Below are 57,671 nucleotides of genomic sequence, written 5' to 3'. Positions count from 1 at the left end.
GCGAGGGGGAGGAGGTCACCGTGCAGGCCCGCGTCCTGGACGCCAGGAGGCGGACCGTCCCCGCCCGCCAGGGGCGCCGGCGCATGGACATGATGGAGGCCACCGTCACCGACGGCACCGGCCGCCTGCACCTGACCTTCTTCAACCGGGGGTCGTACCACCAGAACGCGCTCGTCCCCGGGCGGCTGGCCATGTTCTCCGGGCGGGTGTCCACCTTCAAGGGCCGCCGCCAGCTCGACCACCCCCAGTACGAACTCCTCGACGAGGCGGGCGACACGGAGGAGCGGGCCCAGGCCTACGCCGACGAGCTCATCCCCGTGTACCCGGCGGTCAAGGGCCTGGACTCCACGACGATCGCGCGCACGGTCGCCACCGTCCTCGCCGACGTCGACAGCCTCCCCGACCCGCTCCCCCCGGGTCTGCGCGGGAGCCGCGGGCTGCTCGGCGTCGCCGACGCGCTGCGCCGCATCCACCGGCCCGCGGAGTGGGCCGACGTCGGCGCGGCCCGGCGCCGCCTCAAGTGGGACGAGGCGTTCGTGCTCCAGCTCGCGCTCGCCCGCCGCCGCAGGCAGGCCGAGGAGCTGCCGGCCAAACCCCGGCCCGGAGCGGACGGGGGGATCCTCGACGCCTTCGACGCGCAGCTCCCGTTCACGCTCACCGACGGCCAGAGGGAGGTCGGCGAACGCCTCGCCCGGCGGCTCGACGCCTCCCACCCCATGCACTGCCTGCTCCAGGGCGACGTGGGCGCGGGCAAGACCCTGGTGGCGCTGCGCGCGATGCTCCGCGTGGTCGACTCCGGCGGCCAGGCGGTCATGCTCGCCCCCACCGAGGTCCTCGCCCAGCAGCACCACCGCTCCATCAACGCCATGCTGGGCGCCCTCGGACGGGCCGGGCAGATCGACGGGGCCGACACCGCGACCAGGGTGGCCCTGCTCACCGGTTCCATGAACACCGCCGCCCGCAGGGAGGCCCTGCTGGACGCCGCCTCCGGCGCCGCGGGGATCGTCGTCGGCACCCACGCCCTCCTCCAGGAGCACGTGTCCTTCGCGGACCTGGGGCTCGTGGTGGTGGACGAGCAGCACCGGTTCGGTGTGGAGCAGCGCGACGCCCTGCGCGAGAAGGCCGTGGGCGGCCGTCCGCACGTGCTCGTGATGACCGCCACGCCGATCCCGCGCACCGTCGCGATGACCGTCTACGGGGACCTCGACGTGGTCGCCCTCACCCAGCTGCCCTCCGGGCGGGCCCCCGTCTCCACGCACGTGGTGCCCGCCGCGGAGAAGCCGCACTTCCTGGCCCGCGGCTGGGAGCGCATCAGGGAGGAGGCGGCCGCGGGCCACCAGGCCTTCGTGGTCTGTCCGAGGATCGGCGACGACGACACGGGGGAGGCGGGCGAGGAGGTCGGCGCCGCCCCGGAGGAGGAGGCCCCCGGCGGGCGCCCCCCGCTCGCCGTGCTGGAGGTGGCGGCCCGGCTCGCGGAGGGCCCGCTCTCCGGTCTGCGCGTGGAGAGCCTGCACGGCCGGATGGCCCCGGACGACAAGGACGCCGTCATGCGCCGCTTCTCCGCGGGGGAGACCGACGCGGTCGTCTCCACCACCGTCATCGAGGTCGGCGTGGACGTGCCCAACGCCACTGTGATGGTCATCATGGACGCGGACCGGTTCGGGGTCTCGCAGCTCCACCAGCTGAGGGGCCGGGTCGGGCGGGGCGGGCTGCCCGGGCTGTGCCTGCTGGTCACCGACGCGGAGGAGGGCTCGCCGGCCCGGGAGCGGCTGGCGGCCGTGGCGGCGACCACCGACGGGTTCGAGCTGTCCCGCGTGGACCTGGAGATGAGGCGCGAGGGCGACGTCCTGGGCGACTCCCAGTCGGGGGCCCGCTCCAGCCTGCGGATGCTCACCCTGGTCAAGGACGAGGAGTTGATCGGCGAGGCCAGGGAGGAGGCCACCGCGTACGTGGCCGAGGACCCCGGGCTGGAGGCCCACCCCCCGCTGGCCGAGGCACTGGAGGCGCTCCTCCCGGAGGAGCGGGCCGAGTACCTCGACAAGACCTGACGGGAGGGGCGAGGGGGCCGGGGCCGTCCGAGACCCCGGCCCCTGGCGGGACACTCCGCCACGTCCCGGGCGCGACCTGCCGTGCGACCGGGCGCGGTCCCGTCCGGCATGGAACCCCGGACGGGGCCCGCCCCCCGGGGTCCGGTCCCCGCTTCGCCCGGGCCCCGCCCGCCGACGAGCCCGTCCACAGGCGGGCGACGGGTCTGGTGGCGCCCCGTCGACCGGCCTACCGTGGTATCAGGGGGCCGCAGGCTCCGCCCGCACCGTGCTGCCCCCGGACGGCGCCGCGGTCCGCCGCTCCCGGCCGCTACCGTGGGGGCATGACCCGCATCATCGCCGGGACGGCCCGCGGACGGCGCATCTCCGCGCCCGACGGCCGCAACACCCGCCCCACCAGCGACCGCGCCCGCGAGGCGCTGTTCTCCTCGGCCCGGTCCGACCTCGGCCCCCTCGACGGCCTCCGGGTCCTGGACCTGTACGCGGGTTCCGGGGCGATCGGCCTGGAGGCCCTGTCCCGCGGCGCCGCCCACGCGCTGCTGGTGGAGGCCGACCGCAAGGCCGCCCAGGTGATCCGGGACAACATCGCGGTGCTCGGGTTCTCCGGAGCGCGCCTGGCGTCCGACCGGGTGGAACGGGTCGTCGGCCAGGACAACCCCGGCGCGCCCTACGACCTCGTGGTGGCCGACCCGCCCTACGCCGTCACCGACGACGAGGTGGCCGGGGTCCTCGGAGACCTCGCCGGACGTGGCTGGCTCGCCCCGGACGCCCTCGTCGTCGTCGAGCGCTCCAAGCGCGGCGCCGAACCCGCGTGGCCCCCGGGGCTCGAACTCGACCGCAGCCGCGGGTACGGGGAGGCGGTCCTCTGGTACGCCCGCCCGTCACCCACCACCACCCTCAACTGACGCCTGCGGCGCGGTTCCTCCCGGGCCCGTCACCCACCACCACCCTCAGCTGACGCCTGCGGCGCGGTTCCTCCCGGGCCCGTCACCCACCACCACCCTCAGCTGACGCCTGCGGCGCGGTTCCTCCCGGGCCCGTCTCCCTCCACCGCCCTCAGCTGACGCCTGCGGCGCCCCGCCCCCGCGGCCCCGCCCCGCCCTCGGCCCGTTTCCGCACGCCCCCGCCCCCCGTCCGAGCGCCTCCGGCCACGGAGAGAACAGGGTGAAAATCGGGCAGAGTGTCTGTTTTTGCACATGCGGGGTAGGGGTCCCCGGGTGCGGGGGTGAACGCGGGGCGGTCGTCGTGCGACAAGCGCACAAGAGTCCGGACCGTGCGTGAATGCGGACACTAAGTGGGTGTTGCCCGGATTGGCGCGGGAGTGAGCCCCTACCATCGCGTTACCCGAAGGTAGTTCTTGAGAGGGGCGATCCACCGTGCGCCGTGTCGTCTGTCCGGGTTCCTTCGACCCGGTGACCTACGGTCATATCGACATCATCGGCAGGGCGGCGAAGCAGTACGACGAGGTCGTCGCCGCCGTGCTCAACAACGTCAACAAGCGCGGGCTGTTCAGCGTCCCGGAGAAGCTGGACATGCTGGAGGAGGGCACCGCGGAGTTCGACAACGTCCGGATCAGCGAGTTCGACGGCCTCCTCGTCGACTTCTGCCGGGAGAACGGCATCGAGACCATCGTGCGCAGCCTGCGCTCGGTCAGCGATTTCGACTACGAGCTCCAGATCGCCCAGATGAACTACCGCCTCTCGGGCGTGGAGACGGTGTTCATGACGGCGAACCCCCAGTACTCGTTCCTGTCCTCCAGCCTGGTGCGCGAGATCGCCCAGCACAGGGGCGACGTCTCCAGCCTGGTCACCCCCTACGTCCAGGGCCGACTGCGGGAGAAGTACGCGAAGCGGGACTCCGAGGGCGCCCAGGGCTGAGGGGCCCCGGCCCGCGGATCCGCCGCACGCGCGGGTCCCGGACCCCGGTCCCGCCCCCGGCGGCGCGGACGGCGCCCGCACCGGTTCCGGAAGGCCCTGGCACAGCGCTGATCGGGGCCTGATTTGGGTGGTCGGGGACATGATAGGTAGGATCAGGGTTTGACCATGGGCGTCGCCGGTTCTCGGTGTGCGCTCGCGCTGGTCGCGGCCGTCGTCACGACGCCTTCCGCGCGCCCGGCGATCCGTCTTCTCGTGAAAGCGCGATTACCCTGTCTCGTCTAGATCCTCGCGACCCGTTCGTGGTCGACACCCGTCAGCTGGGTCGCCAGCCGGGGTCGATGCGGACCGTCAACCGCATCGTGACCGTCCCCGAGGCGTTCGCGACGGCGATGGCAGCCGTGCCCGAGGGCAGCGAGGTCGAGCTGGACCTGCGGCTGGAGGCGGTGATGGAGGGCGTCCTCGTCACCGGTACCGTGCGCGGCCAGCTCACCGCGGAGTGCTCGCGCTGCCTCGACCCCCTGTCCGACGACATGGAGGCGGGCTTCCAGGAGATGTACCGCTACCCCGGCGGCGAGGACGACAAGGTCTCCGGGGCGGACGAGGACGCGGCCGACGAGGATGAGGACTACTATCTAGAGGGCGATCTGCTCGACCTCGAACCGGTGGTCCGAGACGCCGTCGTGCTGGCGCTCCCACTCTCACCGCTGTGCGGACCGGACTGCCCCGGCCTGTGCTCCGAGTGCGGGGCCAAACTCGCCGAGGTCGGCCCCGACCACGGCCACGGTGACAACGTCGACCCCCGTTGGGAGGCGCTCCGCGGTCTCGCGGACGACCCCGGCGAACGATGAGCTCGTGAACCGATCGCGGACGGCGCCTGCCGGCGCCGACGACGACCGGAGCACACCCTCCCCGCCACAGCGCGCGGGGTGACCAGATAAGCGACCTCCCGCGACCGCGCGGGGGTGACCCAGGAGGATTGAAGTGGCCGTCCCGAAGCGGAAGATGTCGCGGAGCAACACCCGGACCCGCCGTTCCCAGTGGAAGGCTTCGCGCCCGGTGCTGGTCAACTGCCCGCGCTGCCGTGACCCGAAGCAGCCCCACATCGCGTGCCCGACGTGCGGCACCTACAACAACCGCCAGGTCATCAACCCGGCCTAGGCGCGGATGACAGGCTTCGGGTCCCGGTACCCGATTCCCGACTCATCTCGGGGCGGACCCTCCACGGGTCCGCCCCGTCGTGCTTGCCGGGGCCGGGGGGCCACCGGCGTAGACCGGGCGGGCGCTCGCGAGACAGCGCGGCGCCGGGGTTTGTAGAGTGATCCCAGAGACAGCGGGCACGAAACGACAAGCAACACGAACACCGAGCACCACACCAGAGACCCGGGCCCCGGGTTCCCGAGTTCGTGGTGGTTGCCGGGGGAGCGGACGCTCCCGCGACGGTCACCTCGTTTTCGAGCACCCCTGACGGGCCGCGGGGTCCACACCCGACTCCAACCGTCCGCGCGCCGTTCCACGACGCGTACGAACAGGGAAGTGAACGAGTGGCTAGCCAACTCTCCGTCTCCGAGGCCCGGGCTTTCCATCGGGCCATCGGGGTCGAGGTCGACTCGAAGATCCTGCTCCGGGCCCTGACCCACCGCTCCTACGCCTACGAGAAGGGCGGGCTGCCGACCAACGAGCGGCTGGAGTTCCTGGGCGACTCCGTGCTCGGCCTGGTGGTGACCGACACCCTCTTCCGCAAGCACCCCGACCTGCCCGAGGGGCAGCTCGCCAAGCTGCGGGCCGCCGTCGTCAACATGCGCGCGCTCGCCGACGTGGCCCGCGGCCTGGGCATCGGCGCCTACATCCGCCTCGGCCGGGGCGAGGAGGGCACCGGGGGCCGGGACAAGTCCTCGATCCTCGCCGACACCCTCGAAGCCATCATCGGCGCCGTCTACCTCGACAGGGGCCTGGACGTGGCGTCGGAGTTCGTGCACAGGCTCTTCGACCCGCTCATCGCCACCGCGTCCGGGCTGGGGGCGGGTCTGGACTGGAAGACCTCCCTCCAGGAGCTCACCGCGGCCGAGATGCTCGGCGTCCCCGAGTACCACGTGGACGAGAGCGGCCCCGACCACCAGAAGACCTTCCGGGCCACGGTCCGCGTCGCGGGGGAGAGCTACGGCCTGGGCGAGGGCCGCAGCAAGAAGGAGGCCGAGCAGCAGGCCGCCGAGTCCGCGTGGAAGGCCATCAAGGCCAGGTCCGAGGCACGGGCCGCCGAGACCGCCGGGGGCGCCCCCTCCGGCGAGGACCGGGGCTGAGGCGGCCATGCCCGAACTGCCCGAGGTCGAGGTCGTCCGCCGCGGACTGGCCGAACACGCGGTCGGCCGTTCCATCGGCGCCGTCGAGGTCCTGCACCCCAGGTCGGTACGGCGCCACGAGCCCGGCGCCGCCGATTTCGCCGCCCGTCTGGAGGGCCGTGTCCCCACGTCGGCACGCCGGCGCGGGAAGTACCTGTGGCTCGTCCTGGACAGCGGCGAGATGCTCCTCACCCACCTGGGGATGAGCGGGCAGATGCTGGTCCAGCCCGAGGGCAAGCCCGACGAGCGTCACCTGCGGGTGCGCCTGCCCCTCTCGGACGGCACCGAACTGCGCTTCGTGGACCAGCGGACCTTCGGCCACGTGATGGTGGACGTGCCCGGCGAGCGCGTCGACGTGCCGTCGTCCGTGGACCACATCGCCCTGGACCCGCTGGACCCCGGGTTCGTCCCGGAGGCGTTCGTGCGGGCTCTGCGCGCGAGGGACACCGAGGTCAAGCGGGCGCTGCTGGACCAGTCGCTCATCAGCGGCGTCGGCAACATCTACGCGGACGAGGCGCTGTGGCGGGCCGGCCTGCACTGGGCGCACTCGACGCGGGCCCTGTCCGTCGTCCGGGCGACGGAGCTGCTGGGACACGCGCGCGACGTGATGACCGAGGCGCTGGAGGTGGGAGGGACCACCTTCGACGGCCTGTACGTCAACGTCAACGGGGAGAGCGGCTACTTCTCACGCGGGCTCAACGCCTACGGGCGCAGGGACCAGCCGTGCGGCCGCTGCGGCGCGGCCATCGTGCGCGAGGCCTTCATGAACCGCTCCTCGTTCAGCTGTCCGCGCTGCCAGAGGCGGCCGCGGCCGCGTTCCTGAGGGGGCGCGGGACGGGGCCCGGGCCCGGCGGGCGACCCGGTGGAATCCGGGGGCACTCTTGCCGGGCTCCTGACGGAGCCCTGGACGTCCCGGTGCCGGACTTTGGGCGTGTCGGTGAGAGAACTCTGTCTGTCGGGTAAGGAAGCAGGTCGGAACGTGGGGAACGCGAGCGAGTCCGTGCGGATGACCGCCTGGGTGCGGGGACACGTCCAGGGAGTGGGTTTTCGCTGGTGGGCGCGGGCTCGTGCACTCGAACTGGGGCTGACCGGGGCCGCCACGAACCTCGAGGACGGCCGGGTCGAGGTGGTCGCCGAGGGCCCGCGGGAGGCCTGTGAACGCCTCCTTGGCCATCTTCGGGGCGGCGGTACACCCGGTCGTGTGGACTCCGTGGTCGAACGTTGGGCTCCGGCTGGGGGCAGGTTCACCGGTTTCGTCGAGCGGTGAGTATGCTGGAGGCGTAACGCGATTCGAGCACACCGCGGAACCGCGGCGGCCCAGGGGGCTCGTGGCAAGGGTTCCGGGGGTGTGTGGGGCGATCATCGTGCGGGTCCTGCGGGCCCGCACACGCCGGCGGAGCCGGGGGTCGTCACGTTTGAATCGTGCGCCACCACGTGCCCAGATCGTCTCTCGCTGGGTTGTGGTCGTTACGTACTGTCGTAATCCAATCTTGACCGGCGGCGCGCAGAGTGAGACTCTGGAAGGCACATCGCGCAACCTTCCACCCGCGTAGAAGACAACTCCAGTTGAGAATCCCGCGGGACATCGCATGCGCAGAATCCACCGGTCACTCAGTGTGGAGGACCTACATCATGGCGAAGGCTCTGTTTGGCCACGTCGGCGGCTCCGACCCTCGGATGGTCTCGGAGATGCGGCGGCTGCAGAAGCGGGTACGTGACCTCGAGGACGAGATCAGCCGTCTTCAGGCACAGAACGACCAGCTCAACATGGCCGTCACCGATGTCGCCGCCAGCGCGACCGACCGCGAGCCCGCGCTCGCCTGATCCGCGCCGCCGACGTACCGGCCGACAGGCCGACCATTTCCGGGGTGTTCCGTTCACCGGCGGGGGCGCCGAACGCGTCATTCAGGCGTCCCTGAGGAACCCGTCGGCCACCACGGTCCGACGAGACCCCGCGCGCCGCAGATTTTCCTTTCCCTTGCGGCTTCCTTTACCGTTGTACCCGGCGGACCCTGTCACAACCCTCCGTGTCCGCCGGACATCCCCCCTCCTCCGGCTCCGGCCCCGACCCAGGTCAGTGGCCGATTCCGTCGGAGGACGCAGGCCGGAACCACCCCCCGCGGTCACCGCTTCGTGGCACCCTTGGATGGTCGTGCCGTGAATGGCAGGTGAGCGCCGTGGGAGGTGTGGGTGTATCTGAAGAATCTGACGCTGCGCGGCTTCAAGTCGTTCGCGTCGGCCACCACCCTGCGTTTCGAGCCCGGGATCACCTGTGTGGTCGGTCCCAACGGCTCGGGCAAGTCCAACGTCGTCGACGCGCTCTCCTGGGTGATGGGTGAGCAGGGGGCCAAGTCCCTGCGCGGCGGCAAGATGGAGGACGTGATCTTCGCGGGCACCTCCACCCGCCAGGCGCTGGGCCGTGCCGAGGTCAGCCTCACCATCGACAACGCCGACGGCGCCCTGCCCATCGACTACACCGAGGTCACCATCAAGCGGACCATGTTCCGCAACGGCGGCTCGGAGTACGCCATCAACGGCGACACCTGCCGCCTCCTCGACATCCAGGATCTGCTCAGCGACTCCGGCATCGGCCGCGAGATGCACGTCATCGTGGGCCAGGGGCAGCTGGACACCGTCCTGCACGCCGGCCCCGAGGAGCGCCGCGCCCTCATCGAGGAGGCCGCCGGCATCCTCAAGCACCGCAAGCGCAAAGAGAAGGCGATCCGCAAGCTCAACGCGATGCAGGGCAACCTCGACCGCGTCAACGACCTCACCGCCGAGCTGCGCCGCCAGCTCAAGCCGCTGGGCCGCCAGGCCGAGCTGGCCCGCAGGGCCGCCGTCATCCAGGCCGACCTGCGCGACGCGCGCCTGCGCCTGCTCGCCGACGACATCGTCACCCTCACCGAGCAGCTCGCCAAGGAGGAGGCCGACGAGAAGGAGGTCCTCACCCGGCGCCGGGCGGCGGAGACCGCCCTCGCCCGGACACAGGAGCGCGAGACCGAGCTGGAGGCCCAGGCCGCCGCGGCCGCGCCCGCCCTCGCCCGGGCCTCCGAGACCTACCACGCGCTCTCCCGCCTCACCGAGCGGCTGGACGCCGTGCGCGGCCTCGCCGACGAGCGCCACCGCAACCTGGCCGACGTCGCGGACGAGCCCGTCCACCGTCGCGACCCCGAGGAACTGGAGATGGAGGCCGAGGAGGCCGCCGCCCAGGAGGAGGAGCTGCTCACCCGGCTGGAGGAGGCCCGCGAGGCCCTGGAGGTCACCGTCACCGAGCGGTCCGCCGCCGAGGACGCGCTGCACCGCGAGGAGAAGCGGCTGGAGGCCGCCGCCCGCGCCGCCTCCGAGCGCCGCGAGGGCCTCGTCCGCCTGTCCGCCCGCGTGGAGGGCCTGCGCGGGCGGCTGTCCTCCGACGAGGACGAGACCGCGAGGCTGGAGGAGTCCGCCCGGCAGGCCGCGGAGCGCGCCCGGCAGGCGCAGGCGGAGTACGAGACGGCCGCCGAGGAGTCCGCCGGGCTGGACGAGGGCGACGCCGAACTCGACTCCGAGCAGGAACTGGCGGCCCGTCAGCTCTCCGCCGCCGACACCGATCTCAACCGGCTCCGCGACGCCGAGCGCACCGCCGAGGGCGAGCGTTCCGCCCTTTTCGCCCGCAAGGAGGCCCTGGAGCTGGGCCTGGCGCACAAGGACGGCGCGGGCCCCCTCCTCGACTCCGGCCTGCCCGGCATGCTGGGCGGATTCGCCGCCCTCGTCCAGATCGATCCCGGACACGAGACCGCGGTCGCGGCGGCCTTCGGCGCGGCCGCGGGAGCCGTCGCGGTGGAGTCCCCCGACACGGCCGTCGCCGCCCTCGAACTCCTCCGCGACCGTGAGGCGGGCCGCGCGGGCGTCGTCGTCGCCGACGCCGTGCCCTCCGTACCCCGCGAGTCCTGGCCCGCCCTCCCCGACGGCGTCCGGTACGCCGTCGACGCCGTCGTGGTCCCGGACCACCTCCGCGGAGCCGTCACCGCGCTGCTCGACCGGACCGCCCTGGCCGACGGCGTCCACGCGGCCCGCGCGCTCGTCGCCGCCCTGCCCGGGGTCCGGGCCGTCACCCCCGAGGGCGACCTGTTCACCGCGGCACTGGTGCAGGGCGGCTCCGCCGGGACGCCCAGCCTCCTGGAGGTCCAGGCAGCGGTGGACGAGGCGGGGGAGAGGCTGGAGGCGGCCACGGAGAGCGCCAAGCGGATCGCCGCCGAACTCGAGGCCAAGAAGCGCGAACGGGCCGACCTGGCCGCCCGGGCCGACGAGCTCACGGCCCGCCGCCGCCAGAGCGACCGCAAGCGCAACGAGTCCGCGCAGAGGCTCGGCAAGCTCGGCGGCCAGGCGCGTTCGGCCGAGGCGGAGTCCGAGCGCTACGCGGCCGCCGCGGCCACGTCCTCCGCCGCCAGGGACGAGAACGCCGAGAAGCTGGCGCGGCTGGAGGAGGAGCTGGCCGAGGCCGAGGAGGTGGCCGCCTCCATCGAGGAGGACGCCCCCGACGCGGAGACCCGCGACGAGCTGGCCGTCCGGGCCTCGCGGGCCCGGGCCACCGAGATGGAGCGCCGCCTGGCAGTGCGCACCGCCGAGGAGCGGGCCCGGTCGATCGCCGGGCGGGCCGAGCAGCTGCGCGCCCAGGCCTTCGAGGAGCGGCGCGCCGTGGAGCGCGCCGCCGAGCGCCGCCGGGTCCGCGCCGCGCAGGCCACCGTCGCCGGGGCGGTGGCCGAGAGCGCACGGCTGGCCCTGGAGCGGATCGCCGTGTCCCTGGCCGCCGCCGAGAACGAGCGGGCCGTCGCCGAGGCCGGGAGGGAGGCGCGCGACGGCGAGCTGAGGACCGTGCGCGCCCGGGTCCGCGAGCTGTCCGTCGACCTGGAGAAGCTGACCAGCTCGGCGCACAGCGGCGAGGTGGCCCGCGCCGAACGGCGCCTGCGCCTGGAGCAGCTGGAGACCAGGGCGATGGAGGAGATGGGCGTCGACGTGCCCACGCTCGTCGCCGAGTACGGTCCGCGCGTGCCCGTGCCGCCGACCGCCGACGCGGGCGAGGAGGCCGTGCCGCTGCCGTACGTGCGCGAGGTGCAGGCCAAGCGGGCCAAGGCCGCCGAGCGCCAGCTCAACCAGCTGGGCAAGATCAACCCGCTGGCCCTGGAGGAGTTCGCCGCCCTGGAGGAGCGGCACGCGTTCCTCAACGCGCAGCTGGAGGACCTCAAGAAGACCCGGCGCGACCTGATGGACATCGTCCAGGAGGTGGACGCCCGCGTGCAGGAGGTGTTCGCGTCCGCCTACCTGGACGTGGAGCGCGAGTTCGCGGCGATCTTCGGCCGCCTGTTCCCGGGGGGCGAGGGGCGCCTGCTCCTCACCTCGCCCGAGGACATGCTGACCACCGGCATCGAGGTCGAGGCCCGGCCGCCCGGCAAGAAGGTCAAGCGGCTGTCCCTGCTGTCCGGCGGGGAGCGGTCCCTGACCGCGGTGGCGTTCCTCGCGGCGATCTTCAAGGCACGTCCGTCGCCGTTCTACGTGATGGACGAGGTCGAGGCGGCCCTGGACGACACCAACCTCCAGCGGCTGCTGGTGATCTTCGAGGAGCTGCGCGCCTCGTCGCAGCTGATCGTCATCACCCACCAGAAGCGCACCATGGAGGCGGCCGACGCGCTGTACGGGGTCACGATGCAGGGCGACGGCATCTCGCAGGTCATCAGCCAGAAGCTCGTGCGCCCGGCCTGAGGCCGGTTCGGGCCGCGCACCCGTTCCCGCGGCGTCCCCGCCGTCCGGGGGCAGGGGGTTCCCGGGTCCCGGGGGTGGGGGCGGCGGTCGTCGCCGTGGTGCCCGCGTCCGTGTCCCGGCCCGCGCCGGCTGGCCGGGGGGCGGGACACGGCGGAGGCCGCCCTCCCCCGGAGGGAGGACGGCCCCGTGGCGCGTGCGGGGCTACCCGCGGTCGATGGTGATGACCGGGGAGGTCCAGGTCTCCCAGTGGTCGGGGTTGTCGGGGTCGCCGAGCGCCTTGAGCGCGCGGGCCTCCAGCCGGTAGGAGCCGTCCCTCACGTCGGTGATCCGGCCGTGCCTGTCCACGACCGTGCCGTCCCACGGGTAGCTGAAGAACGACGTCCTCGTCGCGCTGCGGTGCACGTAGTCCACCGACACCCCCACGTTGCGGTCGGGGTGGACGGGGCGGCCGGTGCGCTCGTCGATGACCACCATGTCGAGCCTGGTGACGTGGTGGTCGAAGTGCGCGATCACGTACGGAACGTCGGGAAGGCCGTCGACCCACTCCATCGTGTAGGAGGCGCCGTCCGGCTGGTTCTGGAACGTGCCGCCGCTGTCGCTCGCGCAGTCCAGGCCGGAGAAGGCCTCGCACTCCGTGATCCTGGTCAGCCACGGCAGGTCCGCGACCACGTCCGATCCGTCGGTGATCGGGGTCATGGCGTCGATCTGCTGGTAGTCGCCGTTGTAGGCGGCGTACGGCACGCGGTAGGTCTCGCCGCCGGTCTCCGACACGGTGACGTACCCGCCGTAGATCATCTGCTCGAAGTCCTGGACGGGCGGGGTGACGGTGACCCGCACCTCGGCCGACCCCCCGGCGGGGACGGTCACCGCGTCGCTGTCGAAGGCCACCTCGGCGGAGCCGTCGTTGTAGCCGGGCGCGAAGGTGTCGCCGTGGGTGCCCAGGGCGGCCTCGTGGGAGAGCTCGTACGTGGCCTCCCCGTCACCGTCGTTGGTGATGGTGACCGTCTCGGTCACGGCCTCCCCGGTGGCGCCGAGGGACAGCTTGCCGGGGGTCACGGTGGTGGTGGCGAGCACGGAGCCGGGGACGTCCAGCATGCCCGCCCCCTGGCGGTGCACGTTGTCGGGGTGGCCCAGGCCGGGGTTGCCCCACCACGCCTTCGGGTCGGCGCTGTTCTGGAGGACGGCGCGCACCTCGTGCGAGTCCAGGTCGGGGCGCGCCTGCAGCAGCAGTGCGACGCCGCCCGCCACGTGCGGGGACGACATGGAGGTGCCGCTGATGGTGGCGTAGCCGCCCTGGTCCATCGGGTAGGTGGAGTTGATCAGGCCGCCGGGGGCGCCGATGTCCGGCTTGAGGGACAGGTCGGCGGCCAGGCCGAAGGAGCTGAAGGAGCTGATCAGCCCGCCGGTCGGGTTGGGGATGGTGATGTCCTCGCCCGTCCAGGTGAGGGTGACGGGCTCGTCGCCCTCCAGGAGCTCCAGCAGGTGGGCGCCGGCCTCGTCGGAGACGCCGATGGAGAAGGCGCCCCGGTCGACGATGCCGCCGCCGGCGAACATGCCGGGCACGTTGTTGTACATGACGACGCCGGTGGCGCCGGCGTCGAGGGCCGCGTCGTACTTCTCGGCGAAGGTGCACCCGCCGCGCACCATCAGGGCCGTCCGCCCCTCCAGGTCCGCGACCTCGTCGCCCAGGGCGGTGCAGCCCCGTCCGACGTGGAGGAGCTCGTCGGTGCCGCCGGAGGCGGGCGGCGGCTCGGCCGCGCCCATCTCCATGTAGGCGAGGGCCTCGCCGCTCGGGTTGGCGGTCACGGACGCGGCCTGGATGTGCGTGTTGTCGAAGGAGGCGACGCCGATCACGTCCTCGCCGAGACCGGGGGCGCCCGCCGAGTACAGGCCGGTGGCGCCCTCGTTGCCGATGGAGGCGACGACGACCATGCCCTCGTCGACGAGGTTGTCGGAGGCGACGGCGGTCGGGTACTGGGGCCAGGAGTGCGAGGAGCCGATGCTCATGTTGAGCACGTCCATGTCGTCCGCGAGGGCCTGCTCCATGGCGGCGATCATGATGTCGGAGGTGGTGGACCCCGTGCAGCCGAACACCTTGTAGGCCCCGAACTCGACGGCGGGCGCCACGCCGGTGACCTGGCCCTCGGCGCCGACGATCCCGGCGACGTGCGTGCCGTGCCCGTTGCAGTCCTGGGGGTCCTCGTCGGGGACGGGGACGGACGCGGGGTCGCCGGCGTTGAAGTCGTCGCCCACGAAGTCGTGCCCGACGACCACGCGGTCGTTGGGGAACCCGCCCCCGCCCAGGTCGGGGTGGGTGTAGTCGACGCCGGTGTCCATGATGGCCACCCGGAGTCCCTCGCCCGTCAGCCCGAGTTCGTTCTGGGCGACGTCGGACCCCGTCATGGGGAGCGCGGTGTCCAGGTCGGGGACGTTCTCGCCGGTCTCGGGGATCCGGTAGGTGAGCACGGGGTGGATGGCGCTCACGCCGGGGATCTCCCGCGCGGCGCCGACCTGTGTGTCGTCCATGCGGACGGAGAGTCCGTTCCACAGGTCGCTGAACGAGTGCCGTTCGGTGTACTCCAGGCCGTGCTCCTCGGCCTCGGCCCGGAAGTCCTCGTGCTCGCCGTCCACCGTCGCCGGGGAGGTGCCCTCGGCGGTGGGCGGGCTCTCGAGCTCGATGAACCACAGGCCGTTGGCCTGGTGGGTCAGCTCACCGTTCTCGGAGGAGGGCGCGGGATGGAGGGGGGCGAGTTCGGAGACCTCGTCGGCGTTCGCCGGTGTGGAGGCGGCGAGGCCCGCCACGAGTGTCAACCCGGCGAGGGCCGCCAGGCGTGATCGGTGGGGTACCACCTTGTCAACACATCCCTTCTCGGCGCACGCCGCTGGACACCGGGGGAGCGGAATACCCCACTGGGGACATATGTGGTGCTCAGGGGGATACGCCGCTTCATGTCCTTGTTCGTTTGATCGGCGCGCATAGCAACGAGATCATTGCCGTGTGCCATGAAAGTGTCAATGTTCGCCAAGACTCAATATGGCCACATGGTGTAGTCAAGTTGCACCAGAGGTTGATGTTTCGCGAGTGATTCATAAACGGACATACATTCCTTTTCTCTTTGCAAGGGGAGGAAAGGAATTCCGGTACGGAGTTCCTCCGGCCTGTGCCGGCCCCTGGCGGTGCGGGGCGGATACGGGGAAGTCGCAGGCCGGGGCGGCCACCGGCCCGCGAGCGGGGCGCAGGGAGGGCCCGAGTAGGCTGGGGGCGTCGGGCCGCCCCAGGGCGGCCCGTCCGGTGTCGAAGGAGCGAAGTCCGGTACAGCGGCCCTGGGGGCCGCCCAACCCGGCGCTGTCCCGCAACTGTGGAGCCCCGCCCCGGCGGGGACGAGCCAGGTCGCCTCCCGGCATCGACTCACCCGTCCTCGTGGGAAGGACAGGCCAGTCTCCGCCAGGACCGTGCTCCTTCCCCCACCCGCAAGGAGCACAGTGCGGATCGCACGCCCCTTCCCCGCCGTCCTCCTCGGAGCAGCCCTCGCCCTGACCGCCTGCGGCGGCGGGGCGGAGGACGCCGAGCCCGAGGCCGAGCCGACGACCGACGCCGCGCCCGCCGCCTGCGGCGCCCCCGAGGCCGATCCCGACCGTCCCACCGTGGGCGACGGCACCTTCCCCGTCACCCTCACCGGCGCCACGGGCGACGTCACCCTCGAGGAGGAGCCCCGGCGGATCGTCTCCCTGTCGCCCAGCCACACCGAGATGCTCTTCGCCATCGGCGCGGGCGACCAGGTCGAGGCCGCCGACGAGTACTCCGACTACCCGGAGGAGGCCCCCACCACGGCGCTGAGCGGCTTCGAGCCCAGCGTCGAGGCCGTCACCGAGTACGACCCGGACCTGGTCGTCCTCGCCCGCAGCGCCGAGGACACCGCCTCCCAGCTGGAGACCGTGGGCATCCCCGTCCTCGTCATCGACGCCGCCCAGGACCTGGAGGACGCCTACGCGCAGATCCGCCTGCTCGGCGACGCCACCGGCCGCACCGCCGAGGCCGACGCCGAGGCCGACCGGGTCGAGACCGAGTTCAACGCGGTCGTCGAGGGCGTGTGCGACACGGCCGACGGCGCCGGGCTGACCTTCTACCAGGAGCTCGACGAGACGTCCTTCTCCGCCACCTCCGAGACCTTCGTGGGACAGATCTACCGGTCCTTCGGACTGGTCAACATCGCCGACGCGGCCGACGACGGCTCCGCGGGCGGGTACCCGCAGCTGTCCCAGGAGTACGTCGTCGAGGAGAACCCCGACATGGTCTTCCTGTCCTACGGCGACGAGTCCACGGTCGAGGACGTCGCCGGGCGCCCGGCCTTCGACACCGTCACCGCGGTGCAGAACGACGCCGTCTACCTGCTCGACGCCGACATCGCCTCACGCTGGGGACCTCGTGTCGTCGACTTCGCCGAGCTGGTCGGCGAGGCCGTGACCGAGAACGCGGGGAACTAGCGTGAAGGGCGGTGTCGGCGCCCCCGTCGGCTGGGCGGCCGCGGGAGCGGTCGCGCTGGTCGCGGCCTGCCTCCTCGGCATCTCCGCCGGAGCGGCCTCCCTGTCGGCCGCCGACATCGTCCGGCACCTCCTCGGCCTCCTGCCGTTCGGGGTGGAGTCGCCCCTGACCGAGCGGCAGGCGGCCCTGCTCGTGGAGCTGCGCCTCCCCCGCGTGGTGATGGGCGCGATCGTCGGCGCCCTCCTGGCCACGGCGGGCGGCGCCTACCAGGGCGTGTTCCGCAACCCCCTCGCCGACCCCTTCCTCCTCGGCGCCGCCGCCGGGGCCGGGCTCGGGGCGACCCTGGTCATGGTGTTCGGCCAGGGGCTCGGCGACTCGCCGCGCGCCCTGGTCCCCGTCGCCGCCTTCGTCGGGGCCCTTCTCGGGGTGGCGGCCGCCTACCTGCTCGGATCGACCGCGGGGGGCGGCGGCACGGCCTCCCTCGTCCTCGCGGGCGTGGCCGTGTCGTCCTTCCTCTCCGCCGCCCAGACCCTGGTCCAGCAGATGGGCGTCGACCAGCTCCAGCGCATCTACGCCTGGCTGCTCGGCGGGCTGGGCCGCGACGGGTGGAACGACGTCCGGCTGATCGCCCCCTACGCGGTGGTCGGCCTGGCCGTCCTCCTGCTGTGCGGCTACCTGCTCGACATGCTCGCCCTCGGCGACGACAAGGCGGTCAGCCTGGGTCTGAACCCGGCGGCGGTGCGCATCGTGGTGATCGGCGCGGCGTCGCTGGCCACGGCCGCCGCGGTGTCGGTGAGCGGGCTGATCGGCTTCGTCGGGATCGTCGTCCCGCACGTGGTGCGCCGGCTGGTGGGGTCCAGCTACCGGGCGATCCTGCCGGTGACCGTGCTGTTCGGCGGTGCGTTCCTCGTCCTGGTGGACATCGTGGCCAGGACCCTGGTGTCCCCGGCCGAGCTTCCCATCGGCGTGGTGACCGCTTTTCTCGGCGCGCCCTTCTTCGTTCTCATCCTGCGCACCACGCGCCACCGCAGCACCTGAGGCGCGACGGCCCGGGGACTCGCGGCCACCGGCCGCGGACCACGCGCACCGTTCGTTCCCGGCACGCCACCCGGCCGTGACGCGAACGCGTCGAACACTCTGGGAGACTGGTGCACGCTATGGACATCACCTTGATCGCCGCCATCGTCATCGCCGTCGTGCTCCTGGCCGTCGGCGGGTTCTTCCTGGTCAGGACCGAACGCCCGGTCAAGCCGGGCAAGGAGGAACCCGGACCCGAGACCACGGGGGCCGCCGGGGCGACCGCCGTCGAGGAGGACCGGGACAGGGACTCCGGAACCGTCCGCACGCCTCCCTCGCAGGCCCCGCCGGAGGCCCCGGCCGCCGAGCCCGCCGCGCCCGAGCTGGAGACCCCGCCGCCCTCCGCGGGCCGGATGGTGCGCCTGCGCGCGCGGCTGGCCCGGTCGCAGAGCTCCTTCGGGCAGGGGCTGCTCAACCTCCTCTCCTCCGACACCCTGGACGACGACGCCTGGGAGGAGATCGAGGACACCCTCATCACCGCCGACATCGGCGTGGCCTCCGCCGCCCAGATCGTGGAGAGCCTGCGCACCCGCGTCAAGGTGCTCGGCAGCCGGGGCCACGACGAGGTGCGGGCGCTGTTGCGCGAGGAGCTCCTCGCGCACATCCGCACGGACGCCGACCGCACCGTGCGCACCGCGTCCCACGACGGCCGTCCCGCCGTGATCATGGTGGTCGGGGTCAACGGCACCGGGAAGACCACGACCACCGGCAAACTGGCCCGGGTCCTGGTCGGCGACGGGCGCAGCGTCGTGCTCGGCGCCGCCGACACCTTCCGCGCCGCCGCCACCGAGCAGCTCCAGACGTGGGGCAGCCGCGTGGGGGCCCCGGTCGTGCGCAAGGAGGAGGGCGCGGACCCGGCGAGCGTGGCCTTCGACGCCGTCTCGCGCGGCATCGACGAGGGCGCCGACACGGTCATCATCGACACCGCCGGGCGCCTGCACACCAAGACCGGCCTGATGGACGAGCTGGGCAAGGTCAAGCGGGTCGTCGAGAAGAAGTCGCGGGTCGACGAGGTGCTCCTGGTCCTCGACGCGACGACCGGGCAGAACGGCCTGCGCCAGGCCCGGGTGTTCGGCGAGGTCGTGAACGTCACGGGTATCGCGCTGACCAAGCTGGACGGCACCGCCAAGGGCGGCATCATCGTGCAGGTCCAGCGCGAGCTGGGCGTGCCGGTCAAGCTGGTCGGGCTCGGGGAGGGGCCGGACGACCTGGCGCCCTTCGACCCCGAGGTCTTCGTGGACGCCATCCTGGGCTGAGGCGGCTCCCCGCCGCCGGGGCGGACCTGCGAGCGTGGCCGGGCACCCGATCGGGTGCCCGGCCACGGCCGTGTCCACACGGTGTCGGCACGGCCGTGCGCGGACGCCGGCGCCGCGGCGGCCCGCTTCATGCGATCGACACGCCGGTGAAACACCGGACACCGCCTACTTGACGGCGCCGTCGTGATGGGCGTGAGATCTGTCTGAGAGTGATCAACTGATCCCTCTCGGTTGATGTGACGGGGGTCGCTCTGTGCCGGTGCACGTGCGTTCGAGCGTGCTGGGGGTTCGGTTCATGGTGCGTTAACACTTCTGGCTGTCCTTTTACGCCTGCGCAACACGTCGGGCCCCGGGGAGAAACACCCCGGTCCGACAGTTGCCTGCGTGGTGATCTGCATCGGGCCCGATGATGCGCTCGCTGACCGCCGCCCTCACAGACACAATCCCCCGCCCGTCCTACGGAGGCGACGTAATGATTGACACCGGCAACACGGCGTGGCTGCTCATCAGCGCAGCGCTCGTGATGCTCATGACCCCGGGCCTGGCCTTCTTCTACGGAGGCATGTCGCGGGCCAAGAGCGTCCTGAACATGATGCTGATGAGCTTCGCGAGCATCGCGATCGTCAGCGTCCTCTGGGTCGTGGTGGGCCACTCGCTCACCTACTCCGACGGCGGTCCGCTCAACGCGTTCATCGGTGGCTTCGACTACGTCGGGCTCAGCAACCTGATCGGCGAGATCGAGCCCGCCGCCGACGGCGAGGGCGGCTACCCGCTGCTCGTCGACGCCGGCTTCCAGATGATGTTCGCGGTGATCACCGTGGCCCTCATCAGCGGCGCGATCGCGGACCGCGCCAAGTTCGGCGCCTGGATGCTGTTCGCCCCGGTCTGGGCCCTGCTCGTCTACTTCCCCGTCGCCCACTGGGTCTGGGGCGACGGCTGGATCGGCGGCCTGACCATCGGCGGCTACGAGGTCATCGACTTCGCCGGCGGCACCGCGGTCCACATCAACGCCGGCGCGGCGGCGCTGGCCCTGACCTTCGTCCTCGGCCGCCGCAAGGGCTTCGGCTCCGAGTCGATGCGCCCCCACAACCTTCCGTTCGTCCTGCTCGGCGCGGCGCTCCTGTGGTTCGGCTGGTTCGGCTTCAACGCCGGCTCCGCCTACGCGGCCAACGAGACCGCCGCCCTGGCCCTGGTCAACACCCAGGTCGCCACCGCCGCGGCCACCGGCGCCTGGATGCTCGTCGAGCGCCTGCGCTACGGCAAGGTCAGCGCCCTCGGCTTCGCCTCCGGCGCCATCGCCGGCCTGGTGGCCATCACCCCGGCCGCCGCGAACGTCACCCCCCTCGGCGCGATCGCCGTCGGCGCGCTGTCCGGCGCCGTGTGCGCCTACGCCATCAGCTGGAAGTTCAAGTTCAAGTACGACGACGCGCTCGACGTCGTGGGCATCCACATGGTCGGCGGCATCATCGGGTCGCTGGTCCTCGGACTCGTGGCCGCGGGTGTGGTCGGCGGCTCCGACGGCCTGCTCTACGGCGGCGGCATCGGCCTCCTGGTCGTCCAGGTCGTCGCGGTCGTCGGCGTCATGATCTACTCCTTCGTCGTCACCTGGGTCATCGCCAAGGTCATCGACCTCGTCGTCGGGTTCCGCATCACCGAGGAGGTCGAGACCAACGGCTTGGACCACGAGCTGCACGCCGAGTCGGCCTACGCCTTCGAGGAGCTCGACGAGATCGAGGCAGAAGCTGTCTCCCCGCCGACGCCTCCGGGCGGGGAGGCGGCCTCACCGCAGGTCAAGGCCTAGTCCTCAGCGTGGAGGCCGGAGGCCCTGCACCGTTGACGCGGTGAGGTGCCAGGGGCCGACGGGGAGAGATCCCCGTCGGCCCCGTTTCTGTTTTCTATAGTGCTTCGTGGCATATATGGGCATTCATAGGCCGGTATTGGCCGTGGCCTGCGTGTTGGTTCGGTACCCTCTGAGCGGTGCGGCTGTCATGCCGCGGGACGGGTGCGCCCGGCCGGGGACGCCGGCCGAATCACAGGTGCGTATCGGCGCCCTTCGGGCGGCGCCGGGGTGAAACCAGGCGCCGCGCATCCGCGTCCCACGCCAATGACGGGTCTCGGGCCGGTCGTCCCGCCGCCCACCCGGAAACTCACGCTGATTCGTACAGTGCCCCACAGGTCGGGGTCAGGAGGCAAGATGGCGCCGGTTAGTCACTTCAGGGGTCGCACGGCCAGGCGCTCCGCGCTCGCCGCGACGAGCGCGATCGCCGTTCTCGGCTTGACGGCGTGCTCCATCGACCTGAGCAGCCTGCGCCCCGGCGGGGGCGAGGAGGAGCCCAGTCCCGAGCCCGCCGAGCCGGTGGCCGCGGCGCCCCTGCTGGAGAGCGCCCTGGCGGACCTGGCCGCCTACCCGGCGCTCACCGCCACCGGGCAGGTCGCGGAGACCGTCGGCTCCTCCGAGGTCCGTGACGCCTCGCTCACCGTCGCCGACACCGGCGCGACGAGCGGGACCATCCGGGCCAACAGCGTCGAGGCCGACGTGCTCGCCGCCGACGGCAAGCTCTTCATCCGCGCGGTCGAGGACTTCTGGCTCGACCAGGGCGTCTTCGGTCCGGACTTCGACGACTTCAACGAGAACTGGGTGCGCTCCTCGGCGGCCCAGGCCGGGCTCAACCCCAGCACCACCCTGGCCCCGCCGGAGCTCTCCGCGACCCTGGCCGCGATCGAGCTGGACTCGGAGGAGGCCGTCGAGGAGAACCTGGACGGCACGCTCACCTACCGGATCGACCTCGCCGGCGAGCGCAACCAGGTCTGGATCAACGCGGAGACCGAGCAGGTCCAGCGCATCGCGATCGAGGAGCTCGTCCCCGAGGGCGCCGAGACCGGACCCCAGGTCCGGCTGGACCTGGCCGAGGCCGACACCGCCGCCGTCGAGGAGCTCTACGACGGCGTCATCACCACGGCCGAGGAGGACCTGACCGGGTCCCGGGACGCCCGGATCGAGGTGGGCTGGGAGGGCAACCCCGAGATGAACTGCGAGGACGGGCCCAACTGCACCTGGTCGGGAACGGTGCGGGACGCGGGCGGCGACGGCAGCGGCGAGGTGACCGTCCGCATGGACGTGACCTTCACCAACGCCGACATCGGCGAGCAGACCTGCGACGACGGCGGCACCCTGGAGGCGGGCGCGACCCTGGACCTCTCGTGCAGCGCCGACTACAACATCGTCAGCTCCACCCAGCAGACCTACACCATCGACGGTGAGGCCCAGCTCTCCACCCGCGGGCTGACCGGCGGCCAGCAGGAGGAGATGCTGGCGGCCCTCGCCGAGCAGCGCGAGGCCACCTTGTCCGGCGGCGCCCCCTCCGAGGAGGAGTCCGCGGAGGACGGGGGCAACTGACACCACCGGCCCCGCGGCGGGTGACGACGGGGAGGGCGGGGCGCGGGCCCCGCCCTCACCCCGTTCCCGGCCCCGCGGCCTCGGGCTACTGTCCGGCGGCGGTGGGCGGGTAGGCTGGGAAACCACTTACGAGACGAAGGACTGGCCAAACTCGTGTTCGAGACGCTTTCCGACCGGCTGACATCGGTCTTCTCCTCGCTGCGCGGCAAGGGGCGGCTGTCCGAGGAGGACATCAACGCGACCGCGCGGGAGATCCGTCTCGCGCTGCTCGAGGCGGACGTCGCGCTGCCGGTGGTCCGCGAGTTCATCTCGCGGATCAAGGAGCGCGCCCGCGGCGAGGAGGTCTCCAAGGCCCTCAACCCGGCGCAGCAGGTCATCAAGATCGTCAACGAGGAACTCGTCGAGATCCTCGGCGGCGAGACCCGGCAGGTGCGGTTCGCCAAGAACCCGCCCACCGTGATCATGCTCGCCGGCCTCCAGGGCGCCGGCAAGACCACCCTGGCGGGCAAGCTCGCCAAGTGGATGTCGGCGGACCGCAACACGCCGCTGCTGGTCGCCGCCGACCTCCAGCGCCCCAACGCCGTCACCCAGCTCCAGGTGGTCGGTGAGCGCGCCGGCACCCCGGTGTTCGCTCCCGAGCCCGGCAACGGCGTGGGCGACCCGGTCGAGGTCGCCAGGGCCTCCGTCGAGCACGCGCGCCGCAACAACCACAACGTCGTCATCATCGACACCGCGGGCCGCCTCGGCGTCGACACCGAGATGATGCAGCAGGCCGCCGACATCCGCGACGCCGTCAGCCCCGACGAGATCCTCTTCGTCGTCGACGCGATGATCGGCCAGGACGCGGTCAACACCGCCCAGGCCTTCCTCGACGGCGTCGGCTACGACGCGGTCGCGCTCACCAAGCTCGACGGCGACGCCCGCGGCGGCGCGGCCCTGTCCATCCGGCACATCACGGGCCGTCCGATCATGTTCGCGTCCACCGGCGAGAAGCTGGAGGACTTCGACCTCTTCCACCCGGACCGGATGGCGTCGCGCATCCTGGACATGGGTGATGTCCTCACGCTCATCGAACAGGCGCAGCGCACGTTCGACGAGGCCGAGGTCGAGAAGATGGCCTCGACCATGGCCTCGGACGACGACTTCACGCTGGACGACTTCCTCCAGCAGATGTCGATGGTCCGCAAGCTCGGCCCGATCGGGAACCTGCTCGGCATGATGCCCGGCATGGGGCAGATGCGCGACCAGATCGACAACATCGACGACAAGGACCTGGACCGCATCCAGGCGATCATCCAGTCGATGACGCCGGGCGAGCGGGCCAACCCCAAGTCGATCAACGGCTCGCGCCGGCTGCGCATCGCCAACGGCTCGGGTACGCAGGTCAGCGACGTTAACGGCCTGGTCACCCGCTTCTTCGAGGCGCAGAAGATGATGCGCAAGATGAAGAACGGCGGGATGCCGGGCATGCCCGGGATGCCCGGGGTCGGCGGAGGCAACCGCAAGAAGGCCAAGGCCCAGGCCAAGAAGGCCAAGAAGGGCAAGCAGCGCAGCGGCAACCCGATGAAGGCCCGCCAGCAGGAGGCCGACCGCGCGGCCGAGCGCCAGAAGCGCCAGGAGGAGGGCGGCCAGCAGATGCCGCAGCTGCCCCCGGGCCTCGGTGGAGGCGGTGGCGGGCAGCCCACGCTCCCGCCCGGTTTCGGCGGACCCAACATGCCGGACCTGTCCAACTTCAAGCTGCCCAAGCAGTAGCGAGGACCACAGACGGCCCGTCCCCGGCGAGGGGGCGGGCCGTTCGCGTCGGCGGGACCACGCGGGCGCCTGTGTCCTGTCCGAGGAACACGCTCGCGTCTGGCACAATGAGTAGTCGACTAACGGTGGACGGGTCAGCCCTCTAACTAACCCGCCACCCACGTCTTGCCTTGGCGGGTACTGCAACCCCACGTGGTTTCGCCGCCGGGCGCCGAACACCGTTCATCGGGAGAAGACCACTCCAGTGGCTGTCAAACTGAAGCTCAAGCGTATGGGCAAGATCCGTACGCCCCAGTACCGCATCATCGTCGCCGACGCCCGCACCAAGCGTGACGGCAAGGCGATCGAGGAGATCGGCAAGTACCACCCCAAGGAGCACCCGAGCCTCATCGAGGTCGACTCCGAGCGGGCGCAGTACTGGCTGTCCGTGGGGGCCCAGCCCTCCGACGCGGTCAAGGTCCTCCTGCGCAAGACCGGCGACTGGCAGAAGTTCAAGGGCCTTCCCGCCCCGGCTCCGCTCCAGGTCGCCGAGGCCAAGGACCCCGAGGCCAAGGAAGCCGCCTTCCAGGCCGCGCTGAAGGAGCTCGTGCTCCCGGGCGGCGAGGGCAAGACCAAGGCCAAGAAGACCGAGAAGAAGGCGGAGAAGGCGGCCGACAAGCCCGCCGAGACCGCCGAGGCCGAGAAGTCCGAGGGCGAGGCCTGACGTGCTGGAAGAGGCGCTTGAGCACCTCGTGAAGGGGATCGTTGCGAACTCCGAGGACGTCCAGGTGAGAGCCAAGCGGCTCCGCAAGGGCAAAGTCCTGGAGGTCCGGGTCCATCCCGACGACCTCGGCAAGGTGATCGGTCGCAACGGCCGCACCGCCAAGGCGCTGCGGACCGTGATCGGCTCCCTCGCCGGGGGCCGCTACGTCCGAGTGGACCTGCTGGACCTGCACGAAGTGCGCTGACGCGCCTCTTGGGGCGCCGACCACGACCGGTCGGCGCCCCGTAGTTGTGCCCGGGGCACCTGCCCCGGGCACAGTTTTCCCGTCTCCACGGTGGGACGGGCGGAAGGACGGAACCTCCCATGCGACTCGTTGTGGGCCGGATCGGCCGCGCGCACGGTATCCGGGGCGACGTCGCCGTCGACGTGCGGACGGACGACCCGGCGGCCCGCTTCGCCGACGGCACGGTGCTGGAGACCGACCCGGCCGGGGCCGGACCGCTCACCGTCGCGTCCAGCCGCCGCCACAGCGACCGGCTGCTGGTGCGCTTCCGGGGGATCGCCGACCGCGACTCCGCCGAGGCGCTGCGCGGCACCCTGCTGTTCGTGGACTCACGGGACATCGCCCCCCTGGACGACCCCGACGAGTTCCACGACCACGAACTTATCGGCCTGGCCGCGGTGACCACGGGGGGCGAGGCCGTCGGCACGGTCGACGACGTGCTCCACCACGCCCAGGACGTCCTGGTCGTCGCCACCCCCGGCGGCGGCGAGGTGCTGGTGCCCTTCGTCGCGGCCCTGGTGCCCGAGGTCGACGTGGCCGGGGGCCGGATCGTCCTCGACCCCCCGCCCGGCCTGCTCGACCTCGCCGACTGAAGGGGCGCGCAGTGCGCATCGACATCATCAGCATCTTCCCCGACTACTTCGCCCCCCTGGACCTCTCCCTGATCGGGAGGGCGCGCGCCTCGGGGCTCCTCGACGTGCGGGTCCACGACCTGCGGTCCTGGACGCACGACAGGCACAACACCGTGGACGACACCCCCTACGGGGGAGGTCCCGGCATGGTCATGAAGCCCGAGCCCTGGGGCGAGGCACTCGACGAGGTCGTGGCAGGGGCCCCGGCCCGCCTGATCCTGCCCACGCCCAGCGGCCGCCCGTTCCGGCAGGCGGACGCCGAGCGCCTGGCGGGGGAGGAACGGCTGGTCTTCGGGTGCGGGCGCTACGAGGGCATCGACTCCCGGGTGGCCGCGGACGCCGCCCTGCGGATGCCGGTCGAGGAGGTCAGCATCGGCGACTACGTCCTCAACGGGGGCGAGTCCGCGACGCTGGTGATGGTCGAGGCGATCACCCGCCTGCTGCCGGGTGTTCTCGGCAACACCGAGTCGGCGGTCCAGGACTCCTTCGCCTCCGGCGGCATGGAGAACCTGGTCGAGGGGCCGGTGTACACCAAGCCCGTCATGTGGCGGGACCAGGAGGTGCCGCCCGTGCTGCTGTCCGGCAACCACGGGGCCGTGGACCGCTGGCGCCGCGACCAGGCGCTCCGCAAGACCGCGCGCAACCGGCCGGACCTGGTCGGCGCCATGCCGGAGGAGGCCCTCGACCGGCGTGACCGGGAGGTCCTCGCCGAGGAGGCCGTTCAGGAAGCCACCTGACATGTGGCAAACTGGGTGGGTTCCCCCTTGGTGACCCATGGCATCCGCATGCCGGCGGCACGACGTCGGCCTCTGTGACGGTCACCGGGTGGTCCGAATGTCCAGACCCTTACGGGCCCTCGCCCGCGCCACCCTCCCCGCACCACGCCGGGGACAGGGCGCGGAGCGCTATCGATGAGGAATCGCGAGATGCACACCGCCATCCAGGAGCTCGAGAAGGCTCAGCTCCGCACCGACGTCCCCGAGTTCCGCCCGGGCGACACGCTCAACGTCCACGTCCGCGTGACGGAGGGCACCCGCACCCGTGTCCAGGTCTTCAAGGGCGTCGTCATCCGCCGTCAGGGCTCGGGCAACCGCGAGACCTTCACCATCCGCAAGGTGAGCTACGGCGTGGGCGTGGAGCGTACCTTCCCGATCCACACCCCGGCCATCGAGAAGTACGAGGTCGCCGCCCGCGGCCGCGTGCGTCGCGCCAAGCTGTACTACCTGCGCGACCTGCGCGGCAAGGCCGCCCGCATCCGCGAGCGCCGCGAGCCCGTCTCCAAGTAGTCTTCCGCTCCCTTTCGGAGCCGAACCGCCCTCTCCCCGCACGGGAGGCAGGATAGGCTTCGGCTCGATGAGCAAAGACGAGAGGGATCCCGGCGCGGACGGGGTCCAGGACGAGGATTCCGCCCGGCCCGGCCCGGAGGAGCGAAGCTCCGCCACTGGCTCCCGAGTCCCCGAGGACTCGGGAGCCAGTGGTGTATCCGAAGTCGTCGGTCAGGAGCCGGAGGAGAAGGCGGACGCCGAGATGAGCAAGTCCCAGAGCAGTGAGAAGAAGGGTTCGTTCTGGAAGGAGCTCCCCATCCTGATCGTGATCGCCGTGGTGCTGGCGTTCGTGATCAGGACCTGGGTGATGCAGGCGTTCTACATCCCCTCCACATCGATGGAGAACACGCTGCTCGTCGGCGACCGGGTGCTCGTGAACAAGGTCGTCTACCAGATCCGCGACATCGAGCGCGGCGAGGTCGTCGTCTTCAACGGCAACGGGTCGTGGGACGACCCGAACACCGTGACCGTGCCGGAGCCGACCAACCCCGTCGCGGGCGCCTTCAGCTGGGTGCAGCAGCAGTTGGGCGCCGCGCCCACGGGCAAGGAGTACATCAAGCGGGTCATCGGGCTTCCCGGCGACACCGTGGAGTGCTGCGACGAGCAGAACCGGATCCTGGTCAACGGCGTCCCCCTGGAGGAGGACGCCTACCTGTATCCGGGAAGCGTGGCCAGCCACACCGAGTTCGGCCCGATCGAGGTGCCCGAGGGGCACCTGTGGCTGATGGGTGACCACAGGGCGATCTCCTACGATTCCCGCCTCAACCAGAACAACCCCGGTGGCGGCGCCGTCCCGATCGACCACGTGGTGGGGCGGGCGTTCGTCATCATCTGGCCGTTCAACCAGGTCGGCGGTCTGGGCGTTCCGGAGAGCTTCGAGGCCGTCGACGCCGCGGCCCCGTGACGCCGTGACGGGCCCCGGCCCGAAGACGGACCGGGACCTCCGGAGGGTTCCGGTGACCGATCCGTCGAAGGAAATCTGCTCTACGGGGCCCAGAAGTCCGTTCCGTGACGCATGATGGATCTCGGATCGTCTTGATGTCCCCCCGACGCGTGGGTCCTCCCAGGCGGGGAACAACCGGGGCGGTGGCGGTGTACACGTGATGAGGAGACCGGCACACCACGACCGGAGAGTGCGACGAAAGCGAGCGCGTGGATGAGTTCTGAGGACCTGGAGAAGTACGAGGCCGAGATGGAGCTCCAGCTCTATCGCGAGTACCGGGACGTCGTCGGGCTGTTCAGCTACGTCGTGGAGACCGAGCGCAGGTTCTACCTGACCAACAACGTCGACCTCCAGCCGCGTTCGACCGAGAACGGGGAGATGTACTTCGAGGTCGTGATGGAGGACGCCTGGGTCTGGGACATGTACCGCCCGGCGCGGTTCGTCCGCAACGTGCGCGTGGTGACGTTCAAGGACGTCAACGTCGAGGAGATCCAGAAGTCCGACCTGGAGATGCCTCCCGCGGACGGCGGCCGGGGCGGTCCCGAGCTGCCCTGACCCGGGTCGCGCCCCGGGCACGACCGGCCCCCGGGGCGGTTCCCCGCGCGCGGCCCGCGTGCCCGGGGCCGCGCGCCGGCTGTCCACAGGAACGAACTCCCCCTGGCGCACCGGGCGGCGATCACCCACCGTGGTAACGGGAGGTGGTCGACCGTGGACGGGTGGGCCGGATACCGGAGGACACTGGGCGGACGCGGGGAGGACCTCGCCGCGGTCTTCCTGCGGAGCGCGGGCATGCGGGTGGTGGACCGCAACTGGCGGTCGCCGTCGGGGGAGATCGACATCGTGGCCCGCGACGGACCGGTCCTGGTCGTCGCCGAGGTCAAGACCCGGACCTCCGTGCGGTACGGGCACCCCGTGGACGCCATCACGCCCGACAAGCGCCGCCGTCTGCGCCGCCTCGGGAGGGCGTGGGCGGCCCGGCACCGGGTCCCGGCCCCGTCGCTGCGCGTGGACGGCGTCTGCGTCCTGATCACCGGCGGGCGCGTGTTCGTCTCCCACGAGCGGGGGATGGCGTGATGACCCTCGCCCGCGCCCACTGCATCACCCTGCTGGGGGTCCAGGGCCACATCGTCGAGGTGGAGGTGCACCTGGGCGGCGGCGACCCCGGTGTGACGCTCGTGGGGCTCCCCGACGCCGCGCTGCGGGAGGCCCGGGACCGCATCCGCGCGGCCGTGGCCAACAGCGGCGAGGAGTGGCCCAGCGGCCAGATCACCATCAGCCTGTCCCCGGCCAGCCTTCCCAAGGCGGGCAGCCTCTTCGACCTCGCCATCGCCGCCGCCGTGCTGTGCGCCACGGGCGCGGTGCCGCCGGACCGCCTGGCGGACACCGTCCTCATCGGTGAGCTCGGACTCGACGGGCGGGCGCGCCCGGTGCTCGGCGTCCTTCCGGCGATGGTCTCCGCCACCGAGCAGGGCTACCGCGGGTTCGTCGTGGCGCGCGGCAACGCGGCCGAGGCCCGCCTGGTCCCCGACGTGGAGGTGACCGCGGTGGGCAGCCTGATGGACCTGTGCCAGTGGCTGCGCGGGGAGTTCTTCCTGGAGGAGGCCGTCGCGCCGGAGGCCGCCCGAGCCCGGGAGCCGGACGACCCCGGGCCGGACCTGGCCGACGTGCTGGGCCAGCCGGTGGCGCGCAGGGCGGTGGAGATCGCCGCGGCGGGCGGGCACAACCTCATGATGCTCGGCTCCCCCGGCACGGGCAAGAGCCTGCTCGCCGAGCGCCTGCCGACCGTCCTGCCCGGACTGCGCCCGTCCGAGGCGCTGGAGGCCACCGCCATCCACTCGGTCGCCGGGATGCTCCCCCGGGGCTCGCCCCTGGTCACCCGGCCCCCGTTCGCCGCCCCGCACCACACCTCCTCCCGGGCGTCGATCATCGGCGGCGGCAGCGGCTACCCCGGGCCGGGCTGGGTGTCCAAGGCCCACCGGGGAGTGCTGTTCGTGGACGAGGCGCCCCAGTTCGGAAGGGGGGTGCTGGACTCCCTGCGCGAACCGCTGGAGCGGGGGGAGGTGGTGCTGGCCCGCGCCTCCTCCACGGTGACCTTCCCCGCCAGGTTCCAGCTCGTGATGGCCGCCAACCCCTGTCCCTGCGCCAGGCCGGGCAGCATGTGCACCTGTCCGCCGGGGGAGCGGCGCAGGTACTTCTCCCGGTTGTCCGGGCCGCTGCTGGACCGGATCGACCTCAAGGTCGACCTGCAACCCGTGACGAGGGCCGAGCTGCTCGCCGACCGGGCGTTCGCGGAGTCCTCCGCCGTGGTGGCCGCCAGGGTGGAGAGGGCGCGCGCCCGGGCGCTCGGACGGCTGGCGCACACGCCCTGGACCACCAACGCGGCGATCCCCGGGGCGCGGCTGCGCCGGGAGTTCCCGGTCGAGCCCGCCGCGCTGCGCGTCCTCGGAAGGGCCATGGACGCCGGGCAGATCAGCGCCCGCGGGGTCGACCGGGCCCTGCGGGTCGCGTGGACGCTGGCCGATCTCGCGGAGCGGGACCGCCCGGGGGAAGAGGAGACCGCCTACGCCTTCGCGCTGTGGACCGGGCGGGCGTGGTGAGGCGGGGCGGCGGCGGTCCGCGCCCCGGGGCGGGGCGGGACGCGCCGGAGGCGCAGCGGACAAGGGTGGAAGGGGAGCACGGTGACCGTACGGGACTGGCAGGGGGAGGCCGACGCCCGGGCGCGGGCCTGCCTGACGGCGGTCGCGCCGCCGGGGGACCTGTGGCTGGGGGCGATGCTCGCCGCGCACGGTGCGGCCAGGGTGTGGGCGGGGCTGGTGGCGGGGGAGCCCCCGCCGTCCGTGCCCGTGGAGGAGGACGAGGACCCCGGCCCGGAGGCGTGGGCCCGGCTGCGCCGGCGCTGGGACGGGTGGAGCGCGGCCGCCGCCCGGGTCGACCCCGACGGGCTGCTCGGCGAGTCCGCGGCGGCCGGTATCCGGTTCGTGGCGCCGGGCGACCCCGAGTGGCCCGGCCGGCTGGACGGCCTCGACCTCCCCGGCGGGCGCCGCTCGCACGGCCTGTGGGTACGCGGCGGCGGTGACCTGCGCAACCTGTGCCTGCGCTCGGTGGCCGTGGTGGGCGCGCGCTCGGCCACGGCCTACGGTGAGCACGTGGCGGCGGAGATGGCCTACGAGCTCGCGGAGCAGGCCGTCGTCGTGGTCTCCGGCGGCGCGTACGGCATCGACGGCGCCGCGCACCGGGCCGCCCTCGCCAACGGGGGCACCGTGGTGGTGCTGGCCTGCGGGTTGGACGTGGACTATCCGCGCGGCCACGCGGGCATGTTCGCGGACATCGCGCGGACCGGGGCGCTGGTGAGCGAGAGGCCGGTCGGCGCCACGCCCCGGGCCAAGGACTTCTTGATCCGCAACCGGCTGATCGCGGCGCTCACCCCGGGGACGGTGGTCGTGGAGGCGGGCAGGCGCAGCGGCGCGCTCAACACCGCCTCGCACGCCGTCGAACTCCACCGGGTGCTCATGGCGGTGCCCGGCCCGGTCACCTCCGCCATGTCGGTGGGCTGCCACGTCCTCCTCCGCGACTGGCAGGCGGGCTGTGTCACCTGCGCCGACGATGTCGTCGCCCAGGTCGGCGCGGTGGGGGAGCTGCCTCCGGAGAGCGGGCCGGTGCGGGTCTCGGCCCACCTCGACGCGGAGAGCGTCCGGGTGCTGGACGCGGTGCCCCGGACGGGGGCCGGGCCCGCGGTGGTCGCCGCCGCGAGCGGGACCTCCCTGGACGTCGCGATGCGCTCCCTGGGGCTGCTGGCCGCGGCGGGGCTGGTGGAACGGTGCGGGGCCGGATGGCGGCTGCCGCGCTGACGGGGGAGGCCGCGGCTCCGGACACCGCGGCGGGGGGCCGCCCCCGCCGTGCGGGCCGCCCTACGGGTTTCCCGTCGCGCGGGCCTTCTGCGGTGCGGGCCGCCCTACGGGTTTTCCGCCGTCCGGGTCCTGCGGTGCGGATCTTCGACCGTTCGGGGTGCCCGCCGACAGGACCCTGCCGCGCGGGCCTTCTGCGGTGTGGGCCGTCCTACGGGTTTCCCGCCGTGCGGGCCTTCTGCGGTGCGGATCCTCACCCGTCCGGGTGGCTGCTGCCGGGGCCTGCCGCGCGTACCCCGTGGTGCGGGCCTCGCGCCGTGCGGGGCCGCTGCCGGTCGGGAGGGCCCGCCGCTACGCAGCCGCGTGGGACGGTCCGGCGGGCGCCGGGCCGGGCGCGGATAGCGGGGCGCGATGGCGGGTAGGGTTCCGCCATGGCCAAACCGTACAGTGACGTCGTGCTCGCGGACGGCCCGCTGCTGTTCGTCTCCGGGCAGACCCCCGAGGCTCCCGACGGGGACGTCGCCGGAGGGGTCGAGGGACAGACCCGGCAGGTCTTCCGCAACATGGAGCGCGTCCTGGCCCGCCACGGGGCGGACCTGGGCCACCTGGTGAAACTCACCTACTACCTCCGCCACATCGCCGACCTCGACGAGTTCCGCAGCGCCCTGGTCGACTGCCTTCCCGGGGAGCACCGCCCGGCCGGGACCCTGGTGGAGGTGAGCGGCCTGGTCAACCCGAGGTACCTGGTGGAGATCGAGGGTGTGGCCTGCCTGCCCCGGGGGTGAGCGTGCTGGACCGCTTCGCCGCCCACCTGTCCGGTGAGCTGGGCCGCTCACCCCACACCGTGCGCGGGTACCTCGCCGACCTGCGCTCCCTGCTGGCCTTCCTGGAGGAGAACGGGTACCGGATCGAGGACCTGGACGTGCTCCTGGTGCGCGGTTGGCTGTCCCGGTCCCGCGACGCGGGGGCGAGCCGGGCCACCGTCTCCCGCAGAGTGGCGGCCGTGCGCGCCCTCACCCGGTACCTGCACCGGGAGGGGGTGCTGGCGGCCGATCCGGGCCCGCGCCTGTCCGGCCCCTCACAGCAGCGGTCCCTGCCGACGGTGCTGGACGAGGGGCAGGCCGCCGAGGCCCTCTCCCGGCCCCCGGGGGAGACCCCCCTCGACCTGCGCCGCCGCGCGGTGGTGGAGGTGCTGTACGCCACCGGGGTGCGGGTCGCCGAGCTGTGCGCCCTCGACCTGGCCGACGTGGACCGCGAACGCGACACGGTGCGCGTCCTGGGCAAGGGCGCGAAGGAGCGCACGGTCCCCGTGGGCGCCCCCGCGCTGGACGCCCTCGACGCGTGGCTGTCGGGCGGACGGCCGCGGATGGCCTCGGACGCCGGCGGCGCCGCGCTGTTCGTCGGCGCGCGCGGCGGTCGGCTGGGGGTGCGCCAGGCCCGGGAGGACGTGCACGCGTACCTGCGCGCGGCCGGCGCGGACGGAGCCCCGCACGGCCTGCGGCACAGCGCCGCCACGCACCTGCTCAACGGCGGGGCCGACCTGCGCAGCGTGCAGGAGTTCCTGGGCCACGCCAGCCCGCGCAGCACGCAGATCTACACGCACGTGTCCGTGGAGCGCCTGCGCGACACCTACCGCCGGGCCCACCCCCGCGCCTGAGCGGACAGCCGTGCCCGCCGATCGCACCCGCGCGGACGAGAGGTCGGGACCTGTCGGGCGCGACGTGCCTCGACGCGACCGGCCGTACCCGCGCGCGGGCGCAGGACCCCCGTGGTGCCGGCGCTCCTGCTCGCCGTGCTCGTTCGTACCCGCGCGGAGGGCCCGCCGACCCCGCAGGGGCCGGGCCGGTCACGGCCGCACCCGCGCGGGCGCAGAGCCCGGCGACGCCGAGCACGTCGTCCACACCGCAGGGGCCACACCCGCGCGGGCGCAGAGGCCGGTGACCGCCCCTGGGGGCGCGCCCCGGGGGCCACCGGCGGGGGACGGGACGTCTGCCGCTCCCCCCGCCGCCTCCGGCCGGCCCGCGAGGCCCCGCCCCCTTCCAGGGGCCCCGGGGCGTCGGCCGGTGCGAAATCCGCCACTCTCCGCCCGTCGGGCCGGGGGCGCCTGCGGGGCGCTCGTCCGCGCCCGCCCCGTGTCCTCGGGGCCGCGCCGCCGGAGCGGAGGCGGCGGGCGGGGAGGGCGCCGGCCGCGCGGGGCCGCCGGCCGGGCGGGGGGTCGTCACGGGCCGGGCCGAGGGGGAGGAGCCGGACCTCGCCGAGGCCGAGCAGGCCGAGGGGATCGAGGTAGTCGTCGCCGCGGAGCAGGCCCCAGTGCAGGCAGGGGCGGTCGCGGCAGTGGAGCGGGGCGGCGGCCAGGACGCCGAGGACGTCCCCGGCGGCGACCGGGTCTCCGCGCGCCAGGTCGGACTCCACCGGGAGGTAGGTGGTGCGGAGGTCCCCGTGGACGACGCTGACCAGGGGTGTCCCGGCCACCGTGCCGACGAAGCGCACCCGGCCGGAACCCGCGGCGTACACCTCCTGTCCGGGATCGGCGGCCAGGTCCGCGCCCCGGTGCCCCGGGAGCCAGCGCTGTTCGGGAGGGTCGAAGGGGCGCAGCACCCCGGGGGTGGGGGACAGGGGCCAGCGCCAGCCGGCGTCCCCCGCCGCGGGGGAGGCGGGGAACCACAGGAGCGAGGCGAACAGCAGCGGGAGCAGGAGGCGGGAGAGGTCCATGCCTCCAGGGTCGGTGCGGGGGGCGGGGGCCGCCAGGGGCTTCCGGGAACTGTGGACGACCGGGGTTCCGGGGCACCGGACGGGCGTGCGGGGTCACTCGTAGGCGCAGCACAGGTCCGGTGTGTGCCCGGCTGAGGATAGAATCGTCCGTGGCCCGTCGGGCCGATCACAATACGCACGTCCACGCGCCTCCTCACGGAGGGGTCGTACCTACGGTCCACCCCGCTTCGGCGGGATGGCGGTGCGGCCGGGGCGTCAGGCACAACCGACGGCGGGGAGATTCTCTCCGCCACCGCAAGGAGGACCAGTCATGGCCACAGTCGTGACGACTCGCCAGCTCCTGGAGAGCGGCGTCCACTTCGGGCACCAGACCCGTCGCTGGAACCCGAAGATGAAGCGCTTCATCCTCACGGAGCGCAACGGCATCTACATCATCGACCTCCAGAAGTCGCTGGCGCACATCGACCGCGCCTACGAGTTCGTCAAGCAGACGGTCGCCCACGGCGGCACCGTCCTGTTCGTCGGAACCAAGAAGCAGGCGCAGGAGGCCATCGACGAGCAGGCTCGTCGTGTCGGCATGCCCTTCGTCAACCAGCGCTGGCTGGGCGGCATGCTCACCAACTTCTCCACCGTGCACAAGCGGCTCCAGCGCCTCAAGGAGCTGGAGGAGATCGACTTCGACGACGTCGCCGGCTCCGCGCTCACGAAGAAGGAGCTCCTCAACCTTCGCCGTGAGAAGGAGAAGCTCGAGCGCACCCTCGGCGGTATCCGCGACATGTCCCGCGTGCCCAGCGCGGTCTGGATCGTGGACACCAAGAAGGAGCACATCGCGATCAGCGAGGCTCGCAAGCTCAACATCCCGGTCGTCGCGATCCTCGACACCAACTGCGACCCGGACGAGGTCGACTACCCGATCCCGGGCAACGACGACGCCATCCGCTCGGTCAGCCTGCTGACCCGCGTGATCGCCGACGCCGTGGCCGACGGCCTCATGGCCCGTTCCGGCGCCTCCGAGGGCACGGGCGAGCAGAAGGCCGCCGAGGAGCCCCTGGCCGAGTGGGAGCGCGAGCTCCTGGAGGGCAAGTCCGAGGCCGCCCCGGCCGCGGACGCGGACGCCCCCGAGGTCGACAAGGAGCTGACCGAGGCCCCGGTCGAGACCCCGAAGCCCGAGGTCGAGGCCGCGATCGAGTCCGAGGCTCCGGCCGAGGCCCCGGCGCAGGAGTCCACCGAGGGCTCCGCCGAGTAGTCAGCGGTCCCAGGGACGACGGAACACCCCCGGTGCCGCCCCGCCTGCGGGCGCGGCGGCGCCGGGGGTGCACGTCCAGGCTCCGCTCCTCTTTCCGAACAGACTCTCCACTCCAAGGGAATCCGAGAACAGTCATGGCGAACTTCACCGCCGCGGACGTCAAGAAGCTGCGCGACATGACCGGCGCGGGCATGATGGCCTGCAAGAAGGCCCTGACCGAGGCCGACGGCGACATCGACAAGGCCGTCGAGGCCCTGCGCGTCAAGGGTGCCAAGGACGTCGGCAAGCGCGCGGAGCGCACTGCCGCCCAGGGCATGGTCGTCCTCAAGCAGGACTCCGAGGGCAAGGCGACCCTCATCGAGCTCAACTGCGAGACCGACTTCGTCGCGAAGAACGACCAGTTCATCGCGCTGGCCAACCAGGTCGCGGACTTCGTCGCCGCGCACGAGAGCGACGACCTCGCGACCGTGGCCGCCTCCGAGATCGAGCCGGGCACGAGCCTCCAGTCCTTCATCGAGGGCAAGGGCGCCGTGATCGGTGAGAAGCTGGAGTTCCGCCGCTTCGCCAAGTTCGACGGCGTCTACGTCGCCAGCTACCTGCACAAGTCCGACCCGGACCTGCCCCCGACCATGGGCGTCCTGGTCGAGCTGGACAAGGCCGACGCCGAGGTCGGCAAGGACCTCGCCCAGCAGATCGCCGCCCTCGCCCCGCAGTACATCGGCAAGGACGACGTCCCCGCCGAGGTCGTGGAGAACGAGCGCCGCATCGCCGAGCAGACCACCCGCGAGGAGGGGAAGCCCGAGCAGGCCATCCCCAAGATCGTGGAAGGCCGCCTCAACGGTTTCTTCAAGGACGTGACGCTGCTCGGCCAGCCGTTCGTCAAGGAGAACAAGAAGTCGGTCCAGAAGGTCGTCGACGAGGCCGGCGTGACCGTCAAGCGCTTCGTCCGCTTCAAGGTCGGCCAGGCCTAAGAGCTTTGAGATGATGGAGGTGCCGGGGAGACTACTCCCCGGCACCTTCGGTGGATATGGGCGGATTTCGGGGCACGCTCCCTGTCCGCCCTCAGCAGGAACACTCGGGGGACCCTGTGCCACTCGGGGACGACAAGGGAGGCCACAGGCCGTGAACGAAGCGACGATCACCGAACCGGCGATGCACGATTCCGGTTGGAAGCGCGTGATGCTCAAACTCTCCGGGGAGGCGTTCGCCGGCGGGGGCGGGCTGGGCATCGATCCCGAGGTCGTGCAGTACGTGGCGGAGTCCATCGCCGAGGCGGTCTCCGAGGGCATCCAGGTCGCCGTGGTCGTCGGCGGCGGCAACATGTTCCGCGGCGCGCAGCTCACCGAGGGCGGCATCGAGCGCGGACGCGCCGACTACATGGGCATGCTCGGCACCGTCATCAACTGCCTCGCCCTCCAGGACTTCCTGGAGCGGCTCGGTGTGGACACCCGGGTGCAGACCGCCATCCACATGAGCCAGGTCGCGGAGGCCTACATCCCGCGCCGCGCCATCCGGCACCTGGAGAAGGGCCGCGTGGTCATCTTCGGCGCCGGTCTGGGCGCCCCGTTCTTCTCCACCGACACCACCGCCGCCCAGCGCGCCCTGGAGATCGGCGCGCAGGCCGTCCTCAAGGGCACCCAGGTCGACGGGGTCTACGACTCCGACCCGCAGCGCAACCCGGACGCGGTCAAGTTCGACAAGCTGAACTACAACGAGGTCCTCACGAAGGGCCTCAAGGTCATGGACGCCACGGCGGTCAGCCTGTGCATGGACAACGGGATGCCCATCGTGGTGTTCGACCTGATGAGCCAGGGCAACATCCTGCGCGCGGTCCGGGGTGAGAAGATCGGCACCATCGTGGGGCCGACCACCGCCTGACACCGGCCCCAGGGCCGCCAAGAAGCCACGAACACCACAGCCGAGAACCGGGAGCGCCACATGACCGAAGAGACCCTCCTCGAGGCCGAGGAGAAGATGGAGAAGGCCGTGACCGTCGCGAAGGAGGACTTCGCGACGATCCGCACGGGCCGTCCCACCCCGGCCACGTTCAACAAGATCACCGTCGACTACTACGGTGCGCGGACGCCGATCAACCAGCTGGCCTCCTTCTCGGTTCCGGAGCCGCGCATGGTGGTCATCTCCCCGTTCGACGTCAACTCGCGCACCGACATCATCAACGCCATCCGCAACAGCGACCTGGGGGTGAACCCGTCCGACGACGGCCAGGTCATCCGCGTGGTGTTCCCGGACCTGTCCGAGGAGCGCCGCAAGGAGTACGTGAAGGTTGCGCGGACCAAGGCCGAGGACTCCAAGGTCTCGATCCGCAACGTCCGCCGCCGTGCCAAGGACACCTTCGAGAAGGCCGTGAAGTCGGGCGAGCTGGGCGAGGACGAGGCGCACCGCGCCCAGGCCGAGCTGGACGAGCTCTCCCAGAAGTACGTCGCGGCCATCGACGAGGTGCTGAAGCACAAGGAAGCCGAACTGCTCGAGGTCTAGCCGGTGACGACTTCTTCCAGCGGCTCCGGAGGCGATGACCACTCACCGGAGCACAGACCCGACGAGGGACCGCAGGGCGGTCCCGACAGGGCCGGACAGCGCTTCGTGCTGCACAAACCGGGGGGCGAACCGGTCAAGACCGGCCGCAACCTCCCGGTGGCCATCGCCAGCGGGTGTGTCCTGGGCGCTCTCGTCTTCTTCTCCATCTTCCCCCTGCCCCAGCTGTTCACGATCATCACCTCCCTGGGTGTGCTGATCGGGCTGCGGGAGCTCAACCGGGCGTTCGCGGGCAAGGGCACGACCCTCGCCCTCGTACCCCTGGCCGTGGGCGGCGTCGCCATGCAGGTGGCCGCCTACTTCGGGGGGACCGAGTGGCTGGCGGGGACCACCGCCCTGACCGCGATCATCGTGCTGGTGTGGCGGCTGCGCGGCGGTGCGGACGGGTTCGTGGCCGACGCCTCGGCGAACCTGTTCACCCTGGTGTACCTGCCGTTCCTCCTGGGCACGTGGCTGCTGCTCGTCTCGCACCCCGAGGACGGCCAGTACCGGCTGGTGACGTTCATCGTGGTGACGATCTCCAGCGACATCGGCGGCTACTTCGCCGGGATCATGCTGGGCCGGCACAAGATGGCGCCGGTGATCAGCCCGAACAAGACCTGGGAGGGCTTCGGCGGCTCCGTGGTGGGGTGCGCGGTCGCCGGCGCCCTGTGCGTGACGCTGATGCTGGACGGACCCTGGTGGGTCGGCGCGGTCCTGGGCCTGGCCGTCGTGCTGGCCGCGACGGTCGGGGACCTCATCGAGTCGCTGTTCAAGCGCGACCTGGGGGTCAAGGACATGGGCCGGTTCATGCCGGGCCACGGCGGGCTGATGGACCGGCTGGACTCGCTCCTCATCGCGGGTCCCGTGGTGTGGATCGTGCTCAGCCTCCTCCTCTAGGGGAAGCGCGGCGAACCGTGTCGAGGGGGCGGACCCGGGGGTCCGTCCCCTCGGCGTCCCCGGCCGGGAGTGGCCGGTGGAGGGGCGTGTGGATACGCTCGTCGGGTGGAAGAACCGCTGATCGAACGAATGCGCGTGTACGGCGAGACGATCTTCGCCGAGATGACGCGCCTGGCCACGGAGACCGGGTCGGTCAACCTGGGACAGGGTTTCCCCGACACCGACGGTCCCCGCTCCCTGCTGGAGGGCGCCTCCCGCCACGTCCTGGAGGGGGTGAACCAGTACCCTCCGGGACCGGGGAGGCCGGAGCTGCGGCAGGCGGTGAGCCGGTACCGGGCCCGCCACTACGGCATCGAGCTGGATCCCGACAGCGAGGTCTACATCACGGTCGGGGCGACCGCGGGCATCGCCGCCGCGATGCTCGCCCTGGTGGAGCGCGGCGACGAGGTGATCGTCTTCGAGCCGATGTACGACTCCTACGCCGCGATGATCACCCTGGCCGGGGGTGTGCGCAGGTCGGTGACGCTGCGCCCGGACGCCGTGTCGGGGCGGTTCACCTTCGACCCGGAGGAGCTGCGCGCCGCCGTGGGGCCCCGCACCCGCATGGTGCTGGTGAACTCGCCGCACAACCCCACCGGCACGGTCTTCACCCCCGAGGAGCTGGAGGAGATCGCGCGGGTGTGCCGGGAGCACGACCTGATCGCGTTCACCGACGAGGTGTACGAGTTCCTGACCTTCGACGGCAGGCCGCACGTGCCGCTGGCGACCCTCCCGGGTATGCGGGAGCGTACGGTGTCGGTGTCCTCGGTGGGCAAGATGTTCGCCGTCACCGGTTGGAAGACCGGCTGGGTGATGGGCCCGGAGCCGCTGGTCAGCGCGGTGCGCACGGTCAACCAGTTCCTCACCTTCTCCGCCAACGGCGCGCTGCAGCTGGCGGTGGCGGACGCGATCGACCACGAGTGGGCGTGGGTGGCGGCCCAGCGCACGGCCCTCCAGGGCAAGCGCGACCGCCTCGCGTCGGGCCTGGCCGCCGCCGGGTTCGAGGTGGGCGTGTCCGAGGGCACCTACTTCGTGATGGCCGACATCCGTCCCCTCGGCTTCGACAGCGGGCTCGACGTGGCGCGGGCCCTGCCCGGCGGCGCAGGCGTCGCGGCGGTGCCCGCCCAGGTGTTCTACGACCACCAGGAGGAGGGCGCCCACCTGCTCCGCTTCGCGTTCTGCAAGAGGGACGAGGTCTTGGACGAGGCCGTCTCCCGGCTGACCGGATGGCACGGGCGCGGGGCCTGAGCCGCGACGGACGCCGCCGGAACCGGCGCGCGGTCCTCCCTGCGGGGAGGACCGCGTCCTCATGCGCGGGGGGCGCCGGCGCGGGCGTCCATCGCCTCGACCAGGCGGCGCTCGGCGTCCGGGCCGGGGGCGATCCGGGGGAGGCGCCACATGAGCGCGGCGCCCGCCGCCCACCACAGGACGACCATGAGCCACTCGTGGGGCCAGTCCAGCGCGGCGGGCATGCCGGGCAGGTACAGCAGGAACAGCCCGGAGGAGAGGACGAGAGCGGTCACGCCGACCGGCGCACCGGCCGGGACGGTGAAGGGCCGCTCCATGGCGGGGTCGCGCCGGCGCAGCACCAGGAAGCTCACGACCACCAGCATGTAGGCGGCGACGATGTTCATGCCGCCCGCGTTGGTGAGCCAGACGAGCATCGGGCGGCCGAAGAACGGGGCCGCCAGGGACAGCGCCCCGATGAACAGGACGGCGTTGGAGGGCGTGCGGAAGCGCGGGTGCAGGTGGCCGAACCAGGCCGGGAGCATCCGGGACCCCGCCATGGCGTAGACGAGGCGGCTGCCCCCGATGAGGAACGCGTTCCAGCTGGTCAGCAGTCCGGCGATGCCTCCGAGGACGAGCAGGTCGCCCATGGCGTCACTGCCCCACAGGGCGGCGACGGAGTCGGCGGAGGCCAGTTCGGACGCGGAGAGCTCGGCGGCGGACAGCCCGGCGCCGGCGGTGAGTACGACCATCACGTACCAGGCGGTCGCGCAGAGGACGGAGACCACCAGCAGCGTGCCGACCATGCGGTGGGGGATCCTGATCTCGGAGGCGGACTGGGGGATGACGTCGAAGCCGACGAACAGGAACGGGACCGCCACCAGCACCACGAACATCCCGGGGACGCCACCGGCGAACAGGGGTTCCATGTTCTCGGCGGAACCGCCGACGAACGACCCGGTGAGCATGACCGCGCCGACGGCGACCAGGAACAGCACGGCGACGACCTGGAAGGCGCTGGCCGGCTTGATGCCGACGTAGTTGACCGCCGTCATCAGCACGGCGACGACGACGCCCACGGCGACGAGGTCGGCGTGCACGTCGTGTCCCGCGACGGTCCACAGGCGCCCGACGCCCATGCCGGGGAAGAGGTAGACGAGGGTCTGGGGGACGGCGACGGCCTCGAAGGCGACCACGGACACGTAGCCCAGGACCATGGCCCAGGAGGCGGCGAAGGCGCCCTGGGGGCCGATGGCGCGCATGGCGTAGTGGTGCTCGCCGCCCGCGTGGGGCATCGCGGAGACGAGTTCGGCGTAGGTGAGGCCGACGAAGGCCATGACGACGCCGCCGACGACGAAGGCGAGGGCGGCGCCGACGCTGCCCGCCGCGCCGATGAAGTCGCCGACGAGCACGATCCAGCCGAAGCCGATCATCGCGCCGAAGCCGAGCGCGAGGACGTCACCCCTTCCCAGGACCCGGACGAAGCTCTGGCTCTTGTCGGTCATGGGCGATCCCAACGCTCGTGCCTGTGATGGGGGACACACAAGCACGGCGGCGGATCAGAGTGAAGGTGTCGTTCCGGACATATTCTCCTGTCCTGTTGGCCAGTCAGGCACAAGATCCGATGATCCTCTGCGGCGCCGGGCGGGGAGGGCGGCCCCCCGGGGGCACGCACGGTGGCCGAGGGGCCGGGCGTCGCGCCCGGTCATCCCGGGGCGTCCGGGAACGGGGGAGCTCGGGGTCACGGCGTGTGGGCGCGGGGAGGGCGGTCACCGGCGGCCCCGGCCGCCACACGGGCGGCCGGGGCCGTTCGGCCGCGCCGGCGGGCGCCTACCGCTCGGGCTCGAACCAGACCGCTCCCAGGGGCGGGAGGGTGACCGGCGCCGAGTACGGCTGGCCCTGCCACGGGGTCGGCTCGGCGTCGACGCGGGCCGGGGCGGCGTGTCCGGAGCCGCCGAACCTCGTCTCGTCGGTGTCGAGGACCGCGTTCCAGCGGCCACCGGACGGCAGGCCGATCCGCCGGTCCGCCCGGGGCACGGGCGAGAAGTTGACCGCGCAGGCCAGCACCGAGCCGTCGTCCCCGTGGCGCAGGTACGAGAGCGTGTTCCCCTCGTGGTCGCCGCCGTCCAGCCACCGGAACCCCGCGGGGTCGGTGTCCAGGGACCACAGCGCGGCCCTGGGCCGGTAGAGGTCGTTCAGGGTCTTGACCAGGCGCTGGACGCCCGCGTGGTGCTCGAACTGGAGGAGCCACCACGGCACGCCCTCCTCGTGCGACCACTCGTCCCCCTGGGCGATCTCCCCTCCCATGAACAGGAGCTGCTTGCCGGGGTGCGACCACATGTAGGCGAGGAGCGCCCTCAGGGTCGCCGAGCGCTGCCACTCGTCGCCGGGAGGCTTGTTGAACAGGGAGCGCTTGCCGTGCACCACCTCGTCGTGGGACAGGGGCAGCACGTAGTTCTCGCTGTACGCGTAGACCATCGCGAACGTGACGTCGCCGTGGTGGTACTTGCGGTGGACCGGTTCCTTCTTGACGTACTCCAGGGTGTCGTGCATCCACCCCATGTTCCACTTGAACCCGAAGCCGAGCCCTCCGCGGTCCACCGGGGTCGTCACGCCCGTGTACGCCGTGGACTCCTCGGCGATCATCGCGACGTGCGGGTTGCGCCGGTACACGGTGGTGTTGAGCTCCTTGAGGAACCCGATCGCCTCCAGGTTCTCCCGTCCGCCGAACACGTTGGGCTCCCAGGCGCCGGAGTCACGGGAGTAGTCCAGGTAGATCATCGAGGCCACCGCGTCCACCCGGAGGCCGTCGACGTGGAACTCCTCCAGCCAGTACAGGGCGTTGGCGACGAGGAAGTTGCGCACCTCGGTCCGCCCGTAGTTGAAGATCAGCGTTCCCCAGTCGGGGTGCTCGCCCCGACGCGGGTCCGGGTGCTCGTACAGGGCGGTCCCGTCGAACCGGGCGAGCGCCCAGTCGTCCTTGGGGAAGTGCGCGGGCACCCAGTCCAGGAGCACGCCCACCCCGGCCCTGTGCAGGGAGTCCACCAGGTACCGGAACTCGTCCGGCGACCCGAAGCGCGGCGTGGGCGCGTAGTACGACGTCACCTGGTAGCCCCAGGAGCCGTCGAACGGGTGCGCCGTGACCGGTAGGAACTCCACGTGCGTGAACCCCAGGTCGGTCACGTACGCGACCAGCTGCTCGGCGAGCTCGACGTAGCCCAGGCCCGGGCGCCAGGAGCCCAGGTGCACCTCGTACACGCTCATCGGGGCCCGGTGCTGCTCCACGCCCTTGCGCTCGGCCGTCCACGCCTGGTCCCCCCAGGAGTACGACGACGTGGTGACCACCGACGCGGTGGCCGGCGGCACCTGGGTGCGGCGCGCCATCGGGTCGGCCTTGTCCCGCCAGTGCCCGTCCGAGCCGAGGACCTGGAACTTGTACAGGGCTCCGTCGCCCACCCCGGGCAGGAACAGCTCCCACACACCGGAGGAGCCCAGGCTGCGCATCGGGGACCCGACGCCGTCCCAGTGGTTGAAGTCGCCGATCACGCGGACGCCGCGCGCGTCCGGCGCCCACACGGCGAACCCCGTGCCGGGCACCTCGCCGAGGGGCGTGTCCTCGACCCGGGTGTGCGCGCCGAGGGCGTTCCACAGCTCCTCGTGGCGGCCCTCGCCGATCAGGTGCAGGTCGAGCTCGCCGAGGGTCGGGGCGAACCGGTACGGGTCGGCGGCCACGTGCTCGGCGCCCTCGGCGTAGCGGGCGGCGATCCGGTAGTCGGGCGGGGTCCCGAGCCCCTTCCCGGGCACCTCGGCGGAGAAGACCCCGCGGTGCAGGTGTTCGAGGCGCACGCGGGAGCCGTCCCGGAGCACGGCGTGCACGTCCAGCGCGCCGGGGCGCAGGGCCCGCAGCACGGTTGCGCGGCCCTCGGCGTGCGGTCCGAGCAGGGAGTGCGGGTCGTGGTGGCCGCCCTCGACCAGCCGGTCCAGGGCCGTGAGGAGCGCGGGGTCCGGCGCGGCGGCCCCGCGCCGGGCGGCGGGGGCCCCGGTCCCGCCCCTGCGGGCCGCCTTCGCGGGGGAGCTCCCGGGGCCCTTCCCGGCGGCCCTCGCCCCCCGGGTCCCCGGTGCGGGCTCCCCGCCGGACGTCCCAGCCCCCGCGGACGAGGGGGCTCCGGCCGCGGGGACACGCGCGGCGGTCTTGCCCGCCCTCGCCGTCCTCGCCGTCCCGGACGCGGCCTTTCCGGCCTTCTCGGTGGTGGTCCTCGCCGCCGTGGTCCCCTTCGGGGCGGCGGTCCCCGCGGTCTGCGCGGAGGTTCCCGCCTTCGCGGCGGCGGGTGTGCTGTCGGCCGAGGTCATACGGCTCCGTAGTGCTCGTTGCGGTCGGTCGTCACGGGTCGTGGTCGTGTGTGCGGGCGGTCGCCCCCCGGAAGGCAGGGGCCGCCCCGGGCTATCCGGGCACGGGCGGCGCCTCGGCCGCGGCGGCGATGGACTCCAGCGGTACCCGCAGCCAGTTCGGCCGGTTCCGGGCCTCGTACAGGACCTCGTACACGGCCTTGTCGAACTCGAACGCCCGCAGCACCGCCAGGTGCTTGTCCGGATCGGCGCCGCCCCCGTCCGCGTAGCCGCGGCAGAAGGCCTCCCTGTTGTTCCGGGCCCAGGCGCGGGCGGCCCACTCCAGTTCGGGGTCGTCCGGGTGTCCCACCAGCAGGAACCCGGCCGCGTAGTCGAAGGAGCGGAGCATCCCCGCCACGTCCCTCAGAGGGCTGGACAGCCGCTGGCGGTCCCGGACCGGCATGGTGGGCTCGCCCTCGAAGTCGAGGAGCACCCACCCGTCCCCGGTGCGGACGACCTGGCCGAGGTGGTAGTCGCCGTGGATGCGCTGGATCGGCAGGGGCTCGCCCACCTCGGCGAAGTCGGCGTAGGCCGCCATCACGCGGGGAGCGTGCTCGGCCAGCTCCGGTACCTCGGCGCCGGCCGTCGCCAGCCGCTCCACCATGGCCTCCGCCAGCTCCCCGGCCCCCGCCGGGGAGAGCACGTCCGTGGGCAGGGCCCCCGCGAGCGAACGGTGGACCTGGGCGGTGGTGTGTCCCAGCCGTGCCGCCTCCCCCGCGAAGGCGGACTCGCGGTCGGCCCCCGCACCGTCCAGCAGGGCGCGCGCGCCGGCGGTGGCGAGCACCCACCCGTCCGTGGCCTGCGGGACGAACGCCTGCAGCATGGCCAGGGTCGTGGGCGTCGCGTACCCGGGCAGGTCGGCCTCGATCCACCCGCACGGCCGGGCCGCGTACGGGGACCCGGACAGCGCCGTGTTGAGCTCCAGGTCCGGGTTGGGGCCCGGCCAGAGTCTGCGGAAGGTCTTCAGGACGTAGTCCTGTCCGAAGACCAGGGACGTGTTGGACTGCTCACCGGTGAGCAGCCGCCCGGGCGAACCGGTGCGGATCCGCTCCCCGGGCAGGGTCCGGAACCGGACCTGCCCGGAGAGGCCGGGGGCGGCGGGCAGTGCGAACCGCTCCAGGAGGAGACCGGTCAGCTGTGCGTCGTGGGCCGCGTCGTAGACCGCCCTCGGCCTCCCGCGGTCGGACCGGCACACGCCGATGGCGACACGGGCCAGGTCCGGCGGCAGGGAGCCCGGCGGCCGCGAGCCCAGGAGCACCTGGTAGCGGGAGCTGAGCCCCCGCTGCCCGGTCCGGACGACGAGGACGTCGAGGCCGGGGCCGTCGGGGCCCGTGGTCACCAGGGTGTGTCTGCTCTCGACCCGGATCTGCTGGATGGGGATCCCCTTGCCGGAGAACCACCGCTGCCGGGGCAGCCAGGCTGCCAGGAGTTCTTCGAGTTGGGACATGTCAGAGAGGACCGTTTCCCTTCCCGCCACCGCCCCGGTCCGTCGGCTCCGGCACCGGGCCGGGGGCGGCCGGGTCGGCGGCGGACCGGGCGGGGATCCCGGGTGCGCCGTCGCGGAGCGCGGGCACGGGACCGGCCGGGGCGCTGGACGTCGTGGTGGCTGCGGCGCGGCGCTCCGCGCCGGGCGGGTCCGCCGGGTGTCCGGCGGCGTCGAAGGCGGTGCGCACGCTGACCCCGGCGGCCGGCAGGCCGTAGGAGGGCAGGCCGTCCCGTCCGCCCTCCGCTCCCGCCGGCTCGTGGTCCGCGGGGAGCTGGAACCAGTAGAAGCCGTGGCCGGGCAGGGTGAGCAGGTACGGCAGTTCCCCGATCTCGGGGAAGCGCACGCCCCCCACGCACTCCACCGGGCTGACCCCGGCGTAGCGGGACAGGTCCAGTTCGACGGGCTGCGGGAACCTCGACAGGTTGTTCACACAGAGCATGCGGTCGTCGCCGTGCTCGCGGATGAACGCCAGGACGCCGGGGTTGGTGGCGTTCAGCTCGGTGAACTCCCCGGTGCCGAACACGGGGTGGCGCTTGCGGATCTGGATCATCCGGCGGGTCCAGTGGAGCAGCGAGCCCGGGTTGTCGCGCTGGGCCTCCACGTTGACCGCCTGGTAGCCGTAGACCGGGTCCATGATCAGCGGCAGGTACAGGCGTGCCGGGTCGCCCTTGGAGAACCCGGCGTTGCGGTCGGAGCTCCACTGCATGGGCGTGCGCACGGCGTCGCGGTCGCCCAGCCAGATGTTGTCGCCCATGCCGATCTCGTCGCCGTAGTAGAGGACGGGCGAGCCCGGCAGGGAGAGCAGCAGAGCGGTGAACAGTTCGATCTGGTTGCGGTCGTTGTCCAGGAGGGGCGCGAGCCGCCGCCGGATCCCCACGTTGGCGCGCATGCGGGGTTCCCTGGCGTATTCGGCGTACATGTAGTCGCGTTCCTCGTCGGTGACCATCTCCAGGGTCAGCTCGTCGTGGTTGCGCAGGAAGATCGCCCACTGGCAGTTCTGCGGGATGGGCGGGGTCTGGGCGAGGATCTCCGAGATCGGGAACCGCTGCTCCTGCCTGACCGCCATGAACATGCGCGGCATCAGCGGGAAGTGGAAGTTCATGTGGCACTCGTCGCCGCCGGACCCGAAGTCGCCGAAGTAGTCGACGACCTCGGAGGGCCACTGGTTGGCCTCGCTCAGCAGCACGCGGTCGGGGTAGAGCCGGTCCACCTCTGCGCGCACGCGCTTGAGGAACTCGTGCGTCTCCTTGAGGTTCTCGCAGTTGGTGCCCTCGCGCTCGTACAGGTAGGGCACCGCGTCCAGGCGGAACCCGTCGATGCCCAGGTCCAGCCAGTAGCGCAGGACCTCCAGGATGGCCTCCTGGACGGCGGGGTTCTCGAAGTTGAGGTCCGGCTGGTGGGAGAAGAAGCGGTGCCAGTAGTACTGGCCCCGCACCTCGTCGTAGGTCCAGTTGGAGGTCTCGGTGTCGACGAAGATGATGCGGGCCCCGTCGTAGCGGTCGTCGGTGTCCGACCACACGTAGAAGTCCCCGTACGGACCGTCGGGGTCCTCCCGGGAGGCCTTGAACCACGGGTGCTGGTCGCTGGTGTGGTTCATGACGAGGTCGGTGATGACGCGGATGCCGCGGCGGTGCGCCTCGTCGAGGAGCTCCACGAAGTCGGCGGTGCGGCCGAACTCGGGGAGGATCTTGAAGTAGTCCGAGATGTCGTATCCGCCGTCGCGCAGGGGGGACTCGTACATCGGCAGCAGCCAGACGCAGTCGATGCCGAGCCACTGGAGGTAGTCCAGTTTCCGCACCAGGCCCGGGAGGTCGCCGGTGCCGTCGCCGTTGGAGTCGAAGAACCCCCGGGCGAGTACCTCGTAGAAGACGGCGTGCTTGTACCAGTAGGGGTCACCGGTGCCGCCGGAGGACATGAGCGGGCCGGTGGCGGCCCCGGTGGCCGGGGCGAGCGGACCGTGTTCGGCGTGTACGCGTCCGCCGGGGCCGTGCTCGTCTTTGCTCATCTGCTGCTCCCCACCAAGAATGTTCGACATCGGGTCAACGGGCGTTCCGGGCACGGGCGGGGGCCGGCGGGGGTGGCCCGCCGGCCCCGGTCCGTGGTCCGGGGCCGCTATCTGCCGTTGACGGTGAACACGTGCGCCGGCCCGGTCGCGGGGTCGAGGCGGACGTAGTTGTCCGCGCCCCAGGTGTAGGAACGGCCGGTCAGTTCGTCGGTCACCTCGAGTTCCTCCTCCCACGTGTGGCCGATGGACGGCAGATCCAGGTGCACGGTCGCCTCGTGGGCGTGGTGCGGGTCGAGGTTGACGACGGCGATGACGGCGTCGTCGGGGTCGCCGGGCCCCGTGCCGGGCCGGTGCTTGGAGAAACAGATCAGCTCGGGCCGGTCGACGTGGTGGAAGCGCAGGTTGCGCAGCTCCCGCAGGGCCGGATGCGAGCGGCGCAGCTCGTTGAGCCGCGTGATGAGCCCGCTGATGGACGCCCCGGCGGCCTCGGCCGCGGCCCAGTCGCGGGGCCGGTACTGGAACTTCTCCGAGTCCAGGTACTCCTCGCTGCCCGGGGCCGCGGGGGTGTTCTCGCACAGCTCGAAGCCGGAGTAGACGCCCCAGGCGGGGGAGAGCAGCGCCGCCAGCACCGCGCGGACCTCGAAGGCGGGCCGTCCGCCGTGCTGGAGGTAGGCGTGGAGGATGTCCGGCGTGCAGGGGAAGAAGTTGGGACGCAGGTAGTGGGCGGTCTCCCGGGTGAGCTCGGTGAGGTAGTCGGTGATCTCGTCCTTGCCGTTGCGCCAGGTGAAGTAGGTGTAGGACTGGTGGAACCCGACCTTGGCCAGGGTGCGCATCATGGCGGGGCGGGTGAAGGCCTCGGCGAGGAAGAGCACGTCGGGGTGCTCCCGGGCCACGTCGGCGAGCAGCCGCTCCCAGAAGGCGACCGGTTTGGTGTGGGGGTTGTCGACCCGGAAGATCCGGACCCCGTGGTCGATCCAGTGCCGGACGACCCGTCGGATCTCCGCGTACAGGCCCTCGAAGTCGTTGTCGAAGTCGAGGGGGTAGATGTCCTGGTACTTCTTGGGCGGGTTCTCCGCGTAGGCGATGGAGCCGTCGGCCCGGGTGGTGAACCACTCGGGGTGCTCGGTGACCCACGGGTGGTCGGGGGAGCACTGGAGGGCCAGGTCGAGGGCGATCTCCAGACCGTGCTCGGCGGCCTCGCCGACGAACGCGTCGAAGTCGGCGAGCGTGCCCAGGTCCGGGTGGACGGCGTCGTGGCCCCCCGCGGCCGACCCGACCGCCCACACCGAGCCGGGCTCGCCGGGGCCGGCGGACAGGGCGTTGTTGGCGCCCTTGCGGTGGCTCGTGCCGATCGGGTGGACGGGGGGCAGGTAGACGACGTCGAAGCCCATGCCGGCGATGGCGGGCAGGCGTTTGGCGGCGGAGGCGAAGGTCCCCGAGCGCTCCTGCCCGGGGGCCGTGTCGACCTGGGCGCCCTCGGACCTCGGGAAGAACTCGTACCAGGAGCCGAAGAGCGCGCGCTCGCGGTGGACGACGACCCGGGTGCGCCCGGACCGGGTGACCAGCTCGCGGATCGGATGGCGCTCCATCTCGTCCAGGACCTCGGGGGTGACCGCCGCGGCGAAGCGGTCCAGCGGCGCCGCCGAGGCGTCCCTCAGGACCTTGGCCGCCCTGGTGAGGGCGGGGTTGCGGGGTGCGCGCCGGGCGGCGCGCGCGAGCAGCCGGGCCCCCTCCTCCAGGACGGGCCCGGTGTCCTGGCCCAGGGGGAGTTTGACCCGGGCGACGCGGTGCCAGGTGGTGAAGGGATCGGTCCACGCCTCGACCGAGAAGGACCACGTCCCCACGGAGGGGAGGCTGATCTCGGCCTTGTACCGGTCGGTGCCGGGCGCGTGCTCGCGCATGGGCACGAGGTGTTCGCGGCGGCCCCGGGGGGAGTACACGACGACCCCTGCGGCGAGGGAGTCGTGGCCCTCCCGGATGACCGTCGCCCCCACGGTGAAGCGTTCCCCGGGAACTGCTTTCACCGGACCGAGGTCGTTGTCTGGAGAGATGTCGAGGATGGGCAGGCGTCCGATCACTGGCTACACCGTAATTGTCGTGGTTCGGGCGTTTCTGGGCGCGAGCGGTTTATGGCAGGCGAAAATAACCTGTTGTTAATCCGACGCAAGACGGAGTTAACGAAGTTCCGGAACGGAAACTGTCCGGATTACGGCTTCGGTTCCCTCTGCTGTCTATCGTCCGCCCTCTTGTGGCGTTTGGCGGAGTGCCGGGGCCGGATAATTTGTGTGTTCCTCATCACACTGGCCGGAAGGCTTGGGGTCTGGTATTTGTCGGGTTTCACCTGGGTAAACCGTACATATCAGTCATAAGGAGTCGGTGGATTCAGCTGTCTCTGTGGTTGTTTTCTGATGGTCTGTGGTGAAAGGACGGAAAATTCGTCGGTCGTGTTGGGTGGTGGGTCGCCGTGGGTAGGGATCACCGAATGCACCCGGGGGCCGCCGGGCTGTATTCCGGACACCCGGGCGCGTGGGAATGATCGCCCCAGGCCCTTTTGTCGCGAATTCGGGCGCGGACGACGCGGACGGCGTCCGCCGATCCTGTTTCACCCGGATGACGAGTGGACCGCGCGCCTGTTTCGCGACGTCCCGCGGGCGCGCCGGGGCCGGGCGCTTTGCCGTGGATTGGGCAAGCTTTTCGATGACACGCCCGATTCGGCCTCCCGCGCTTTGCGGTGCCCCTGCGAGCGTGGAGGTCGCAGTGCCCTGCTCCGCGCGCGCGACGCGGGCGGGGCGTCACACGGCCGAGGGGGGCGACGTGACGGAGCCGAACCAGGACGGTCCGCCGCAGGAGGAGCGGGGCCCGGACGAGAGCCGGGCCCCGAGGCACGCGAGGGAGGGGGGCCGCCGGGGGGCCGGCGGTTCCGGCGCGGACGCCGAAGGCGTGTCCGGGGCGCCGCCCTGGAGGAGGTGGGCCGACCGGGCCGTCCTCCCCCTGGTGGACCGGCTCCGGGAACGCGTGACCGCCCTCGGCGACGCGGTGGAGCACGGGAGGGGCGCCGGTGACGGCGACCGCCCGGACGGAGGGCGCAAGGACGCCGTCCTGCGCCTCACGGGCACGGGTGCGGTCGCCGGCCTCCTGACCGCCGCGCTGGTCATGCCGTGGGTGGGCGGGATGGGGCTGGTCGGAAGGGACGCGGCCGCCGCCTTCATGGCCCTCCCCAGCGACCTGGAGATCTCCCCGCTGGCGGAGCGCGTGCTCCTCACCGACGTCGACCACGAACCGATCGCGGAGGTCGCCGACCGCGAGCGCGAGGTGGTGTCCCTGGACGCGGTCAGCCCGTGGGTGCCCGCCGCCCTCATGGCGATCGAGGACGACCGGTTCTACGAGCACTCCGGGCTGGACCTGCGCGGCGTCCTCAGGGCCGCCATGCGCACCGCGCAGGGGGACACCCAGGGCGGGTCCACCATCACCCAGCAGTACGTCAAGAACCTGCTCATCGAGCAGGCCTCCACCGAGGAGGAGGTGGAGCGCGCCAGCGAGCAGACCCTGGGCCGCAAGCTGCTGGAGCTGCGCCACGCCATCGACATCGAGGACCGCCTCACCAAGGACGAGATCATGGAGGGCTACCTCAACCTCGCCTACTTCGGGGCGGGGGCGTACGGCATCGAGGTCGCGGCCCAGAGGTACTTCTCCGTCTCCGCCGCCGACCTGGACCCGGCGCAGGCCGCCACCATCGTCGGGCTCGTGCGCAGCCCCTCGTTCTACGACCCGCTCAACAACCGCGAGGCCGCGCGCGAGCGCCGCGACCTGGTGCTGGAGCGGATGGGCGCGACCGGGCACCTGGACGCGGCGCAGGTCGAGGAGTACGCGAGCCGGGGGCTCGCCCTGGACCCGACCCCGCGAGGAGGCAGCTGCTACCACTCGGAGCAGCCGTTCTTCTGCGACTTCGTCATGCGCTGGCTGCGCGGCTCCGACATCCTCGGGGAGCTCCAGGGGGAGCGCGACGAGGCGCTCACCAAGGGCGGCATCACCGTGCGGACCACGCTCGACGGGGAGGCGCAGCGGGCCGCGGAGGAGGCCATCGAGCGGTACGTCCCGGCGGAGGAGTCCACCAAGTTCGCCGCCCAGGCCATCGTCGAGCCCGGCACCGGCCGGATCCGGGGCATGGCGCAGAACCTGCGCTACGGGTTCGACGACGAGGCGCTCGGCACGACCTCCCTCAACCTGGCGGTGGACAGCGAGGCCGGCGGCTCGCTCGGCTACCAGGCGGGGTCGACGTTCAAGACGTTCACCCTGGCCGCCGCCCTGCACTCCGGGCTGGGCTACGGCACCAGCTTCTCCTCTCCCGAGAGCGTCTCGGTCGGAGGGCTCGAGAACTGCGACGGCGGCGTGATGTCCGGGTGGAGCGTGAGCAACGCCGGGGAGAGCGACGGCGGCCGGCACAACATGATCAGCGCGACCAAGGGGTCCGTGAACACCTACTTCGCCCAGCTCCAGAAGCGCGTCGGCCTCTGCGAGACCTCGGAGATGGCCGAGCGGGTCGGCATCCACCGCGCCGACGGCGAGCCGCTGGGCGTCTGGAGCTCCTTCACCCTGGGGGACCAGGAGGTGTCCCCGCTGACCGTCGCCAACGCGTACGCCACGTTCGCCGCCCGCGGCACCTACTGCGAGCCCGTCCCGGTGGTCTCCGTGCGGATCGGCCGCGAGGGCGCCGAGGGCACCCGGGAGGTCGCGGCGCGCACCGACTGCGAGGAGGGCAGGGTCGGGCGCGACGTCGCGGACGGGGTCAACCACCTGCTCCAGCAGACGTTCAAGGGCGGCACCGCCAACGGCCTCGGCCTCGGGCGCCCCGCCGCGGGCAAGACCGGCACCACCGACAACGCCGCCTACGCCTGGTTCGCCGGCTACACCCCGAACCTCGCGTCGGCCGTGGTGGTCGGCGACATGCGCGGCGGCGAGGAGAACCCGCTCCAGGGCGTGACGATCGGCGGGCGCTACTACGGCATCGTCTACGGCGGCACGCTGCCCGGCCCCATCTGGCAGGCCACCATGCGCGGGGCCACCGCCGACCTGCCGGCCGAGGGCTTCGCCCCGTCGCCGAAGGCGTTCGGCGACCCGTCGTCGACACCGCCCAAGGGCGGGGACGACGAGGGCGACGCCTGACCGCTCCCGCCGCCGGGCGGGGCCCCGACGAGGGGCGGAAAACGGGGGCCGCGGGGAGGGAACACCCCGCGGCCCCCGTTGTTGACGCATAATGGAGGGAAACCGACAGGGGAGCGCGTGAGCGCTGAGAGTGCGGCACCCGGCCGCAGACCCTTACACACCTGATCTGGGTCATGCCAGCGAAGGAAGTCGTAGGAACCCGTCTCCGGCGGCGTGCTCCCGCGCACCCGGGACGGTCCCGGGGCGCGGCACGTCCTCCGGCGTCGCTCTTGGCCACATGGGCCCTCGTCCACCCCGACGAAGGGACACCACCTGATGAGCACCGATACCGGGCGCACCGGATTCTGGCGCGACGTCCTCGGACGGCTGCGCGGCTGGCGCACCGTCGACATCGTCGTGGCAGCCGTGATCGGCGTCGCCGTCGGCGTCGTCTTCTGGCTCTGGAACATCGTCTGGTCGGTCACGACCCCGCTCTTCGTGGGCTTCCCACCCGCGCAGGCGGCGGTCTACGGCATGTGGCTGATCTCCGGCGTCCTCGGCGGACTGGTCATCCGCAAGCCGGGCGCCGCACTGCTCACCTCGATCGCGGCCTCCCTGGTGTCGGCGGTGCTGGGGACGCAGTGGGGGGTCATGGTGATCCTCGACGGGACGCTCCAGGGCCTCCTCCCCGAACTGGTCTTCCTCGCCTTCGGCTACCGGCGCTGGGGCATGGGCGTGGCCGTGCTCGCGGCGGCCGCGGCCGGCCTCTCCCCGGCCGTCCGCGACAACATCGTCTACAACGTGACCTGGCCCCTGCACTTCCAGCTCGTCTACGGCGTCATCGTCGTGATCAGCGCGGCGGTCATCGCGGGCGTCGGCGCCCGCCTCCTCACCACCGCGCTGGCCAGGTCCGGCGCGCTGGCCCCCTTCCCCTCGGCCAGGGGCTGACCCGTGGCCGACCACGACCGCCGCGGCCCCACGGGGGCGACCGCGGAGCACCCCGCCGCACCGGCCCCCCTCCGGTCCCCCGGAGGGGGCGGCGCACGCGTCGAGCTGTCCGGCTGGGGGTGGCGCCACGCGGGCCGCGAGTCCTACGCCCTGCGCGGGGTGGACCTCACGGTCGGGCCCGGTGAGCGCGTGCTGCTGCTCGGCGCCTCCGGGGCGGGCAAGTCCACCCTGCTGCACTCCCTCGCCGGACTCACCGGCCCCGACGGCGCCCTCAACGGCGACCAGGAGGGGACGCTGCTGGTCGACGGCCTCCCCGCCGACCGGGGCCGTGGAGGGGTCGGCCTGGTCGGCCAGGACCCGGAGACGCAGCTGGTGATGGCCCGCGCGGGCGACGACGTCGCCTTCGGCCCGGAGAACCTGGGGGTGGACCCCGGCCTGATCTGGCCGAGGGTGGACGACGCGCTCGGCGCGGTCGGCTTCCCGTACGGGCGGAACCACCCCACCGGCGCGCTGTCGGGCGGTGAGAAGCAGCGGCTGGTCATCGCCGGCGCGCTCGCCATGCGCCCGCGCCTGCTCCTGCTGGACGAGCCCACCGCCAACCTCGACCCCGCGGGCGCGGCCCTGGTGCGCGGCGTCCTGGAACGCCTGCTCGCCGAGACCGAGGCGACCCTGCTCCTGGTCGAGCACCGGGTCGCCGACGTGGTCGGACTGGTGGACAGGGTCGTGGTCGTCGCACCGGGCGGCGGAGTGGTCGCCGACGGGGACCCGGCGGACGTGTTCGCCGCGCACGGGCGCTCCCTCGCGGAGCAGGGCGTGTGGGTCCCCGGTCACGAGCCCTCCCCCGCCACGGTCCCCGCGCCGGGCGGCGGCCCCCGCGTCGAGGCGGTGGGCGTCACCGCGCGCACCCCCTCCCAGCTGGGGGTGGGCGCCCCGCCCCGGAGGACCGTGCTGGACGGGGTGGACCTCTCCGTCGCGGCCGGCACGGCGACCGCCCTGACCGGCCCCAACGGGGCGGGCAAGTCCACGCTGCTGACTCTGCTGGCGGGGCTCTCCCGACCCCACAGGGGCGCGGTCCTGCCGCGCGGCCCCCTGGCAGGGGCCGACCGGCGGCCCCTGGCGCGCTGGCCCGCCCGGCTCCTGTCCCGCCACGTGGGCACCGTCTTCCAGCACGCGGAGGACCAGTTCGTCACCGGCACCGTGCGGGACGAGCTGCTGTTCGCCCCGCGGCGGGCCGGGGCGGACGGGCCCGGGACCGAGAAACGGGTGGACGAGCTGCTGGAGCGGCTGCGCCTGACCGGCCTGGCCGACGCCCACCCCTACACGCTCTCGGGGGGCGAGAAGCGGCGGCTGTCGGTGGCCACGGCGCTCAGCTCCGGCCCCTCGCACGCGCCCGGCGTCCTCGTCCTGGACGAGCCGACCTTCGGCCAGGACACCCGGACGTGGACGGAGCTGGTCGAGCTGTTGGACGGGCTGAGGGCCGGGGGGTGCGCCGTCGTCGTGGCCACCCACGACGAACTGCTCCTGCGGCACTTCGCGGACGTGCGGGTGCGCGTGGCGGAGGGCCGCGCGGTCCGGGGCACGGCGGGGGAGGCGGAGCTGTGAGCGTCTCGGAGGACCGGGGCCGCAGGGGCGGTGACGCCTCCGCCCCGGAGGCGCCGGGCGACGGGGGAGCGCGCCGCCGGCTCACCCGGCTCAACCCGGCCGCCAAGCTCCTGGCCGCGCTGCTGCTGGGGCTCGGGCTGGTCCCGGCCGTGGACGCGGTCACCGGAGGGGTGGTGCTGGCCGGCGTTCTGCTGGTCCTGCCCTTCAGCGGGATCGGCCGGCGCACCCTGCTCGTCCTCGGCGGCCCCTTCCTGCTCATGGGGCTCTCCAGCGGGCTGGTCAACTACCTGTACGGCGAACACGGCGCGGAGGGGGCGCTGGGCGCCGCGGTGCGCCTGCTCGCCATCGCCCTCCCCGGCCTCGTCGCGGCCGTCAGCAGCGATCCGACCGAGATGGCCGACGGGCTCGTGCAGAGGCTGAAGGTGCCCGAGCGCCCCGCCATGGGCGTGCTGGCGGCGCTGCGGCTGATCCCCCTGCTGGCCGACCAGTGGCGGACCGTGACGCTGGCGAGGAGGGCCCGCGGCCTGGAGGCCGGGGGCAACCCGGTGCGGATGGTCACGCTGTTCTTCGGCAGGCTGTTCGCGCTGCTGGTGCGGTCGATCCGGACGGGAACCCTGCTGGCGACGGCGATGGACGCCAGGGCGTTCGGCACCGGGCCCCGCACACGGGCCAGGGAGAGCCGCTGGCGGGGCGGGGACACGCTCCTGCTCGCGGGGGCGGCCCTGCTGCTGGCGGGGGCGTACGCGCTGTCCGCGCGGCTCGGCACCCTGGTGCTGCTGTTCTCCTGACACGGGTGGTTAGGTAGCCCGGGACAGTGACGTCGAAGTGGAAGAGGTGGAGTTCGTGGGCGAGTTCGTGCGCGTGGAGACCGATCCGGACCACCCGGCGGTGGCCGTGCTCCGGTTGGACCGGCCGAAGGTCAACGCGCTCAACGCCGTGCTGACGGCGGAGATCGCCGAGGCCGCCACGAGGGTCTCCGCGGACCCCGCCGTGCGCGCGGTGGTGCTCTACGGCGGCGAGCGCGTGTTCGTGGCGGGGGCCGACATCAAGGAGATGGCGGACCGCACCCACGCGGAGATGCTGGAGTACGGGCGCGGCCTCCAGAACGCCCTGACCCTGGTGGCCCGCATCCCCAAGCCCGTCGTGGCCGCCGTCACCGGGTACGCCCTCGGCGGCGGGCTGGAGCTGGCGCTGGCCGCCGACTTCCGGGTCGTGGGGGAGGGGGCCAGGCTGGGCGTTCCCGAGATCCAGCTCGGCGTCATCCCGGGGGCGGGCGGCACCCAGCGCCTGCCGCGCCTGATCGGGCCCGCGCGGGCCAAGGAGATGATCTTCAGCGGCAGGCACGTGCGGGCGGAGGAGGCCGGGCGCATCGGGCTGGCCGACGAGGTCGTCCCGGACGGGGACGTCTACCGGGCGGCCGTGGCCCTGGTGGCCCGGTACGCGGAGGGGCCCGCCGTGGCGCTGGCCGCGGCCAAGGAGGCCGTCGACCGGGGCCTGGAGACGGACCTGGACTCGGGGCTGGAGATCGAGCGCCTGCACTTCGCCGGGCTGTTCGCGACCGAGGACCAGAAGACGGGGATGCGGAGCTTCGTCGAGCAGGGGCCGGGCAAGGCGGTGTTCAACGGGCGCTGACGCGGGTCGCCGCGCAGTTCGGGGCGGGGGTCCGGGCCGTTCGGGCCGGTGCGCCCGCCCCTCCCTTCCCCAAAGCTTTGTTGTTTTTTGGCATGGTTTTAGTCATTTGTCAGGTTAAGTAGCG

Annotated in this window: 46 protein-coding genes and 1 riboswitch (1 of these 47 only partly in view); of the genes, 39 read left to right on the top strand and 7 right to left on the bottom strand. The window is 72.6% G+C overall.

What is annotated here, in order from left to right; genetic code table 11:
- The 10 genes from recG to smc form a co-directional block, all read left to right on the top strand.
- Window positions 1-2,048 carry the 3' portion of an ATP-dependent DNA helicase RecG gene (gene recG / locus ACIRPH_RS24415; RefSeq protein WP_402918293.1) on the top strand. Its footprint begins 160 nt before the window's first position, so only the last 2,048 of its 2,208 coding nucleotides appear in the window; its start codon lies beyond the left edge, outside the window; its stop codon occupies window positions 2,046-2,048.
- 320 nt (window positions 2,049-2,368) lie between these two features.
- Window positions 2,369-2,950 carry a 16S rRNA (guanine(966)-N(2))-methyltransferase RsmD gene (gene rsmD / locus ACIRPH_RS24410; RefSeq protein WP_402918290.1) on the top strand — a complete coding sequence of 194 codons (582 nt, stop codon included), beginning with the start codon at window positions 2,369-2,371 and terminating at the stop codon, window positions 2,948-2,950.
- A 471-nt stretch (window positions 2,951-3,421) separates the two neighbouring features.
- Entirely contained in the window at window positions 3,422-3,922 is a 501-nt protein-coding gene (gene coaD, locus ACIRPH_RS24405; protein ID WP_330091561.1) for a pantetheine-phosphate adenylyltransferase, read from the top strand.
- Between the two features lie 299 nt (window positions 3,923-4,221).
- The gene (locus ACIRPH_RS24400) at window positions 4,222-4,770 is read left to right on the top strand and encodes a YceD family protein (RefSeq protein WP_402918285.1); all 549 of its coding nucleotides are present in this window, start codon (window positions 4,222-4,224) and stop codon (window positions 4,768-4,770) included.
- 133 nt (window positions 4,771-4,903) lie between these two features.
- Entirely contained in the window at window positions 4,904-5,080 is a 177-nt protein-coding gene (gene rpmF, locus ACIRPH_RS24395) for a 50S ribosomal protein L32 (RefSeq protein ID WP_121187691.1), read from the top strand.
- 383 nt (window positions 5,081-5,463) lie between these two features.
- Window positions 5,464-6,219 (top strand): ribonuclease III, encoded by a 756-nt coding sequence (gene rnc / locus ACIRPH_RS24390; protein ID WP_402918280.1) that lies wholly within the window; start codon window positions 5,464-5,466, stop codon window positions 6,217-6,219.
- Between the two features lie 7 nt (window positions 6,220-6,226).
- The gene (gene mutM, locus ACIRPH_RS24385) at window positions 6,227-7,081 is read left to right on the top strand and encodes a bifunctional DNA-formamidopyrimidine glycosylase/DNA-(apurinic or apyrimidinic site) lyase (RefSeq protein WP_402918277.1); all 855 of its coding nucleotides are present in this window, start codon (window positions 6,227-6,229) and stop codon (window positions 7,079-7,081) included.
- A gap of 156 nt (window positions 7,082-7,237) precedes the next feature.
- A complete protein-coding gene (locus ACIRPH_RS24380) occupies window positions 7,238-7,525 on the top strand; it encodes an acylphosphatase (protein ID WP_402918274.1) in 288 nt (95 codons plus the stop codon).
- A gap of 365 nt (window positions 7,526-7,890) precedes the next feature.
- The gene (locus tag ACIRPH_RS24375) at window positions 7,891-8,082 is read left to right on the top strand and encodes a hypothetical protein (RefSeq protein WP_402918271.1); all 192 of its coding nucleotides are present in this window, start codon (window positions 7,891-7,893) and stop codon (window positions 8,080-8,082) included.
- A gap of 366 nt (window positions 8,083-8,448) precedes the next feature.
- Window positions 8,449-11,994 carry a chromosome segregation protein SMC gene (smc, locus tag ACIRPH_RS24370; protein ID WP_402918268.1) on the top strand — a complete coding sequence of 1,182 codons (3,546 nt, stop codon included), beginning with the start codon at window positions 8,449-8,451 and terminating at the stop codon, window positions 11,992-11,994.
- A gap of 201 nt (window positions 11,995-12,195) precedes the next feature.
- On the opposite strand, the gene ACIRPH_RS24365 is transcribed toward smc, so the two are convergent.
- The gene (locus ACIRPH_RS24365) at window positions 12,196-14,844 is read right to left on the bottom strand and encodes a S8 family serine peptidase (RefSeq protein ID WP_402918266.1); all 2,649 of its coding nucleotides are present in this window, start codon (window positions 14,842-14,844) and stop codon (window positions 12,196-12,198) included.
- Between the two features lie 633 nt (window positions 14,845-15,477).
- Here ACIRPH_RS24365 and ACIRPH_RS24360 point away from each other — a divergent pair.
- The 18 genes from ACIRPH_RS24360 to ACIRPH_RS24275 all read left to right on the top strand — a co-directional run bounded on the left by ACIRPH_RS24360 (window position 15,478) and on the right by ACIRPH_RS24275 (window position 33,347).
- Entirely contained in the window at window positions 15,478-16,479 is a 1,002-nt protein-coding gene (locus ACIRPH_RS24360; protein WP_402918263.1) for an ABC transporter substrate-binding protein, read from the top strand.
- 1 nt (window position 16,480) lies between these two features.
- Entirely contained in the window at window positions 16,481-17,515 is a 1,035-nt protein-coding gene (locus tag ACIRPH_RS24355; RefSeq protein WP_402918260.1) for a FecCD family ABC transporter permease, read from the top strand.
- 119 nt (window positions 17,516-17,634) lie between these two features.
- Complete coding sequence (gene ftsY, locus ACIRPH_RS24350; protein WP_402918258.1) at window positions 17,635-18,810, top strand: signal recognition particle-docking protein FtsY; 1,176 nt, start codon at window positions 17,635-17,637, stop codon at window positions 18,808-18,810.
- A gap of 472 nt (window positions 18,811-19,282) precedes the next feature.
- A complete protein-coding gene (locus tag ACIRPH_RS24345; RefSeq protein ID WP_402918256.1) occupies window positions 19,283-20,611 on the top strand; it encodes an ammonium transporter in 1,329 nt (442 codons plus the stop codon).
- 393 nt (window positions 20,612-21,004) lie between these two features.
- Window positions 21,005-22,207, top strand: a complete 1,203-nt coding sequence (locus ACIRPH_RS24340; RefSeq protein ID WP_402918253.1) for a hypothetical protein — start codon at window positions 21,005-21,007, stop codon at window positions 22,205-22,207.
- 153 nt (window positions 22,208-22,360) lie between these two features.
- Window positions 22,361-23,959, top strand: a complete 1,599-nt coding sequence (gene ffh, locus ACIRPH_RS24335) for a signal recognition particle protein (protein ID WP_402918250.1) — start codon at window positions 22,361-22,363, stop codon at window positions 23,957-23,959.
- 244 nt (window positions 23,960-24,203) lie between these two features.
- On the top strand, window positions 24,204-24,662 hold the full coding sequence (gene rpsP / locus ACIRPH_RS24330; protein WP_267946448.1) for a 30S ribosomal protein S16: 459 nt from the start codon (window positions 24,204-24,206) through the stop codon (window positions 24,660-24,662).
- 1 nt (window position 24,663) lies between these two features.
- Window positions 24,664-24,906, top strand: a complete 243-nt coding sequence (locus ACIRPH_RS24325; RefSeq protein WP_354891331.1) for an RNA-binding protein — start codon at window positions 24,664-24,666, stop codon at window positions 24,904-24,906.
- Between the two features lie 119 nt (window positions 24,907-25,025).
- The gene (gene rimM, locus ACIRPH_RS24320; RefSeq protein ID WP_402918245.1) at window positions 25,026-25,538 is read left to right on the top strand and encodes a ribosome maturation factor RimM; all 513 of its coding nucleotides are present in this window, start codon (window positions 25,026-25,028) and stop codon (window positions 25,536-25,538) included.
- An 11-nt stretch (window positions 25,539-25,549) separates the two neighbouring features.
- A complete protein-coding gene (trmD, locus tag ACIRPH_RS24315; protein ID WP_402918243.1) occupies window positions 25,550-26,314 on the top strand; it encodes a tRNA (guanosine(37)-N1)-methyltransferase TrmD in 765 nt (254 codons plus the stop codon).
- A gap of 189 nt (window positions 26,315-26,503) precedes the next feature.
- The gene (gene rplS, locus ACIRPH_RS24310) at window positions 26,504-26,863 is read left to right on the top strand and encodes a 50S ribosomal protein L19 (RefSeq protein ID WP_267950508.1); all 360 of its coding nucleotides are present in this window, start codon (window positions 26,504-26,506) and stop codon (window positions 26,861-26,863) included.
- Window positions 26,864-26,930: 67 nt separating this feature from the next.
- Window positions 26,931-27,806: a signal peptidase I gene (gene lepB, locus ACIRPH_RS24305; protein ID WP_402918239.1), complete on the top strand. Its 876-nt coding sequence runs from the start codon at window positions 26,931-26,933 to the stop codon at window positions 27,804-27,806.
- A 252-nt stretch (window positions 27,807-28,058) separates the two neighbouring features.
- On the top strand, window positions 28,059-28,400 hold the full coding sequence (locus ACIRPH_RS24300; RefSeq protein WP_267946444.1) for a DUF2469 domain-containing protein: 342 nt from the start codon (window positions 28,059-28,061) through the stop codon (window positions 28,398-28,400).
- A gap of 153 nt (window positions 28,401-28,553) precedes the next feature.
- Complete coding sequence (locus ACIRPH_RS24295; protein ID WP_402918235.1) at window positions 28,554-28,919, top strand: YraN family protein; 366 nt, start codon at window positions 28,554-28,556, stop codon at window positions 28,917-28,919.
- Entirely contained in the window at window positions 28,919-30,442 is a 1,524-nt protein-coding gene (locus tag ACIRPH_RS24290; RefSeq protein ID WP_402918232.1) for a YifB family Mg chelatase-like AAA ATPase, read from the top strand. Before ACIRPH_RS24295 ends, ACIRPH_RS24290 begins: the two co-directional genes overlap by 1 nt.
- A gap of 81 nt (window positions 30,443-30,523) precedes the next feature.
- Window positions 30,524-31,693, top strand: coding sequence for a DNA-processing protein DprA (gene dprA, locus ACIRPH_RS24285; RefSeq protein ID WP_402918230.1), 1,170 nt, complete (start codon window positions 30,524-30,526; stop codon window positions 31,691-31,693).
- Window positions 31,694-32,121: 428 nt separating this feature from the next.
- On the top strand, window positions 32,122-32,475 hold the full coding sequence (locus ACIRPH_RS24280; protein ID WP_402918227.1) for a RidA family protein: 354 nt from the start codon (window positions 32,122-32,124) through the stop codon (window positions 32,473-32,475).
- A 2-nt stretch (window positions 32,476-32,477) separates the two neighbouring features.
- Window positions 32,478-33,347, top strand: a complete 870-nt coding sequence (locus ACIRPH_RS24275; protein WP_402918610.1) for a tyrosine recombinase XerC — start codon at window positions 32,478-32,480, stop codon at window positions 33,345-33,347.
- Here ACIRPH_RS24275 and ACIRPH_RS24270 read toward each other — a convergent pair.
- The gene (locus ACIRPH_RS24270) at window positions 33,320-34,402 is read right to left on the bottom strand and encodes a peptidoglycan DD-metalloendopeptidase family protein (RefSeq protein ID WP_402918224.1); all 1,083 of its coding nucleotides are present in this window, start codon (window positions 34,400-34,402) and stop codon (window positions 33,320-33,322) included. The genes ACIRPH_RS24275 and ACIRPH_RS24270 overlap by 28 nt on opposite strands.
- A gap of 310 nt (window positions 34,403-34,712) precedes the next feature.
- Here ACIRPH_RS24270 and rpsB point away from each other — a divergent pair, with 310 nt between their 5' ends.
- From rpsB to ACIRPH_RS24240, 6 genes are all read left to right on the top strand, one after another.
- On the top strand, window positions 34,713-35,648 hold the full coding sequence (gene rpsB, locus ACIRPH_RS24265; RefSeq protein ID WP_402918221.1) for a 30S ribosomal protein S2: 936 nt from the start codon (window positions 34,713-34,715) through the stop codon (window positions 35,646-35,648).
- A gap of 134 nt (window positions 35,649-35,782) precedes the next feature.
- The gene (gene tsf, locus ACIRPH_RS24260) at window positions 35,783-36,619 is read left to right on the top strand and encodes a translation elongation factor Ts (protein WP_402918218.1); all 837 of its coding nucleotides are present in this window, start codon (window positions 35,783-35,785) and stop codon (window positions 36,617-36,619) included.
- Between the two features lie 181 nt (window positions 36,620-36,800).
- The gene (pyrH, locus tag ACIRPH_RS24255; RefSeq protein ID WP_267950507.1) at window positions 36,801-37,526 is read left to right on the top strand and encodes a UMP kinase; all 726 of its coding nucleotides are present in this window, start codon (window positions 36,801-36,803) and stop codon (window positions 37,524-37,526) included.
- Window positions 37,527-37,586: 60 nt separating this feature from the next.
- Window positions 37,587-38,144 (top strand): ribosome recycling factor, encoded by a 558-nt coding sequence (frr, locus tag ACIRPH_RS24250; RefSeq protein WP_267946435.1) that lies wholly within the window; start codon window positions 37,587-37,589, stop codon window positions 38,142-38,144.
- A 3-nt stretch (window positions 38,145-38,147) separates the two neighbouring features.
- A complete protein-coding gene (locus tag ACIRPH_RS24245; RefSeq protein WP_402918214.1) occupies window positions 38,148-39,080 on the top strand; it encodes a phosphatidate cytidylyltransferase in 933 nt (310 codons plus the stop codon).
- 105 nt (window positions 39,081-39,185) lie between these two features.
- Window positions 39,186-40,367 (top strand): pyridoxal phosphate-dependent aminotransferase, encoded by a 1,182-nt coding sequence (locus ACIRPH_RS24240; protein WP_402918211.1) that lies wholly within the window; start codon window positions 39,186-39,188, stop codon window positions 40,365-40,367.
- A gap of 59 nt (window positions 40,368-40,426) precedes the next feature.
- Here ACIRPH_RS24240 and ACIRPH_RS24235 read toward each other — a convergent pair whose 3' ends face one another.
- The 5 genes from ACIRPH_RS24235 to ACIRPH_RS24215 all read right to left on the bottom strand — a co-directional run bounded on the left by ACIRPH_RS24235 (window position 40,427) and on the right by ACIRPH_RS24215 (window position 50,301).
- The gene (locus tag ACIRPH_RS24235) at window positions 40,427-41,851 is read right to left on the bottom strand and encodes an APC family permease (RefSeq protein WP_402918208.1); all 1,425 of its coding nucleotides are present in this window, start codon (window positions 41,849-41,851) and stop codon (window positions 40,427-40,429) included.
- A 325-nt stretch (window positions 41,852-42,176) separates the two neighbouring features.
- Window positions 42,177-44,696 (bottom strand): 1,4-alpha-glucan branching protein GlgB, encoded by a 2,520-nt coding sequence (glgB, locus tag ACIRPH_RS24230; RefSeq protein ID WP_402918206.1) that lies wholly within the window; start codon window positions 44,694-44,696, stop codon window positions 42,177-42,179.
- A 91-nt stretch (window positions 44,697-44,787) separates the two neighbouring features.
- A complete protein-coding gene (locus ACIRPH_RS24225) occupies window positions 44,788-46,179 on the bottom strand; it encodes a phosphotransferase (protein ID WP_402918204.1) in 1,392 nt (463 codons plus the stop codon).
- A 1-nt stretch (window position 46,180) separates the two neighbouring features.
- The gene (gene treS, locus ACIRPH_RS24220) at window positions 46,181-48,223 is read right to left on the bottom strand and encodes a maltose alpha-D-glucosyltransferase (RefSeq protein WP_402918201.1); all 2,043 of its coding nucleotides are present in this window, start codon (window positions 48,221-48,223) and stop codon (window positions 46,181-46,183) included.
- Window positions 48,224-48,330: 107 nt separating this feature from the next.
- Entirely contained in the window at window positions 48,331-50,301 is a 1,971-nt protein-coding gene (locus ACIRPH_RS24215; RefSeq protein WP_402918198.1) for an alpha-1,4-glucan--maltose-1-phosphate maltosyltransferase, read from the bottom strand.
- A 958-nt stretch (window positions 50,302-51,259) separates the two neighbouring features.
- Here ACIRPH_RS24215 and ACIRPH_RS24210 point away from each other — a divergent pair.
- The 5 genes from ACIRPH_RS24210 to ACIRPH_RS24190 all read left to right on the top strand — a co-directional run bounded on the left by ACIRPH_RS24210 (window position 51,260) and on the right by ACIRPH_RS24190 (window position 57,547).
- Entirely contained in the window at window positions 51,260-53,386 is a 2,127-nt protein-coding gene (locus ACIRPH_RS24210; RefSeq protein WP_402918608.1) for a transglycosylase domain-containing protein, read from the top strand.
- A 97-nt stretch (window positions 53,387-53,483) separates the two neighbouring features.
- Window positions 53,484-53,591, top strand: a riboswitch (TPP riboswitch).
- A 110-nt stretch (window positions 53,592-53,701) separates the two neighbouring features.
- Window positions 53,702-54,313: an ECF transporter S component gene (locus ACIRPH_RS24205; RefSeq protein WP_402918195.1), complete on the top strand. Its 612-nt coding sequence runs from the start codon at window positions 53,702-53,704 to the stop codon at window positions 54,311-54,313.
- A 105-nt stretch (window positions 54,314-54,418) separates the two neighbouring features.
- Window positions 54,419-55,915, top strand: a complete 1,497-nt coding sequence (locus tag ACIRPH_RS24200) for an ABC transporter ATP-binding protein (RefSeq protein WP_402918606.1) — start codon at window positions 54,419-54,421, stop codon at window positions 55,913-55,915.
- A complete protein-coding gene (locus ACIRPH_RS24195) occupies window positions 55,912-56,703 on the top strand; it encodes an energy-coupling factor transporter transmembrane component T family protein (RefSeq protein ID WP_402918192.1) in 792 nt (263 codons plus the stop codon). Before ACIRPH_RS24200 ends, ACIRPH_RS24195 begins: the two co-directional genes overlap by 4 nt.
- 55 nt (window positions 56,704-56,758) lie before the next feature.
- A complete protein-coding gene (locus ACIRPH_RS24190) occupies window positions 56,759-57,547 on the top strand; it encodes an enoyl-CoA hydratase/isomerase family protein (protein ID WP_402918604.1) in 789 nt (262 codons plus the stop codon).
- Window positions 57,548-57,671 lie beyond the last annotated feature (124 nt).

Source organism: Nocardiopsis sp. NPDC101807 (assembly GCF_044766605.1).
Lineage (GTDB): Bacteria > Actinomycetota > Actinomycetes > Streptosporangiales > Streptosporangiaceae > Nocardiopsis > Nocardiopsis tropica.
The sequence above is the reverse complement of the archived record's forward strand: the minus strand, read 5'-3'. Positions and strand labels throughout refer to the sequence as shown.

Excerpts from the sequence above, each read along its gene's own strand:
- mutM (WP_402918277.1), top strand. The coding sequence starts at position 6,227 with ATGCCCGAACTGCCCGAGGTCGAGGTCGTCCGCCGCGGACTGGCCGAA.
- tsf (WP_402918218.1), top strand. The coding sequence starts at position 35,783 with ATGGCGAACTTCACCGCCGCGGACGTCAAGAAGCTGCGCGACATGACC.
- ACIRPH_RS24235 (WP_402918208.1), bottom strand. The coding sequence starts at position 41,851 with ATGACCGACAAGAGCCAGAGCTTCGTCCGGGTCCTGGGAAGGGGTGAC.
- lepB (WP_402918239.1), top strand. The coding sequence starts at position 26,931 with ATGAGCAAAGACGAGAGGGATCCCGGCGCGGACGGGGTCCAGGACGAG.
- ACIRPH_RS24290 (WP_402918232.1), top strand. The coding sequence starts at position 28,919 with ATGACCCTCGCCCGCGCCCACTGCATCACCCTGCTGGGGGTCCAGGGC.
- frr (WP_267946435.1), top strand. The coding sequence starts at position 37,587 with ATGACCGAAGAGACCCTCCTCGAGGCCGAGGAGAAGATGGAGAAGGCC.
- ACIRPH_RS24345 (WP_402918256.1), top strand. The coding sequence starts at position 19,283 with ATGATTGACACCGGCAACACGGCGTGGCTGCTCATCAGCGCAGCGCTC.
- rplS (WP_267950508.1), top strand. The coding sequence starts at position 26,504 with ATGCACACCGCCATCCAGGAGCTCGAGAAGGCTCAGCTCCGCACCGAC.
- ACIRPH_RS24340 (WP_402918253.1), top strand. The coding sequence starts at position 21,005 with ATGGCGCCGGTTAGTCACTTCAGGGGTCGCACGGCCAGGCGCTCCGCG.
- rimM (WP_402918245.1), top strand. The coding sequence starts at position 25,026 with ATGCGACTCGTTGTGGGCCGGATCGGCCGCGCGCACGGTATCCGGGGC.
- glgB (WP_402918206.1), bottom strand. The coding sequence starts at position 44,696 with ATGACCTCGGCCGACAGCACACCCGCCGCCGCGAAGGCGGGAACCTCC.
- rpsB (WP_402918221.1), top strand. The coding sequence starts at position 34,713 with ATGGCCACAGTCGTGACGACTCGCCAGCTCCTGGAGAGCGGCGTCCAC.
- rsmD (WP_402918290.1), top strand. The coding sequence starts at position 2,369 with ATGACCCGCATCATCGCCGGGACGGCCCGCGGACGGCGCATCTCCGCG.
- ACIRPH_RS24300 (WP_267946444.1), top strand. The coding sequence starts at position 28,059 with ATGAGTTCTGAGGACCTGGAGAAGTACGAGGCCGAGATGGAGCTCCAG.
- ACIRPH_RS24205 (WP_402918195.1), top strand. The coding sequence starts at position 53,702 with ATGAGCACCGATACCGGGCGCACCGGATTCTGGCGCGACGTCCTCGGA.
- ACIRPH_RS24225 (WP_402918204.1), bottom strand. The coding sequence starts at position 46,179 with ATGTCCCAACTCGAAGAACTCCTGGCAGCCTGGCTGCCCCGGCAGCGG.
- ftsY (WP_402918258.1), top strand. The coding sequence starts at position 17,635 with ATGGACATCACCTTGATCGCCGCCATCGTCATCGCCGTCGTGCTCCTG.
- ACIRPH_RS24375 (WP_402918271.1), top strand. The coding sequence starts at position 7,891 with ATGGCGAAGGCTCTGTTTGGCCACGTCGGCGGCTCCGACCCTCGGATG.
- pyrH (WP_267950507.1), top strand. The coding sequence starts at position 36,801 with ATGCACGATTCCGGTTGGAAGCGCGTGATGCTCAAACTCTCCGGGGAG.
- ACIRPH_RS24270 (WP_402918224.1), bottom strand. The coding sequence starts at position 34,402 with ATGGACCTCTCCCGCCTCCTGCTCCCGCTGCTGTTCGCCTCGCTCCTG.
- ACIRPH_RS24280 (WP_402918227.1), top strand. The coding sequence starts at position 32,122 with ATGGCCAAACCGTACAGTGACGTCGTGCTCGCGGACGGCCCGCTGCTG.
- treS (WP_402918201.1), bottom strand. The coding sequence starts at position 48,223 with ATGAGCAAAGACGAGCACGGCCCCGGCGGACGCGTACACGCCGAACAC.